Genomic DNA, 44,384 nt, shown 5'->3' with positions numbered 1-44,384 from the left:
ATTGGCTTAATGTCTGAGTTATTTATTAATTCATATATTATTTTTTCTATGTTTATACTATTGTCAAACAATGTATGTATAATAACAATTATATCACTTTCATTATCTATATAAACAGGATTTTTATCAGCTATATATTGTTGTGAAAAACCATCATAAATTTTACTAAAAAATCCTTTAACAGAATTATATTTTTCCTGCAAATTACCTATATTATTTTGCTGTAAGTTACGTCTTTTCAAGCATAGTTTAGTTTCTTCCAAACAATTAGCAGGAATTTTTACTTCATATTCTTTTCCTGATCTTGATGTAACTTGTTGAATTCCACCTTGCTTGGCTGTTTCATAAGCTACAAAAATGTGCTGTAACTCGTCTTGTTGAGTTTGCATAGTTTGTTTTGTCATGATTAAATAGTGTATTAAGAGTCTTTGTAAGAAATATACCAGTCAATTATGGATATAACTCTAAGTAATTAGCAACGGAAGAAACACTTATAATAATGTAAATATTTTTAACAAAAACACTATTATCAACCATAACTTCAAACTTCAGCTTAAAGAACAGTCCTTTCAACTACCTGATAGAGATCGCTTGTAGGATGATTTTGAGGAGTGCGATCGCAATCATCCCTATTTTTCCTATCAAAACGAGGTACAGAGAAATCTGTTTACTTCTATATATTATTAAGCATATTTTTGCTAACCTTGGCAAGAATGCCATTGTCTAGACTGCATAGATGATGTTTTTTGTCAATGCGTAAGCCCTACTTACTTAAAATATACACATTTATAAATAAATCTTAATAAAATGTTAAATCTTTATGTAATAACAAATTTAAATATATCAGTTAGAAAAATTTGCAAAATAACTTATTGAATTATTGATATATTGTGGGGTAAGCTACAAATTCCGTGATGTGCAACTTCTTCTTTTCTTGCTCATCCCCTGACTAAACCTGTCTGAGAGTGAAAATGCCTCGTGATCAATCTTTACCCCCTTTAGGTAAAGACATCAGGAAAAAAAAGAGAGTTGCAGCAAACCAGCCTTATATCTGGAATGTGGCTTTCAGGCAAAAATCCGCAGACGGCTGATAAAGCCAGTTTAGTAGGGTATGCAAACTCAAGATGAAAAGATTTTGTATTTCTGGGACGAAAAATAACTGGTAAAAAATTAGTTGCGGCAATTGTGACTGCAATATAATTTGTGCAGCAGTAATACTGTCACCATAGATCAGCCTCGCCCCTAACTATAAGCAAAACTTATAATTTCATTAAGAATGAATTAAGAGTTGGAATGGGAAGAAGTGGCACATAACGTGATTTGATAGTAAAAAGAAAGACTTCTTGGAAGAAAAATATGTCTTACGCGCAAACTAAGACTCAGGCTAAGTCTGGGTATAAAGCTGGGGTTCAAGATTACAGACTAACTTATTACACACCTGATTACACTCCTAAAGATACAGATTTATTAGCAGCTTTCCGGATGACCCCCCAACCCGGAGTTCCTCCTGAAGAAGCTGGCGCGGCTGTAGCTGCTGAGTCCTCTACAGGTACTTGGACAACAGTTTGGACAGACTTGCTCACCGACCTAGATCGCTACAAAGGTCGTTGTTATGATATCGAACCAGTTCCTGGTGAAGATAACCAATATATTTGTTATGTTGCTTATCCCTTGGACTTGTTTGAAGAAGGTTCTATCACCAACGTACTAACCTCCATCGTAGGTAACGTATTTGGTTTTAAAGCTTTACGGGCATTACGTTTGGAAGACATTCGTTTCCCTGTAGCTTACATCAAGACTTTCCAAGGACCTCCTCACGGTATTCAAGTTGAACGCGACAAATTGAACAAATACGGTCGTCCTCTCTTGGGTTGTACAATCAAACCCAAATTAGGTCTTTCCGCTAAGAACTACGGACGCGCAGTTTACGAATGTTTACGTGGTGGTTTGGACTTCACCAAAGACGACGAAAACATCAACTCTGCACCTTTCCAAAGATGGCGCGATCGCTTCTTGTTTGTATCAGAAGCTATCAACAAAGCACAAGCAGAAACCGGCGAAATCAAGGGTCACTACCTGAACGTTACCGCTCCTACCTGCGAACAAATGATCCAACGGGCTGAGTACGCTAAAGAACTCAAACAGCCCATCATCATGCACGATTACCTAACCGCAGGTTTCACAGCTAACACCACATTGTCTCGCTGGTGTCGTGATAACGGTATTCTGTTGCACATTCACCGTGCTATGCACGCTGTAATTGACCGTCAGAAGAACCACGGTATCCACTTCCGCGTATTGGCTAAGGCTCTCCGCTTGTCTGGTGGTGATCACATCCACACCGGTACAGTAGTTGGTAAGTTAGAAGGTGAACGTGGAATCACAATGGGCTTCGTTGACCTATTGCGTGAAAACTACATCGAACAAGACAAGTCTCGTGGTATTTACTTTACCCAAGACTGGGCTTCTTTACCCGGTGTAATGGCCGTTGCTTCTGGTGGTATCCACGTATGGCATATGCCCGCGTTGGTAGAAATCTTTGGTGATGACTCCGTACTACAATTCGGTGGTGGTACTCTCGGACATCCTTGGGGTAACGCTCCTGGTGCTACAGCTAACCGCGTAGCTCTAGAAGCAGTTGTTCAAGCTCGTAACGAAGGTCGTAACTTGGCTCGTGAAGGTAATGATATTATCCGCGAAGCTGCTAAGTGGTCTCCTGAGTTGGCTGTTGCTTGCGAACTGTGGAAAGAAATTAAGTTCGAGTTTGAAGCAATGGATACCGTCTGATCATTTCAGATTTGGGATTTTGGATTCATAAACAATCCAAAATCTAAAAATCTAAAGGGCTGGGTCAAGCATGGATTTAAAGCAAATTGCGAAAGACACAGCCAAAACTCTCCAAAGCTACCTGACTTATCAGGCTCTGAGGACTGTATTGGCACAGCTAGGCGAAACAAATCCTCCTCTAGCACATTGGTTGCAAAACTTCTCCGCTGGAAAAATCCAAGACGGAGAAGCATATATTGAGGAACTGTTTCTGGAAAAGTCAGATTTGGCATTACGGATTATGACTGTCAGGGAACATATAGCGGCGGAAGTGACAGAGTTTTTACCAGAAATGGTGATAACTGGCATTCAGCAAGCCAATATGGAACAGCGTCGCCAGCATCTCGAACGCATTACGCAACTAAGTTTATCAAGTCCCAGCCTGGAAACTGAAAGACAAACAATATCTGATGCTAATTTAGATAATTTATCTAATTAGTCAGTCAGCTAAGTAATAAAAAATCTCCCCCACTTATCAAAAACTATGCAAACTTTACCTAAAGAGCGTCGTTACGAAACCCTTTCTTATCTTCCCCCTCTGTCTGACGCGCAAATTGCCAAGCAAGTTCAGTACATTATCACACAAGGCTTTATTCCTGCAATTGAATTCAATGAAACTTCTGAACCTACAGAACTTTATTGGACAATGTGGAAGTTGCCTTTGTTCGGCGCTAAAACTACTCAAGAAGTATTGAGCGAAGTTCAAGGTTGCCGTTCTCAGTATAGCAACTGCTACATCCGTGTTGTTGGTTTTGACAACATCAAGCAGTGTCAAGTTATGAGCTTCCTTGTTCACAAACCCAGCAGATACTAAGAGCTAATTAGCTAATAGTAATTTGATGAATTAAAAAGAGAGGTAGAGTTTTCTATCTCTCTTTTTTAGTTTTTGATGGAGAATAGAATTATCGGTTGAGTCGCACATACAAAAGGCTAAAAGTGGTACTTATGCAACAAATTACTGTTAATGAACGTCTTCTCTAGCTAAAGATTGATTTAGTTAATCTAACTATGGGTTAATGAAACTTATAACTTTTATGTTTTATAAATAAAAAACTATCCATCACTACTTTTGTACAACATCATGCTAGAAACAACACGCTCAAAAAATACAGCTTCTTCTTTAAGTAGTGTTGATGAAGCTTTATTACAAGAATTGAGTTCCGATGAATCATCTGTATTCATTGGTGGATTCTCACTTTTAAATGATACAGATCGTACACAGACTTTTAACACTTTTGGGGAAACAGTACCATCCAAACGATCCGTTTTACAGCCAGGTCAGAGTGGTAATTATGGTGGAGAGTTTGTTACGTATAATTCGTCAAGAGACGGTTATACTCCAACACAGCAACCAGTAGATCCTAATGGTGCATACCATTTTTATACACAAGGTAACAATACACTTCTTGGTGGTATTAATACATATTAATAATAGCACTGTCTTTAATGGTATTAATAGTATTGCGAACTAAGATTCATATAGCCCAATGAGGGAAAATCTGATGTAGGTTGTCCCTCTATTTCAATTTATTTCATACTTGATAATTCTGTTTCGTCTAAGTCACATTAATAAAGAAGTTTGATGATATTAAAATCGGCATTTCCAATTTATAACTTGTTTTATTGGTAAGCTATTTATCTCTTCTAAAGTTCATAACCCATTATATAATCATCCAAAACAAAGCCACTACCAAAATCTATTACCTGACTATCAATAATTCTAAAACCAAATCGAGAATAAGCTTTAATCCCTTTTTCATTCCTTTTATTTACATTGAGAATTATTTGTTTCAACTTCATTGCTTGCGCTTTTTGGTATACATGAAATAACATCTTTTGACCATAGCCATAACCATGTAATGATGGCAATAAATAACATTTATGTAATTTCAAATAACTAATATTATCTATCATTTCTGAACTGTATGATAAATAACCAACTAATTCAGAATTATGCAAAACCTGATCATAAAATATCCCTTGATTATAAATCTCATCTTCAATTACTCCTATTCCATACATTTTATCTAGCATATATTCGATTTGTGCATGGCTGAGAATTGAAGAATAGTGGCTATACCAAATTTCTTGACTGATTTTTCTCAGTTCTGCCAAATCTGTATCTAATAACTTAGTAATGGTAATTGATGAATCATTCATACTGATAATTACAATGATACTCCCAAAGTAATTTACCATTTAATTGACTATTGTTACCAAAAAAATCTATGATAATCTGAATAAATCATCACCTGGGATAATTCTATGAGTTACTATATTGCTCCTAGCTTTCTTGATAAACTTGCAGTTCATATCACCAAAAACTTTTTAAACATTCCTGGTATTCGAGTTCCCCTGATTTTAGGAATTCATGGACGCAAAGGAGAGGGAAAATCCTTTCAATGCGAGTTAGTTTTTGAGAAAATGGGTATTGAAGTAACTTTAATATCTGGAGGAGAATTAGAAAGTCCAGACGCGGGAGATCCTGCGCGGTTGATACGTCTGCGTTATCGAGAAACAGCAGAATTAATCAAAGTGCGGGGGAAAATGTGCGTACTGATGATTAATGATTTAGATGCCGGTGCGGGACGTTTTGACGAAGGGACTCAATATACAGTAAATACTCAGTTGGTAAATGCCACATTGATGAATATTGCTGATAATCCCACAGATGTCCAATTACCGGGAAGTTATGATTCTAATCCTTTATGTCGTGTGCCAATTATTGTTACCGGAAATGATTTTTCTACTCTCTATGCACCATTAATTCGTGATGGGAGAATGGACAAATTTTACTGGGAACCCAACCGGGATGATAAGGTGGGAATTGTCGGGGGAATTTTTGCAGAAGACGGACTTTCACAACGGGAAATTGAACAATTTGTTGATACTTTTCCCCATCAATCTATTGACTTTTTTAGTGCTTTGCGTTCCCGGATTTATGATGAACAAATCCGTAATTTCATCCATCAAATTGGTTTTGAGAATGTTTCTTTGCGAGTTGTCAATAGTTTGGAAGGGCCACCAGCATTTAAAAAGCCAGATTTTACTCTCTCTCATTTAATTGAGTCGGGTAAATTTATGGTGGGTGAACAAAAACGAGTGGAAACTTCTCATTTAGTTGATGAATATAATCGCTTGAATCGAGGTAAAGGTTATCAAGCAGCTTCTCCTGTTGCGGAAGTTCCAGTTAGTAAACCTGTGATGAATCAACCTACTCATTTAAGTTTAGAAACTCAAGAACAAGTTAGACAACTTTTAGCTCAAGGTTGTAAAATTAGCCTTGAACACGTTGATGAACGGCGTTTTCGTACAGGTTCTTGGCAAAGTTGTGGTGGTTTTAATATTGATGCCCATTCCGATGCTATTTCTACTTTAGAATCTTGTTTATCTGAATATAGCGGTGAATATGTGCGTTTAGTAGGAATTGATCCACAAGCAAAAAGACGAATAGTAGAAACGATTATTCAACGTCCCAATGGTAAGTAATTAGTATTTTTTGAATGTAGAGACGTTTTATAGAAACGTCTCTGATTGAATTTAATATTTAGCTAACTGGAGTTAAAAATAGTTTAGCTTCTGCCTGTCTTCTCCGTTTCAATCCTGCTTCTACATTGCTACCAGGATTTCTGTATTTTAGAAAAGTTTCTTCAATTTCATCCCACTTTTTATCTCTTAAAACTCTAGTCATGCTTGAGAAGTTAGAACCACCATAGAAGTTAGCACCTAAGTTATAACCAAAGCTTAATAAAGCCCCCTGTTGATTGGCGTTTAATTCATTCCAAACCGGAATTTTTTGTAGAGGTGGTAGATAGCTATTTTCCAACTGAAGCATCAATAAATCATCTGCTTCTTGTTGAGTGATGCTTTCACCTAATTTCCAGTTACTACCATCTCTTTTTTTCGTAGTACCCCAACCAATAGTGATAGGTAAATTACCGCTTAGAGGATCTGGATAAGCCTTTAAGTAACAACCTTCAAATTCTTTGATTAAAGGAATTGCTGGAAGTGGTAGTTTTCCAGTTGCACCACCAAAACCTTTTGTGGGAACGCTTGAAGTTGAAGTTGGTGTTGAAGTTGGTGTTGAAGGCTTTGAGATTTCTGTTAACTTATCAAGAGCATTATTTAAAGCATTTTGAGTATTTTTTCCGACTATACCATCTGCTTCAAGTCCCTTTTGAGTTTGAAATTGTTTAACGGCTTTGAGAGTATTATTACCAAAATCACCATCTATTGTGCCTGGATTTAGATTGAGTGCTTTTAAAATTTCTTGTAGTTGTTGAACTTTTGCACCATTTGCACCTTTTTTGAGGGTTTCATTGCTATCGAGATTTAATTTGTTGGGCATAATTCTATCCTGGTAATTTTGATTTAATTAAATTTGGTAATTAAGGAAAAAGCAAGTGCTAAATTTGCTGTTTACCTCTTCTAACATTTACTAATTGTCTGCTTTTAGCAATAATAGTATTATTGCAGTCATGGCTAGTTATTTCAACTGAATTTTAAAAACTTTACAAATAACTGGTAAATTCCTAGAGCAATACCTAAAATATCGGAACTATTTAACAGATCCTAAAAAAGGAAATTCTGATTTGATATTCCAACATTTACCGTTATGAAGAAGCAGAGTTAAATGAGTTGCTGTGTATTCAGCATAAAACTGATTTTGGACAAATTCTGGCCAAGCAATCCGAAAATTCTGCTTTGTTAAATCTCGAAATGCGACTGTTAGATGAGGGACAAAGGGACGCGCTTTTTCAACTTGATCAATAATTCCTAAGTTGGTTTCGGCATAAGTCATTAAATCAGTTTTCAAAGTTAAAAGCTCTTGACTTTTAACTACATTAATGTATATAACACGAGGAGGAAAAGCTGCAAACCCGTCAAATGTAATTGCAACTGACTCTTGTTGACTAGCGAATGCTTGTAGGGATGTTTCTAAATTGGTGACAAGAGTATCTGACCATTCAAAAGGCGGCTGTAAAGTAATATGGGGTGGTGATTTTTTAGCACTATGACAGGCATATTTATCTGCAAAATAATGTTTAATATCGTTTGCATATTCTTGAATTTCTTGTGGTGGTAAAAGAGCAATAAAAAAGCGACTCATTTAATTCTCAACTTTCACTGACTAAATATACAGTATAGATGTGTAAACACATAGCGATTTATTCCGAGATATTACATAAGTCACAAAAATATATGAATCAGCACGAATACGATCACAAATCATGATATTTTGTGCTAAATCAGAAATTACTAATTTAAAATACCATTTGAGATATGCCTTGGTTTGTCAAAATCGAAACTGGTAAAGTAGACAAAGCCATCTTTGACCAATATGTACCTGGTCACAGAGCTTATGTGCAAGAGTTGATTGCTAAAGGACATAAAGCCAAAACCGGTTATTGGGCGTGCAAGGGTGGTGGAATGATGTTATTTGAGGCTGTTTCAATGGATGAAGCACAGGCAATAGTATTGGCTGATCCCTTGGTACAGAACGATTGTGTCAACTACGAACTATTTGAATGGCGAATTGTTGTGGAATAACATACAAATTTTGAATTTTAGTGTTATGATGATGGAAGACCTGGATCTATGCGACTTCAACGCCCAAATCTTGTCAGGACCGGAAGGTAGCAGCAATAAGGGATGCTTGTGGTAGGCGTAGTCTCCGGGTCGCCTTATTTGTAGGAGCTTTCAGCAGCAATGCCTGGTTTTGGAGATATTGTACAAAAAGCTTTTTATCTCGGCGTTGGGTTAGCCTCTTATGCTGGCGAAAAAGCCGGGGGGAAATTAACCGAACTGCGATCGCAAGTCCAAAAATTAGCAGATGAAATGGTAGCCAAAGGCGAGATGAACACAGAAGAAGCTCGCCGCTTTGTCGAAGACATGATGAAGCAAGCTCAACAGCAACCACCATCTGGACAAACGCCTGAAAAAACAGCCCCTTCAGAACCTCGTCGCATAAATATTGTGGATGATGACGAAGAGCCAACTGTGAAAGAGGCGAAAAAAGAAAATAAAGAAAATGTCAACAATGTAGATCATCTACGCGATCAAGTGCTAGAACTACAGGAAGAGTTAAAACGGCTGCAACGCGAACCGTAAAAAGCGATTTTTTACTTTGGGTATCAGTAATATTTAATTCTAGAAAAATGACGCTATACCCAAAATGGTTGTAAGTGCAATTACCCACTGTGTACTCTAGAACTTCCAGTCAAACGGCGTTAAGCGTTATGTTTTAGCCATTAAGGGCATTAAGTTTATGGAACAGTGGCAAAAAGACTTAATAGACATGATTGAAACCGTGGCTGATGAAGTAGAGCAGTTCTTCCTGGGAATGAATGACATGGTAGACGCTTTTTTTGAGATTACGGAAGAAATTACTGAAGAAGTACAAAACACATTTTTGGCTGATATTGATAACTTCAGTACATTGCACGAACAGTTTTTACAAGATTTAGCCGAACCAATTTTGGAGATTTACTGGGAACTGGAAGATATCACCGAAGATATAGATCCTGGTTTTCCCTATGCAGTAGAAGCTACACTAGAAAAAAATGCTGCTTGTATTGGTTGTAGCAACTATCACGGACAGGTTTATAGCGGTAATTTGTTAGTCTGTGGTATGCACCCTCATGGTTGGGATGATAAAAATTGTCCTGACTGGGAAAAAGAAATGGAGTAAGTAACTCATCAAGCTGGGGAGAAGTGTTAAAAACTGTTAAGTTAATAATTGTGAACCTCTGCATTCCTTTTTACTAACTTATGAGTAACTTTGCACCTGAAACTGTATCTCCAGCAAGTCAAGAAATGAAATATGGTGAACGCGAAATTGCGGAAGGGGAATTAATTACGTTTCCTAACCCTCGCATTGGGCGACGCTATGATATTAATATTACGTTACCGGAATTTACTTGTAAATGTCCTTTTTCCGGTTATCCTGACTTTGCGACTATTTATATTAGTTACATTCCAGATCAACGGGTAGTAGAGTTGAAAGCGCTCAAGCTTTATATTAACAGCTACCGCGATCGCTATATCTCCCATGAAGAAACAGCAAATCAAATTTTAGATGATTTTGTCGCTGCTTGTGATCCTTTAGAAGTCACTGTGAAAACAGATTTTACCCCCCGTGGGAATGTGCATACAGTAGTTGAAGTTAAACATCAAAAAGGTGTTTAAGCAATTACATGAGGGCGTTCTAGAAAATTATGTTTCGCGCAAAGGACACAAAGAGGCAAAGACGCAAAGTTTGAGATAGGGAAACCGGGTGGGGAAACCCCACCCCTACTAACTCACTAAGGCATTGCGGGAAAAACCATTTTTTTGAGCTAATTTTTCTCCAATTATCTGTTGATAAACGGCTTCATAAGCATCAGTCATCTGCTGCACACTGAAATTTTCTTCCACATATTGACGACAAGCGTAACGATTTAAGTTACTTACTTTTTCCAGAGAATTAATGCATTCTTCCACATTATTACAAAGAAAACCCGTTTTACCCTCAACAATCACTTCCTCTGCTGAACCCATTCGCATGGCAATTACAGGTGTACCTGATGCCATTGATTCTACCATGACTAAACCAAAAGGTTCTCGCCAAGTAATGGGGAATAAAGTTGCATAAGCGCCTCCCATAAGGGCATTTTTTTGCAGATGATTGGCTTCACCTAAATATTCAATTTGCTTACCATCAATATATGGTTTAATTTGTTGATCAAAATATTCCAAATCTACCAAATCTACTTTACCTGCTATTTTTAACCTCCAACCAGTTCTCTTAGCAATCTCAATTGCTAAATGTGGTCCTTTTTCTGGAGAAATTCTGCCCAAAAAAGCTAAGTAAGATGGTTCTGTTGGTTGAGGATAAAATTCATAACTACTAACATCAATGCCATTATAAACAGTGTCTACATAGTTTAATCCTAATCTGGGTTCTTTTTGGGAATTAGAAATACTAATATAAGGCTGTTTTTTGCCATATTTAAAGATTTTTTCATTATCTGGAGTAAAAACTCCATGTAAAGTGTGAACTGTAGGAGTTTTGACTAAATTGGCATAAACTAGTGTTCCTAGTCCTACATGAGAGTGAATGATATCAAAATTTGCTGCTTGTTCATAAACTGAAGCTAATAGCAGCATTTCATAAATGGCTGGCTCTTTAATTGTAGGATCTAGCCTCAAAGCATGAGGATGAACTGATACTAACTTGGCTAAACTTAAAGAATCTCCTGATGCAAATAATGTCACTTCATGTCCTCGACGGACTAATTCATCAGTTAATAACCCCACTACTAATTCTATGCCACCATAGGCTGGTGGTGGTACTCTCTCCCACTGTGGGGCAACCTGAGCAATTTTCATTATCAATCTCCTAAAATATCAGATTCCTATGTCTAGTTAGTTAAAAATAAATGAAATAACTAACAAGAAATAGCTAAAGATAGAAAAATCACCCTCGTCCATGGTACTACTAAATCTTATGCTTTATATTTGATATCTTTTGTCTATCCTAGGTAGTGTTAATATCTGATACTTAAGAAATAAATTAGACAAAATATAATAGTTAAATTTTGGATTTTGAACTTGACTTGAAAGATAAAAATAAGTATAATATGTAACGATAAATAAATAGTTGCATATATTAAATAAAATGAATATATACAAACAAATAAATAAATCGCGTGCTTCTTGGCAAGCGGTTTTTGCACTAGTCATATTTGTGTTTATGTACCTACCTATCCTGGTACTGGCTTTTTATAGTTTTAATAGTTCACCTTACAGTGCTAAATGGCAAGGATTTACGCTGGAATGGTACGGAAAATTATTTAGTGATGAACGAATTTTATCGGGGTTATATAATAGTTTATTGGTAGCTTTTTTTGCTGTGGGGGTTTCCGCAGTCTTGGGAACATTAATGGCTGTAGGGTTGGCACGTTATGACTTTCCTGGTAAGAAATTATATCAGGGAATTGCCTATTTACCCTTATTAATTCCTGATATTGCCATCGCTGTTTCGACACTAGTATGTTTAGCAGCTTTTGCTATTCCTTTGAGTATATGGACTATTATCGCAGCCCATATTGTTTTTTGTCTATCCTATGTGGGTTTGGTAGTTTCTTCTCGCATGAATAATATCAATCCCCATTTAGAAGAAGCAGCATTAGATTTAGGTGCAACACCCATACAAGCCTTTATTTTGGTTTTATTACCTCAATTAATGCCAGCAATTATTTCTGGGTGTTTATTGGCTTTTGTATTGAGTTTAGATGATTTTTTAATTGCTAGTTTTACCGCTGGAAGTGGTGCGAATACTTTACCAATAGAAATTTTTAGCCGCATTAGAACCGGAGTCAAACCTGATATTAATGCTTTAAGTGTGATGTTAATTTCTATGACTGCTATTGTGGCTTTGATAGGGGAATTGATTCGGACTGCGGGGGAAAAGAGAGAATAGAGAATGATATTAATTATTTAGACAATAAGGATTGTAAATTGATCCTTATTTCTTGTTCTAAATTGTGAGGTTGCTGAAAACATTTAACTTTAATTACATCATTCCTTAGAATTGTTTCACAAGTTAATAATCCTGATAAATTAGGATTATTGAATATTTGATAAAATTCTCTATCATATTCACCTTTTAGATTGTTTTCTTTATAAAATAAAATACCCTTAAAATCTATATATATTTCTTCTTCACTATAACCTTTAGTTAAATTTAAGTGATTATTTAAAACCAGTAACATATATATTCTAGACATTGCACAACTAAACTTTTTGCGAATATTCTTTAATTTTTCATTATCTATACTAGATTTCAATTCAATTAAAATAATGCTTAATCTATAACTACTTTCATACTTTTGTAAAACCAAAATAGCACATTCAGGAGTTCCACCACTAGTTGAGATACCAGGTATATCCTTTTCTAAGTCAATTTTCCAAATTTTTTCTACTTTTGACTTATTATCAGAATAATTTAATTCCTGAATAAAGGCTTTTTTAAGTTTTGCCTTGGAATTGTCTTCTTTAATTTCAATTATCTCATCTTCAGTGACAGGAATTTCAACAATAAATTCTTGTTGAGCTAAAGCTTTATGTAATTCATCTCGGAGAAAGAGAACATCTGGATTATGAGGACTATTCAAAAAATAATTTTTACTCATCTTCAGCCTCATCTTCCTGACGATAAATATAATTATTCAGAATACGAAGTGAGTTATCTAAATTATTTTCAACTTCTCTAAAGTTTCTAAAATAGATGGCATAATCACTGCTTTCATAATCAATAATCTTATCACCTGTGAAAAAATAAACACCTACCTTGTCTTTTGATATAGAAATAGATGAATCAACATATTTTAATTTATTTTCTTCTATAATTTTTTCAACATTAACACCATGTGGATTTTTAAGAACATCCAGATATATACAATTATTAATAGCATTAGCTAAGATAGAACTATGGGTTGTTATTAATACTTTATTTCCTGTTTCATTTTGAATAAACTGTATTAATATATTGATTAACTTAATTTGATTTTCAGGATGTAAGTTAACTTCTGGTTCATCTATCATTAAAAAGTTATCTTTTTCTGATGCCCAATATTTCAAATATAAATAAAGAAGTGTTAATTGATTAACAGAAGAAGAAGCTAAATACATAGGTAAAGGTTCATCAACAGAATCAATTTTAAAATAGAATTCTATCGGACTAATCCCTTCTAAACTACTAAGTTTTATCTCACCTCCAAGAATTTCCTGTAACTGTTGTACAAGATTAATATAATGTTCTTCAATATTTTCTTCAAGATTCAGAGAGAAAAGTTTTTCAAAAACCTTATTCATAGGTTCTGTATATTTTCTTTTAAAATCTAACTCTTCAAGATCAGATAATTGAATATTAGACCTCTTGCGGGGATTTTCTAGTAAATCTACAAGTTTTTTGATATCTTGTTCCCGTCGGTTTCTGTCAACTTCATAAATATAACGATAGAATGTAGGAAAGAAAATTCTACTAGCTGGTAAGAAAAAAGTCTCATGTCTATGTTTCAACATAGTTCTAATTATTGTTGCAATTAGAAGAAACTTTTTTTCATCCAGTAAGTCCCTGTCTAAAGATTTTTTAGGAATTATTTTTTTAAAAGTGTCTGGCAATTCTTTCTCTTTAAAGTTATATATTAGATCACCTTTATTTTTTTTAAATTCTATATATTCTAATGTATTGCCCTCATCATCTTTTATCTTGACAATTCCTTCAGTTACTCGTTCTTTTAATTCAGATATTTCATGATCAAAAGTAATAACAATATTATTTAGTATTTGGGATTGTTTACCTATATTAAATATCTCTTTTTTCGTTTCTTCTTGTAAGAAGAAACTATATCTATTCAAAATTTCTGCCAATAATTCAGAAGTCACCTCGATATTATTTATATTTTCAACGATTTTATTATCAATGATTTCTACATTGGTGCGGGCAAATTTATGAATTATATCTTGATTGAAAATTGCCCATAACAATTGAGCGACATAGCTTTTCCCACTGTTATTTCGTCCAACAAAAATAAAGAAATCTTTCGATAAATCAATGGCTTGAGTATTGTTTTTAATCGGACCTAAATTTTTGATGATCAATTTCATATAAATTAACCTCTAAATTACTTGTACTTTGTATAAATAAAAACCGAAGAGTTGAGTCTATAAAAAACTCACCTTAATATTATACTAAACCAAAACCTCATCAATCTACCACTTCGTTTAATATAAAAGGGTGGGCATTACCCACCACAATATTCTACACCTTAAACTTAGCGGTAATCCGCTTCATGGCTTCTTCTACATTTTCCCGACTATTAAAGGCAGAAATGCGGAAATAACCTTCACCCGCAGCACCAAAACCAGAACCGGGAGTACCCACCACATTCACAGTTTCTAATAACTTATCGAAAAATTCCCAACTGGATAAACCATGAGGAGTTTGCACCCATACATAAGGTGCATTTACACCACCATAAACTTTTAAACCAGCGTTTGTAAGCTCTTCGCGGATGATTTTGGCATTGTCTAAATAGAAGTTTACCAAAGCTTTGATTTGTGATTGTCCTGCTTCTGAATAAACCGCTTCTGCACCGCGTTGAATAATATAAGAAACGCCGTTAAATTTGGTAGACTGACGACGATTCCAGAGTTTCCAAATTTCCACATTAGAACCATCAGCGGCTTTAGCTGTGAGGGTTTTGGGAACAACAGTTAAAGCACAACGAGTCCCGGTAAACCCGGCATTTTTGGAGAAAGAACGGAATTCAATTGCACAATCTCTAGCACCTTCGATTTCAAAAATAGAATGAGGTAAGGTAGGATCAGTAATAAATGCTTCGTAAGCGGCATCAAAAAAGATAATTGAACCGTTAGCTTTGGCATAATTTACCCATGCTTGCAAGTGTTCTTTAGTTGCGGTTGCACCTGTGGGATTATTAGGAAAGCAAAGATAAATTAAATCAACTTTTTGGCTGGGAATTTCCGCAGTAAAATTGTTTTCAGCAGTAACAGGTAAATAAACTAAACCACCATATTCGCCTTTTTCGTTCGCGTCTCCTGTGTTACCCGCCATGACGTTGGTATCTACGTAAACGGGATATACTGGGTCTGTAACGGCGATGATGTTATTTTTGCCAAAAATATCGAGAATATTGCCGGAATCGCACTTAGAACCGTCGGAAATGAAGATTTCATCAGCTTCTATGGCTGCTCCCCTGGCTTGAAAGTCGTGGGTGGCGATTTTCTCCCTTAACCAAGCATAACCTTGTTCTGGGCCATATCCTTTAAAAGATGAGCGATCGCCCATATCTTCCACAGCTTTAATCATGGCTGTCCGACAAGCTTCTGGTAAGGGTTCTGTGACATCACCAATCCCCAACCGAATGATTTTAGCATCAGGGTTAGCTTGGGCAAAAGCATTTACCCGTCGCGCGATTTCGGGAAACAGATAGCCAGCTTTGAGTTTCAGGTAGTTGTCGTTAATCGTAGCCATAGTAAATTTTGAGAAAAAAGACAATGATACACTATCTTACTTTGAAGAACGGCTGATAGAACAAGTTTAAAGGCAATTTTTTAGCGAATTGAGTTATAATTACATGAGAAAATTCCTATATTCGAGAAAAGCTATATGAATATAATTAATAAAGCTACTAAACCATGAATTATATAAAAATGTATCATCTATATTAGTAGTCTAGTTTTATCATTTTATAATTAATGATGATTTGCATGATGGAATTTATCAACAAGCAAATACTGTCAAAATAATTAAGTAAAGACAGGTCATGAATAAGCATTTACGTGTAAGTATATTGTGTATTGGATTAGTGAATATACCCATAAGTCTAGTTACTGCTAACTCAACGGCAATTGCTACACTTAAATTGGCACAAAATCATATTGCCAGCAACCGAGTTGAAGAATTTAACGTCGTAGGTAATGAGCCATTTTGGAATATAAATATTAGCCCAAAAGGTATTGTCTATTCTTGGCTAGGAGATGGGATTAAAAAACAAACTTTTCCTTATGTAAATCCTCAAGCCGCAGACGGAAGACCTTTAGATGTGGTTAGGGTTTATCGTTTACGTGGTAGAGCCGATAATCTGCTAATTATCCAGAAAACTAATGGCTTTTGTAGTGATACTATGTCAGATAAAAAATATCCCTACACAGCAACTTTAATTTTGGGTAAAACAGTAAGAACAGGTTGCGCTGAGAAAAAATAATCGAGTCATTAAATCGCTTTCATCACTATTGAATAAACCAATAAATTGTCAAAATGAGGATATAGATTCCCTACTTTTTAGAGAAGTTAGGAATCTGGATCTTATGTTTTTTTAGTTGACCTAATTTACAACTTGGCTACCGTGACTGCGAGGATCATCTTGATTTCCTTCTGTGGCTACTGGTGCGGAAAATTGGGAAGTTTTACCATTACCTTGAATGTGGGGAAGAGTTGAACCGGCAATTAAGGCTTCTAAATTACTAGCCATAATGGTGCGGGGGATATCACCAATGGTTTCGGCTATGGTTTCCCCTTGTTTACCCAAAAATACAAAGTGGGGAATCCCGTCTACTCGATATTTGAGCATTTCTGGCAACCATTTGGTATTATCAACATTCAACATCACAAAATTCAGGTTGTTATTGTACTTTTCTCTGAGTTTTGCCATGTCGGGAGTCATTTTTTGACAAACTGTACACCAATCAGCGTAAAACTCGACGAGGGAAGGTTTTCCGTTGCTGACTGCTACTTCTAAGGGAATGGCAGTTTTACCTAATTCCCCTAGGGAAACTGAGGTAGAATCAGTTTTAAGTCCCAGGAAGAGGGCAACTCCCAAAGCGATCGCTACAATAGCAATTAAGAAGTTTTTGATGCGGTTACTAGAATTTACAGGGGCTTCGGTACTCATAATCAATTTATTAAGACTTATTAACTTAGTTCATTTTACTGTTTTCCCACATAATGAAAAAAAGAGTTACCCTGACTTTTCCCAAACGTGCGATTCAAATGCCAGTTACCTACAGACTAGCAAAGGATTTTAATGTCGCGGCGAATATTATCCGCGCCCAAGTTGCGCCTAACCAAATTGGTAAACTGGTAGTAGAATTATTAGGAGATATTGATCAGTTAGATGCAGCAATTGAATGGATGCGATCGCAACATATTCATGTTTCCCTGGGTTTAGGTGAAATTATCATTGATGAGGATGTATGCGTTCACTGTGGTTTATGTACGGGGGTTTGTCCGACGGAAGCTCTTGCTATTAATCCAGAAACATATAAACTTACTTTTGTGCGATCGCGCTGTATTGTTTGCGAACAATGTATTCCTACTTGTCCGGTACAAGCTATTTCCACTAATCTTTAGATATTATGAGCAATTCTATTTGATTTGTCTATCCCTTACGGGAAATGGAGGTAACGAACCACTCCAGACGCAGAGAACGCAGAGGAAGAGAGGGAAGAGAAATACCTGTATCTTATTTAGGATTGCTATCTTGCTAATTTTTTTTATTTATGAAAATTCCTTCAGAAACACCAATCAAAACTCTCGGTGAAACTGCTCATCAAGCCATTGAAAAACATTTTGCAAAAGCGATAAAATGGGAAAAAGCAGTTAAAAAAGACGAAGATCCAGAACCACTCCACCAAATGCGTGTGGGAATGCGACGGTTAAGAACTGCTGTTAGTAGATTTGAGAGATATTTAATTTTACCAAAATCAGTTAGTGATAAAAATATTGGTAAACTTGCGAGAATTTTAGGTGGTCTCAGAGATTTAGATGTACTAAAAGAAATTCTGGAAAAGAATTACAAACCGCATTTACTTGAAAAAGAACAAAAATCTCTAGAAACAGCTTTTGCAGAATTGGATAAACAAAGACAAATTGCCGTTTCTCATGTGCAGAAGATATTTAAAGATGAAATTTATAAATCGTTTAAAGATGAATGTGAACATTGGTTAAAAAATCCCAGTTATCAACGTTTTTCATCTGTCCCAATTGATTATGTATTACCAGATTTACTCTCACCAGAAGTTAGTGAATTTTGCTTACATCCAGGGTGGTTAATTGGGACTAAAGTTGTTAAATCGGAAATAGTAATGCAAACAAAATGGACACCCAGCCAATTAGAAGAACATCTAAAAACAGAAGGTGAAACTCTGCATGGTTTGCGGAAACAAGCTAAAGGTCTCCGTTACCAAATGGAGTTATTTATTGAATTATATGGTGAGTCTTTTGCCGCACATCTTCATGATATTAAAAATATCCAAGATATCTTGGGAATGATTCAAGATAATATGGTTTTACATCAGTGGTTAGAGAATATCTTTAAATCAGAACTTGAAACTCAATTACGTGGGTTAACGACCCTATTAGCCGCAAATCGTTATCAATTGTGGCAAGAATGGCAACCACTACAAAAACGTTATTTGCAACCAGATACTAGATATAATTTACATTTGGTGGTACTACAACCGACGTTGGAAAATCTTACATAAATCGAATAGCTACGTTATGCTATCAGACATTAATTCAGATCCCCGACTTCTCAAAGAAGTCGGGGATCTATAAAAAATCGATCCTAACCTATCAATTTCTGCCAACTCATTGCCCCAACAATACCATCAGCAGTTAACCCATTTTGCTGTTGGAATTTCTTGATTGCTGCTTCTGTGTTTGGACCATAAATACCATCAGAATCAGCACCTACACGAAATTGTAAATATCTGATAATCACACCACTAGCATGAGTTCCTTGCACAACTCGTTTCGCTAATATTTGATTGAGGGCATCCCAGGTGGTATTACCTGCTATTCCTGTTGGTAAAACTCCCACAATTCTTTGGAATTTTTCCGTTGCCGAAGATGTAGCTGGTCCCATGCCATTATCTTCTACTAGAGGCTTATTATTTTTATCGGTAATTTTCAGGCGATTTAAAGCCTGTTGTAGTCTAAGAATGCTCTTATCTTTATTCTGTTCCTCATCTATAACCGTATTCACAGAAGCATTAGGAACAGGAGTTACAGGCACATTAGGAGTAGGATTTACAGGAGTAGTTGCGATTTTACCTGTTAACCCGGCAACTATAGCATTAGCCATGGCTTCACCATCATATATCTGCATATCTTTGGCAGAATCAATGAAGCAACCTTCTACAAGAATTCCTGGCATATTTGTTCTTCTGAGAACATACAAGTGTGAACCACTTTTAACACCACGATTGAAAAAGCCTAATTTGACAATTTCATCCAATACTTTTTGGGCAACTTTTTTGCCAGCATCGCTAATAGCAAATACTTCTGTCCCATTAGCTTTTCCATTAAAAGCATTGAAATGAATAGATACAAAAATATCTACTCGGTTACTATTGGCTTTATTACAGCGGCTACCTAAAGATTGATTTACTGTACTGGCACTATTTGGTTTACAAGCAATTACTGTATGTCCTAAATTTTCTAATTTGGCTATAACCTTATTTCCCACTTCCATTGTTAACTTATCTTCCAATTTAATGCCGCTTGCACCACTATCAGGAGGGCAGTTATGACCAATATCAATGCCGAATTTCATTTGTATCTCCTTGATTGACTTTTTCAGTATTTCCAGAGTCTGCTACTTGTTAATATATTTCCCAAAAGCATAGATATTATTTTAATCTCTAGGTAGATATTCCCCCATTAATCCCCAAAAATGTTTAAGATCAAGGTAAAGAAATATTTCGTAGCAAAAGCGCATGAAACGCATTGTCTTGATTGCTGGGTTTGAATCGTTTAATGCGGACTTATACCGGAAAGCGGCTAGTTTGGCTAATTCTCGGTGTCCAGAGTTGGATATTCGCGTATTTAGCGATCGCAATATTACCACCAATAGCACGGAAGTAGAAACAGCGCTCAAAGGCGCAGACGTATTCTTTGGCAGTTTACTCTTTGATTATGACCAAGTTGTATGGTTGCGGGAGCGTGTCGCTAACATCCCCATTCGTCTCATTTTCGAGTCAGCGCTGGAATTAATGAGTTTAACCAAAATCGGTGCATTTGCCATTGGTGACAAACCCGCTGGAATGCCTAAACCCATTAAATTCATCCTTGATAAATTCAGCAACGGTAAAGAAGAAGACAAACTTGCTGGTTATATCAGTTTCCTAAAAATCGGTCCCAAGTTATTAAAATTCATCCCAGTGCAAAAAGTCCAAGACTTACGCAACTGGTTAATTATCTATGGTTACTGGAACGCCGGCGGTTCAGAAAACGTCGCTGCCCTATTTTGGACAATTGCGGAAAAATACTTAGATTTAAAAGTTGGAGATATACCTCCACCTATCGAAACCCCGGACATGGGGTTATTACATCCTGACTATCAAGGTTTTTTTACATCACCCCGTGAGTATTTACAGTGGTATCTTGTGGGGCGGGTGTCTCACCTGCCAGATAATAAGGGCGGGCAAGATGCCCACCCCACAAAGCCAGTCATAGGTATCCTAATTTACCGAAAGCACGTTATCACCAAATTGCCCTATATTCCCCAACTAATCCGCTATTTTGAACAAGCGGGGTTAATTCCCTTACCCATCTTTATCAACGGTGTAGAAGGACACGTAGCCGTCAGAGATTGGATGACAAGCGACTACGAAACCCAACAACGTCACATAAATAATATTGAAACCCCTTCCCTTTCCGCAGAATCGGTAAAAATTGATGCCATAGTTTCTACCATCGGTTTTCCCCTCGTTGGTGGTCCCGCTGGTTCAATGGAAGCCGGAAGACAGGTGGAAGTGGCTAAACGTATTCTCACAGCCAAAAATGTCCCTTATATCGTCGCTGCACCGTTATTAATTCAAGATATTTACTCTTGGACACGCCAAGGCGTAGGCGGCTTACAAAGTGTTGTATTGTATGCTTTGCCAGAATTAGATGGTGCAATTGATACAATTCCTCTGGGTGGTTTAGTAGGTGAACAAATTTATTTAGTTCCTGAACGAATGCAGCGATTAACTAATAGAGTTAAAAGCTGGGTTTCCCTCCGCCAAAAACCTATTTCCCAACGGAAAATTGCCATTATTTTATATGGTTTTCCCCCTGGTTATGGTGCAGTCGGAACTGCTGCCTTATTAAACGTTCCTCGCAGTTTAATTAAATTACTTCATGCACTGAAAGCACAGGGTTATACAGTTGGTGAAATTCCCGAAGATGGAGAAGAATTAATTCGCCAAATTAAAGAAGCCGATGAAATTAATCCCCTAGTAGAAAATAACAAAAAAGATATTACAACTGTCAATGCTAAAACCTTAGAAAAATGGTTAGGCTATCTTTTCACATCTCGCATTGAAAAACAATGGAAATACCTCACTGGTAGTGGGATTAAAACCTATGGTGATGAATTTAATATTGGTGGTGTGCAATTAGGAAATGTGTGGATAGGTGTCCAGCCACCGTTGGGAATTCAAGGTGATCCCATGCGGTTAATGTTTGAACGAGATTTAACACCCCATCCCCAATATGCAGCTTATTATAAATGGTTACAAAATGATTTTCAATCTGATGCAATTGTTCATTTTGGAATGCACGGAACTGTTGAATGGTTGCCCGGTTCACCATTAGGAAATACTGGCTATTCTTGGTCTGATATTTTGTTAGGAAATCTCCCAAATTTATATATCTATGCCGCAAATAATCCTTCAGAATCAATTTTAGCCAAACGTCGCGGTTATGGTGTGCTAATTTCTCACAATGTCCCTCCCTATGGACGCGCTGGTTTATATAAGGAGTTGGTAAATATCCGCGATTTAATTGCTGAGTATCGGGAAGATCCAGAAAAAAATTATCTGTTAAAGGAAGGGATTTGTAAGAAGATTGTTGATACTGGTTTGGAGGTAGATTGTCCTTTTGATGATGCGAAAAGGTTGGGTATTCCCTTTACACCGGAAAATGTGAGGATGTTTAGTAATCATGCTTTTGATCATTATTTGGTGAAGTTGTATGAATATCTCCAAGTTCTCGAAAATCGTCTTTTTTCTTCTGGGTTACATACTTTAGGTGAAGCACCGAATCAGGAGGAGTTAACTGGTTATTTAAATGCTTATTTTGGGGAAGAGAATGAACCACGAAGAAGCGAAGAACACGAAGAAGGAAGAGAAGAAGAAAGAAAGGAAATTACAAGGTTATTAAATCAGTCAACTGATGAGTTAACTAATCTTTTAAGGGGTTTAAATGGTGAATTTATTCCTCCTGCACCTGGTGGGGATTTGTTGCGTGATGGTGCTGGTGTGTTACCTACGGGTAGGAATATTCATGCTTTAGATCCTTATCGGATGCCTTCTCCTGCTGCTTTTGAAAGGGGTAAGGAAATTGCTAAGAAAATTATTTCTCAGTCTTTGGATGAAAATAAGAAGTATCCTGAAACTGTGGCGGTTTTGTTATGGGGTTTGGATGCTATTAAAACTAAGGGTGAATCTTTGGGGATTCTCTTGGAATTGGTGGGTGCTGAACCTGTGAAGGAGGGAACTGGACGCATAGTTAGATATGATTTAAAACCTTTATCTGATGTTGGACATCCGCGGATTGATGTGTTAGCAAATCTATCGGGTATTTTCCGGGATAGTTTTGTAAATATCATTGAATTATTGGATGATTTATTTCAACGGGCTGCGGAAATTGATGAACCGGAGGAAATGAATTTTATCAGAAAACACGCTTTGATTTTAAAAGCTAAAGGTGTGGAAAATTCTTCCGCAAGATTGTTTTCTAATCCTGCTGGTGATTTTGGTTCTTTGGTTAATGATAGAGTTGTTGATGGTAATTGGGAATCTGGGGAAGAGTTGGGAAATACTTGGGAAAGTCGCAATGTCTTTAGTTATGGTAGAAATGATAAAGGACAAGCTAGACCAGAAGTATTGCAGACTTTATTGAAAACTAGCGATCGCATTGTTCAAGAAATAGATTCGGTAGAATATGGTTTGACTGATATTCAGGAATATTATGCCAATACCGGAGGTTTGAAAAAAGCCGCAGAAAAACAAAGCGGGAAAAAAGTTACAGCTAGTTTTGTGGAGAGTTTTTCAAAGGACACTACACCCCGCAATTTAGATGATTTGTTGCGAATGGAATACCGAACCAAGTTATTAAATCCTAAATGGGCTGACGCAATGGCTAATCAAGGTTCTGGTGGTGCTTTTGAAATTTCTCAACGCATGACGGCTTTAATTGGTTGGGGTGGTACTGCTGATTTTCAAGATGATTGGGTATATGATCAAGCTGCGGAAACCTATGCTTTAGATCCAGAAATGGCGGAAAAATTACGCAAAGCCAATCCTGAAGCATTTAAAAATATTGTCGGGAGAATGTTGGAAGCATCGGGACGCGGTTTATGGCAAGCTGATGGAGATAAGTTGGATAAGTTGCGGAAATTGTATGATTTAACTGATGAACAATTGGAAGGAGTCACAGTTTAATTGTAGGGTGCGTTAGCCGCAGCGTAACGCACCACATCTCAACTCATATTTTAAAATAGTTCTATAATAGAATCTCTCAATATCTCAATTAACTCTTCTTTACTCACTTTATTATCAGCAACCTGCATTGTTAATTGATATGCTTCTTCTGGTGTCATGTTCAGTTCATAATCATTTAAGTTCAAAAATGTCACCATAACATCAAAAGCAGTGCGTTTATTTCCATCTATAAAAGCATGATTATTAGTAATGTGAAATAAATATGCTGCTGCTTGTTCAACAATAGTAGGATGTAAAAACTCTCCTCCAAAACTTGCTTGAGGTTGGTAAATTGCAGAATCTAATAAACCTTCATCGCGGATACCATATGATCCACCATATAGATTAATTTGCTTATTATGTATACTTAATACATCTTCTTTTGCAATAAATTGAGGACTATGCAAGTTTTCTATACACATAATCCCATTTTTCTGTAGATGCTAAAGAAATCAACATAGCTTGTGATTCCTGGGGTGTGATATCTCCTAAGTTAAAAGTATTAATCTCTTCTTCCGTAAATAGATTTGTCTTTAAACAAGCTTTGATAAGTGATTGTAGTAAGTGCTTTAAAGATTCCCTAAGAATGGATAATTTATAAAAATTTTTATCTGCAATATGTACAATTTCTATTTTAGATTGATTAAATAGTTCTTTAGATTGATTAAATAGTTCCACAAAACTTATAGTCATTTTTTTTAAAACTTCTTGGTTGTTTGTGATTAAGTATAAATGAAAACCTATAAATTCTATATCTATAATTTCTTTCATTATAAAATAATGTTTTACATATAGTAACAAAGGTAATTCACCCTTGGTTGATTTTTCACAAATTACCTGATATAGCTTTCCTATCTTAATCAACTTTTCAAGTAACTTTCCCAATTCCTCTTTAAGGTGAATAAGAGATATTTCCCGAATATGAGCAAATTCAATCATCTCCGCCATTTTTTCATCTTGCGGGTTAGCATTATTTAAACATCTTTCCAGGACTTCTATCCTTTCCTGAATGCTGTCAATCATCTCTTGTGGGAATGTAAAGCTGTATACCATATTTTACGTACCTGTTTGATGATATTATGCGCTTCCCTACAACTTTATTATCACTTAGTAATGGAGAGAGAGGGATTCGAACCCTCGTATACATTTCTGCATAACAGACTTTCCAGGTCTGCGCCTTCAACCACTCGGCCATCTCTCCAGGTGTCTCGCTTTGTTATATTACAATAGGATTGAAAAAAAAGCAACCATTTTAGAAAAGATATTTTTTATGGCTAAGGCCACGCTGTGCTATCACCACTCCCTGACCTGAAAGTGCAGAGTTTCCAACCAATCTTCTTATAATTAAGTGTGAAACTCCAAATCCGCAAATCTAAAAATCAAGATGGTTCAAACCCACACAATTAAAGTTTACAATCGTCAAACTGGGACATCACATACTCTCAAAGTTCCTGAAGACCGTTATATCCTCCACACGGCTGAACACAACGGGACAGAACTCCCCTTTTCTTGTCGGAATGGGGCTTGTACAACCTGCGCTGTCAGAGTTTTATCTGGAGAAATTCACCAACCGGAAGCCATTGGCCTGTCTCCCGATTTACGCCGCCAAGGTTACGCTTTATTATGTGTAAGTTATGCCCGTTCTGATTTGGAAGTGGAAACACAAGACGAAGATGAAGTTTATGAACTTCAGTTTGGGCGATTTTTTGGTAAGGGCAAAGTTAAAGCGGGTTTACCCTTAGATGACGACTAAGAATTTTCGTGTGTTTAGGTTAATGAATTTGATAGCGAGAACGGCTACTATAGTAGTCCGTTTTCGCATTTTTGTACCGAAAATAATTATATTAGCTAGTTTGTTACTGTTGGTGAGTTGTCAAAGCCAAAACAATTCCTCAGCCATTCCCGCTAATGTAAAGGTAGCACGGGTTGTGAGTGGACAAAGCTTGGAAGTATTAGGAATGGAAGCACAACCAAATTTAATTTCTTCATTGCGGTTAATTGGTTTAGATGCACCAGACCTGCGCCAATTTCCTTGGGGTGAGGATGCTAAACGATTACTAGAAACTTTAATTGGTGGTGCAAATCAAGCTGTTAATCTGGAATTTGACTTAGAAGCTAAGGATAAATTTAACCGAACCTTAGCCTATGTATGGAAAGATAAACTGTTGTTAAATGAAGAAATACTCAAACAAGGATATGCTTTATTTGTAGCGCGATCGCCTAATCACAAATACGACCAACGCCTAGAACGCGCCCAACAATGGGCGAGAATCATGGGAAAAGGCATCTGGAACACCGATAAACCTATGCGGATGACTCCTGGAGAATTTCGCCGGATCTCTCGTTAAATCCACTGACAACTGACCACTGACAACTAACAAATATGCAAATTTTTCTAGATATTGCTACAGAAGCAGCTTTAGCCGCAGGTGTAGTTTTACAAGATTATTTAGGTAAATTAGAAGACGCAATCACCGAAAAAGGCCGTCCTGGTGATTTAGTTACCGCTGCGGATAAAGCTTCTGAACAGGTAATTTTAGAAGTATTGCGTCGCCATTTTCCCCAGCATTCTATCCTCGCTGAAGAGTCGGGAAAACTGGGAAATCAAGATAATGAGTTTCTCTGGGCTATTGACCCTCTCGATGGTACAACTAATTACGCCCATCAATATCCCTGTTTTGCCGTTTCCATTGGGTTGATGATTCAAGGTGTACCCAAGGTGGGGGTAATTTATGACCCTTTTCGGGATGAATTATTTCGGGCTGCTGCTGGTTTAGGTGCAACTCGTAACCGTCGCCCTATTCAGGTTTCCCAAACAGCGGAATTAGGTAAAAGTCTGTTAGTCAGTGGATTTGCTTATGACCGCCGGGAAACTCCTGATAACAATTATGCAGAGTTTTGTCATCTTACCCATCTTACCCAAGGTGTGAGACGTGACGGTGCAGCAGCTTTGGATTTAGCCTATGTAGCCTGTGGTCGAGTTGATGGTTATTGGGAAAGGGGAATTGCGCCTTGGGATGTTGTGGCTGGGATAATATTGGTTCAGGAAGCGGGAGGAAATGTCACCGCTTATGATGGGACTCCGATGAAAATTGAGTCGGGAAGAATTTTAGCTACTAACGGTCATATTCACGATAGTCTCAGTCAAGAATTGATGAAAGTTCCCCGTTTATCTAGTTGGACGTAATTTTTTGATAATGATTGTGGGTTAGGAACTTGCGTTTTTTCATGAGTCGGTTTTAACCGACTTTAGCTATTAGTCAGGGAATTTATTCCCTGGCTGTCTCATATCTATTACAATAGATAATGATTAACAGTAAAAACTATGACTCAATTACTTGAAGAAGCCATTAAACAAATAAAGCAACTTCCTGAAACTGAACAAGATATAATTGCTAGACTCATCCTCAAAGCATTAGAAAGTAATTTAGCTGATAAAAATTTATCTATTATTGATGAAAGTGATACTTGGACAGAACAAGACCAACTTGAAATCACATCTTTCTCCTTACAATATGCTGCTTCGATATCTACAAAAAGTGAGGAAATAACAAAGTGATATTTAATCCTGGTGATTTTGAAGACGAATATGCTCAAAGCTTAGACAATTTAGCAATATCATTGCAGCATTCATACGAGCATATCAAGGAAATCGATAAATTAACCGGTAAATTTGATTATTCAAGTACAATAGCTAACCGTCTACGTGCGTTTTATTGTTACCAACTAAAACTTAAAGAATTTTTGGGTAAACAAGTAGCTCAAGCAGGTTCAGACTTTTTTGTAGAGACAATTATCTTTTTTCTGAAGTTGTTTAATGATTTAGAACATCTTGATTTGGAAATAGCTTCAGAACGTCCAATTCAAAGGAAACGTAACGCCATACGTCCTGATATTAGCATCTGGCGTGGTAACGAATTATTAGCTGTTATTGAATGCAAAACGCAATTGGGATGGCTTCGGGAAAACTGGCCTGTTCATTTTCAAGAGCGGGAACAAAAATTAAGAGAAGTTTTTCCCAATGTAGAGATTTTTTTGGTAGTTATGACTAGTTGTAATTGGAGTGGTTTTGGTAATGATCCAAGAGTTGGGAAAAGACTATTTTGTTTACTTAATAATGTTTGGCCTACAGATTGTGTAAACTTGCATACTCCTATTGAGCTACTTTTTAATCAGGTAAAAGAGATCACCTGTAGAGAATTAGAAGAAGAAGTTATTTGGGATAAAGCATTTGCTAAATCCCATGATGTACTTGCTCAACTTGCAGCAGCAGCATTAGCAGAAGATGACGCAGGTAAAACTCTAGAGTTAGATCCAGAAATCCTGTGAAATCTAAAACAACCATTGAGTTTCGCAACTTATACGCTGATCTTCCCCAACAGGTTCAGCAACAAGCACGCGCAGCTTATAAACAATTTCAACAAGATCCTTGGCATCCTAGCCTACGTTTTAAGTCAGTGCATCCCACATTATCTATTTATTCTGCTCGTGTTAGCAAAAATTATCGTGCTGTAGGTGTCCGAAACGAAGACGGTATTATTTGGTTTTGGATTGGTACTCATGCAGATTATGACAAGCTATTATCTCAGTTATAGTTCTTACTAAAACCCTTATTCTCTTCTTTGCTCCTTTGCGTCTACTCTACGAGATCCCTAAGAGGGATTGCGCGAAATAAAAATATTTTCTACCTAAAGATTTTCCACCAAACGCCCGCAAATATCACTCAACGTCTCTTGAGTACACACAGGACTGCGCGGCGCTGGTAATTCCGTATTAGGCCAGCCGGGTAAATTATTACAAGGACACAATAACGCTGGCATTCCTATATTTTTTAAGGGTACAGGCATAGCACAACGACCACAAGGGAGCATTTCCCATGTAGGTGTGAGGAGTTCACCAATAGTCTCCTGTGTTCCATCTAGATAACAGTCACCTGTTTTTGGATCAAGAATTTGTAGCCAGCACTCTTCAAACTCTTGGCTATAGCGATCGCCTTGGATTATACTTTCAGGTAAAAAGCTTACCTTACCGTTTATAGCTATAACCCTCTTACCTAACTGAAACCAGTAGGCAAGATAATTTTTTACTTCATTTTTGGTTGCCATGAACCTATTTTAGATGATAATTCAGTAATTTTATGGATTAAATATTTAAATTTGCATTAAGATTTAGGTGATGGTAACGGTACACCTAATAAACTCAAATTGAGAACATGACCACCTGTGACCAAATAAACAGGTTCACAAATAGTCCCTAACTGCCGAACTAAAGCACCCAGGCGATCGCGGAATTTGCGCCCCATAGGATAAGCTGGAACTACACCCCAACCTGTTTCTTCCCCCACAAATATCACATCAGCCGCAACTAACGGCAGAATTTCCAGAAACTCCCTCACAGTATTTTCCCAAACTAAATCTTCATCTTCGAGAAAATTAGCCACCCAAGTTCCCAAAGAATCAACCAACAGGCAAGTATTGGGCTGGGACTGAGCCAAAGTAGCAGTCAGTTCCACAGGTACAGAAAGAGTTATCCAATCTTGAGGACGACGTTGTTGATGTTTTTGAATGCGTTCTTGCCATTCTTGATCATCGGGATTTTGTGTAGCCGTGGCAATGTAAACTACAGTTTTGCCGGAATTTATCGCCAAATCCTCCGCCCATTCACTTTTACCAGAACGGGCTGCACCAGTCACCAAAATTACTTTACTCATCATTTGATCATATAATGTTTGAGCAGGAAGAATACACGACTTAAATAAAGTATCCCCACAGGGAAGCAAACTACATTTGCCAGTCTGAGAAAAAATTCATTCTGCACTCCTGAATTCTTTCTTCATAAAGACCATAAATTTTAGGATATTTTTATGAAACCAGGGTTAAAACGGATAGAGGCAACGCTACATGATTTAAAAATTCGTAATGATGATGTCACCACAGAAATAGGTGATGAAACCAAACGTTCCTTTTCCTTTCGCATTAGTATCCGTCCCCAGGAATCTACAGAAAATTCCCCACCTACAGCCCAAACCGATCATAATAACTTAGAAGCAGATACAGTTAGTGATGGAAATCCAGAAGCTAATTTATTTCCTCACCATGATTCTGTTCAAGCATTTCCAGCCCAAGAAAGTGGAGAAAAAACCCCAACTCTCCCTAAGTTTAAAACCCCGTCCTTTAGCAATCATCGTCACGGAGCTAACCCAGCCTTGGCCATGAATATGCTCCAAGAAATTCAAGAAAAAGTTGCTAGTTGGCAAATAGAACTGCAAGAAATTGTCCAGCACATTCAAGATATTTACTTAGAAGGTCCAATTATTAATGGCTGGTTAGAATCCAATGCCCAAGAACCAGAAACAGTGGGAACAGCCACACTGCGTCATGCTGAAGTAGATCGCCTCATGGATTATGTCGAAGAAATTTGTGCTACTGGTGGCAAAGAATCTTATAAACCACTACACACTGATTACCGACTATGTGGAGTAGATACAGCCGGTCAGGTATGGTCTCGCCCTTGTCCAGTCGAGCAAGTTCCTAGTGTGAGTATAGCGATCGCTCGTCACCAAAGATTACGGCAACTCCTAATTCGTAAGCAAGACTTAGAAAATCGGTTGAGTCAATTGGCAGAAACTTTAGTAATGTTACATAGTCATATTCAACAAAGTTGAAAAAATACTCCCCGATTGAGATATTTTCTAGTAAAATTACCAGTAACCAAATTCAATCAATACCATGTCAGATATCCAAATCTCTGCCATCATCTGTACTCACAACCGAGATACCTACTTAGGGGCGGCGATTGATAGTCTATTAGCACAGGACTTTGCTGGTAACTTTGAAGTTTTGGTCGTGGATAATGGATCTAGCGATCACACCCGTGAAGTAGTAGAACAGAGAGCTACAGATTCCCGTCTTAAATATATCTTTGAACCCACCCTGGGCTTATCCGTAGCCCGTAACACCGGGGCTAAAGCAGCTAACGCCGAAATTCTGGCTTATTTAGATGATGATGCCGTAGCTAGTCCTAGTTGGTTAAAATTGCTGTTATCTGCATACCTAAGTAATCCCCAATTAGCGATCGCAGGCGGTAAAATTACCTTACTCTGGCCACCAGGTATTGCACCACCAAAGTGGATATCCACAGAACTAGCAGGTAATTTAGGAGCTTATGACCTAGGAGATCAATTAGTCTATATAGACAAACCAGGACTAACCCCTAGAGGATTAAATTACTCCATCCGTAGCAGTTTTCTCAGAGAAGTCGGTGGTTTTGATCTCCAACTAGGACGAGTAGGCAAAAATCTTCTCTCCAACGAAGAACTGCAAATGACCGAGTTTGCCCTCCAGCGTCATTGGCAAGTAGCTTATATTCCCGAAGCCCTAGTTGCCCACAATGTCGCCCCAGAAAGAATCAAACCCTCTTGGTTTTTAAACCGAGGTTGGTGGCAAGGGATTAGTGAATGCTATCGAGAACAACAGGCTGGTAAAGCTGGTATTTCTCAACTATCACGGGGTAGCGAACGACTCTTGCGTGGAGCATATAAAGCATTACAGTATATATTAGATCCAGCGGAGTGCTTTGATAAACTAGTTTATGCCTATTGTCAAATTGGTTATTTAAGCGCTGCTATTCAAGGACTACTATCTAAATCCCATCAGAAATAAACATTAACAATTTATTATGTCATCTAAACTACCAGTTTCTGTACTCATTCCTGCCAAAAACGAAGAACTCAATCTTCCCGCTTGTCTTAAGAGTCTAGTAAGAGCAGATGAAGTATTTGTAGTAGATTCCAAAAGTATTGATAAAAGTGTAGAAATTTCTGAAAATTATGGAGCAAACGTAGTCCAATTTGACTTTAACGGCCGTTGGCCGAAAAAGAAAAACTGGTCATTAGAAAATCTCCCTTTCCGTAATGAATGGGTATTAATTGTTGATTGTGACGAACGGATTACACCAGAACTGTGGGAAGACATCGCCCAAGCCATTCAAAATGATGAATACGATGGTTACTACCTCAACCGTCGGGTATTTTTTCTCGGAAAATGGATTCGTTACGGTGGTAAATATCCTGATTGGAATTTACGGTTATTTAAACATCAAAAAGGTCGCTACGAAAACCTCAACACAGAAGATATTGCCAATACTGGAGACAATGAAGTTCACGAACACGTCATTTTACCAGGGAAAGTTGGCTATCTTAAAAATGATATGCTGCACGAGGACTTCCGCGACCTCTATCACTGGCTAGAACGACATAATCGTTATTCTAATTGGGAAGCCCGTGTGTATTACAACTTGCTCACAGATAAAGACGAAACTGGCACTATTGGTGGGAAATTTTTTGGGGACGCAGTCCAACGCAAACGCTTCTTAAAAACAATTTGGGTGCGCCTGCCATTTAAACCACTGTTACGGTTTATATTGTTCTACATTATTCAGCGTGGTTTCTTAGATGGTAAAGCTGGATATATCTATGGCAGACTGCTGAGTCAATATGAATATCAAATTGGTGTCAAATTGTATGAATTACGTAATTGTGGAGGCAAATTAAATACTGCTAAACCCAAAAAATCCTCATCTACCAAACAAGAAATTCAACAGTCAATTAGTTAAGTTTTCAAAATTCCATGCCCCAAAACCAACCACCAATCACCGATGACGCTCCTTTCCTCGATTTACGCAAATATGACCAATCTTGGTTTGATCGAGGCCGCCCCAGTTGGTATGTTTTATTTTGGTGGTTAGTACAGGCGATCGCCTTTCCGCTCACTCCCCAACCCCTAAATATTCTCCGTTGTAGCTTACTCCGTCTATTTGGCGCTCGCATTGGCAAAGGTGTCTTAATTCGTCCCACAGCCCGCTTTACCTATCCGTGGAAAGTCTCCATTGGTGACTACAGTTGGGTGGGTGATGACGTGGTTTTTTACAGTCTTGATCAAATCAACATTGGTGAACATTGCGTCATTTCCCAAAAAAGCTACCTATGCACAGGTAGTCATGATATCCAAGATCCAGCATTTGGATTAAAAACAGCAAGTATCACCATTGGTAATGGAGCATGGGTAGCCGCTGATTGTTTTGTTGCCCCAGGTGTACATATTGGCTCAAATGCGGTAATTGGCACTCGTAGCAGTGTTTTTGCCAATATGCCCCCAGGACAAGTTTGTTGGGGAAATCCCTGTCGTCCCCAGTATCCTCGGCTCAAATCAGATAGAGAATAGGGAATAGGGAATAGGGAATAGGGAATAGGCAAATAGGTAATAGAAAAACAGTAGCCATGTAGAAAAAACTATGTTACTATCAAACTACATTATGAAACTTAGTAAGCAAAAATTATGCGACTGAAACGATGGGAGTCCCCACGTCGAGAAGGCAGAAACGATAAAGGTCGAGGTGGTTCTGCTAGAAAACGGCAACTGAAAAAACAAAGACAAATGCTCAGGCAGAAACTCAAAGAAAATCAAAAGCCAAATGATCATCATAAAAATCACCAGGGGGAAAGTTCAACTTCCCCCTATTTTTTGGCCGTTTTTTCGGAAACACCCCCCGTTCCTTGTTTCCAGCCCCTATTTATTGATCAGTAAAAAACTTTTCTAAAACACTTGACATCATCCTAATCAGACTGCTATATTATTTAAAGTTAATTCATTGGGGCGTAGCCAAGTGGTAAGGCAGTGGGTTTTGGTCCCGCCATCCCTAGGTTCGAATCCTAGCGCCCCAGTTATTTACAAAGCAAGTCGTTATGGCTTGCTTTTTGTTTTTATGCTTTTTCCTTGATTCCTATGGTGGTAAAAAGAAATTAATTACCAAATCGAGAAATATGGAAATTCACAAACATCATCATTGGCCTTCGAGCCTAGAAGAAGCGAAAACAATTCAAGAAAACCTCCGCTATCAAGTCATTACTACAGACAAACTTCCAGAAACTATCAAGTATGTTGCCGGGGTAGATATGGGATTTTTGGAAGATGGTAAAATTAGCCGTGCAGCAGTAGCTGTTCTCAGTTTTCCTGATTTACAAGTTGTAGAAACCAGTCTAGCATATCATCCTACTACCTTTCCTTACATTCCAGGTTTTCTCTCCTTTCGGGAAATTCCTCCTGTTCTTGATGCTTTGGAAAAACTGCAAACTATACCAGATATCATTTTATGTGATGGACAAGGAATAGCTCATCCTCGGAGATTTGGGATTGCTTCCCATTTAGGTTTACTAATAGATATACCGACAATTGGAGTAGCTAAATCTTGGTTAATTGGTGAATATGAAGAATTACCAGAAACAAGAGGTAGCTGGAAACCACTAATAGATAAAGAGGAAACCATAGGTGCAGTTTTAAGAACACGCACAGGAGTTAAACCTGTTTACGTTTCCAGTGGACATCGGATTAGCTTACTAACAGCAATTGAATATGTATTACACTGTACACCAAAATATCGCTTACCAGAAACTACTCGTATTGCGGATAAATTAGCATCTGCAAGATAAATATTTTCACAAAATTTGCAGAAAATTTATATTCCTCACACTGATTAGACAGATATCTAACTGAAGGTATTAGCCAAGAACTACTTCAGAATATTTTCTGTTAAGTATATCTGTGATCAGATCATAGGAAGAATCAGTATTGATTATTAACAAGAAAATATTGAGTATAAAATACTCTAAAAGTTTTCTAATCATCTTCTTCCAGATATATTGTTGCAATTTGAGAGGGATATGATTGTGGCTACAAATGGGATGAAGTTTCAAAAATTGCTGAATACCTCTATCTACAACCTAGTTGATATCAGAAGAATTACGCCGATTGCTCTTCATTATCGTTGGTTTATACTAGGGGTTTCCTGTGCGGTTATATCAGTTACTAGCCTTGTAGCTATCACCACTAAACCAACTTACAAGAGCTATATGCAGATATTGGTAAGTTATAATTTAGATGAATCTGCAAGTGATAATAAGATAGAAGAACAAACTAAAAAAGAGATAAATAAATCGCAATTATCAGCTATTGACTACAGTAGTCAAATAAAATTAATGCTGAGTGCTAAGTTAGTACAGAAAGCTGTAAATTTACTTCATGCTGATTATCCGCAATTGACTGTAAAAGATATTTATGATGATAGCACAACTGGTAAAATTTCATCTTTAACACTAACTCAGTTACCAGTAGATTCAGGAACTAACCAAAATTTAAGCCAAGTATTTTCACTCTCCTTTGCAGATAGAGATCCTCTGAGAACTAAAAGAGTATTACAAGCTTTACAAAAAGTATATCAGGATTATAATACCGATCAAAAAAATCAGCGAATTAATCAAGGTTTAGCTTTCGTTAATAACCGTCTACCAAAATTGCAAAATGATGTGTTAAAAGCAGAAAAAAAGCTAGAACAGTTTCGCAAAGAAAACAATTTAATTGATCCAGTTTCACAAAGTAAAATTTTACTCCAGTCTTTAGCAAATATTCAAATGCAACGGCAAATAACTCGCGCTCAACTGCAAGATGTACAGGCTCGACATCATAGTCTAGAGCGAGCGATTGTTGCTTCAAGCCAAAATCAAACAGTTATTAATTATTCCCCTGAATCTAGAGAATATCAAGCATTAGTTAATGAACTGAATCAAACAGAAAAAGCTTTAACTCAAGCTCGGTTACTTTACACAGAAAAATATCCAATTATACAACAGCTAAAACAAAAACAGCAGCTAATTATTACACTATTACAGCAGCAGCAGCAACAACAACAACAACAAAATAAAGCTATTGCTGCTAATAATAAATCACAGTTACTAGTGGAAATAATACCGAAATCGGAGAATGATTTAACTCAATTAAAAATGACGGCATTGGGACTAATTGCTAATGATAATTATTTAGAAGAATCTGAACAAAAAATTCGTTCTCAACTAGATACATATCCAAGTTTAATTACAGAATACAAGGGGTTAGTGTCAGATGTAGAGGTTTATAGAAAAACACTTAAACAACTATTTCAAATACAATATTCATTAGGTGTAAAAATCGCTCAAGAAGGTTTTAATTGGCAAATTTTAGAAGAACCTGCTCTAGGAATACATATAGGTAATCTGCGCTGGTTACTAATTATAGGAGGAGTATTAAGTGGTCCAGTATTAGGTTTAATAGCAGCTTTAATTTGGGAGAAATTTAATCATGCAATTTTCTACACCCAAGATTTACAAAATCTGACAAATATTCAGTTGTTGGGTTCAGTACCCAGACTAGGGAAAAGGCAAAATAATTGGGCAAGAAAACTCAATTTTATTGTCAGAAATGAATCAAAAAATGTAAATATTTCTAAACAGGAAATTATCAAAAATTTACCCAATCATGAAACATTAGATATTATTTACCAAAATATTCAGATATTAAATAGTTCTCTGCCTTTAAAATCATTGATGTTGACTTCTGCACTACCAGGAGAAGGAAAAACAACTTTAGCTTTAGGCTTGGGAGCTAGTGCGGCTCGAATGCACCAACGAGTATTAATCATTGATGCTAATCTGCGTTCTCCCAGTTTACATAAAACTCTCGGACTTACCAATGACTGGGGTTTATCTTTGTTACTTGTTGATGATATCAATACATCATTTCATAATTACATTCAGCCAATTCATCCAGCCATTGATGTGTTGACGGCTGGCCCCATACCAGAGGATGCGGTAAATTTGCTTAGTTCTGAACGAATGCAAGAATTAATGGATTTATTTGCCCAAAATTATGATTTAGTGTTGATAGATGCACCCTCTGTTCTAGATACAGTTGATGGGAGAATTGTCGCATCTTTGTGTCATGGAATTGTTATGGTAGGACGCATTGGTAAAGTTACTCCCAATAAACTCATGCAAGCTACGGAAATTTTGAGCAAGTTAAATTTAATTGGGATTGTTGGCAATGAAGTTTATGATGCTTCTCAGGTATTGACATAATGAAAAGAGGAGTCAGGAGTCAGGAAGAAAGAAGAAAGAAGAAAGAAGAAAGAAGAAAGAAGAAAGAAGAAAGAAGAAAGAAGTTACCCAGTCCCCAGTCCCCAATCTCGCGTTTTAGAGAATTGCTGAACTAGAATAGTAGACGCTTGTGATTAAACAATTAGCATGAAATTCCCACTGTTATTAGGCAATTTATTTTCTGAGATTAAAGGTAGACATTGGTGGATAGGTATCTTGATCTGGTTTGCGTTACTTGCTCCTGCACAAGCATCTGTAATTCTGCGTGTAGCAATTGAAAGAGAAGTTAAACAGGTAAAAGTCGGTGCTTCCACAACTGCTATTGTCAAAGATAGTAGTGGTAAGACTCTCGGACAATTACCAGGAATGAGTGCCTTTGCGGCTCAAGCAGTTCCTGGAGGTGTGGCTTTAGACAGGTGGCAATCGGGGTTATTTTGGATTGAACCCACTAATAAGGGATTTGTTTATATTGGCGATCGCTGGTTTCGTGGTAGAACCTTAGTAGTACCCACAGCAAACGGTTTAACTGCCGTTAACTGGGTAGATTTAGAAGAATATCTCTACAGCGTTATTGGTGGAGAAATGGATACTAGCTGGCCGCCAGAAGCCCTGAAAGCCCAAGCCATTGCTGCCCGTACCTATGCCCTGTATGAGCGCGAAAGACAACGCAAAAATCCCGTTTATGATTTAGGGGATAGTCCAGACCGTTGGCAAATTTATAAAGGTGTCAGTAGTGAAGCACCCAAAACCTACGCCGCAGTAGACACCACCGCTGGCAAAGTCTTAACCTACAACAACCAAATCATTCTTTCCGTCTTTCACGCTTGTTCTGGTGGACACACTGAAAACGTTGAAGATGTTTGGGTTAGCAAAGAACCTTATCTGCGGGCTGTTCCCGACTTTGACCAAAATATCAAAGAATGTAACTGGACAAAAACCTTCACTCCTGGAGAAATTAGTGCCAGAATTTCCGGTGTTGGTAATGTCAAAGATATGATTATCGAAACTCTTTCACCTTTCAAAAGTGTCAAATCCCTGAAAATTATCGGTGATAAAGGGACTAAAGTTCTTGAAGGTGAAGAAGTTAGAACTGCACTCAGAATTAAAAGTACCCGTTTTATTGTCAGTAAAGATGCAAATGGTGGTTTTGTCCTCCAAGGATTAGGTTTTGGCCATGGTTTAGGAATGAGCCAATGGGGAGCTTATGAACTAGCAAAACGTGGTGCAAACCACTTACAAATTTTAGGATATTACTACAAAGGTGTAGCCCTGACACCCATTCAAGCAAAGTAGGAGTCAGGGGGCAGGGAGCAGGGAGCAGGGGGGAATAATGACCAACAACCAATGACAACTGACAACTGACTAATCACCTATTTGCTTATTCTTAAATTCCTGTTCTAACAAATCTGTTTCTGTGGAATAAACTGAATCTTCCTTACCAATAACTTTTTCTGTGGCAAATTCACGTGCAAAGGCGATCTTTTTCTGTAAAGAAGTGTCTGCACCTGCTAATAATCTAGCCCGTTCTTGGCGTTGAAGATTGCGAGTAGAAATCTGATCATTGCGTCGTTTAATCCAAAAATACCGAATTAAGGGAATAGCTAAAAAACCTGTACCATAAGCTAATAAAAGTCCATAAATACCTTGCACAAAAGCGACTAACCCCCCAATCTGAGCCGCAATTGTGCCATTTCTCAATAAATTACCCAAGATTAAAGCCCCAACAAAATTCACTCCTCCTAAACCAGCACTGAGCATAAGTTGTCCAGAACTAGCCGCACTAAACTTCCAGGAAAATTCATGCAAATATTCAGATATTGAGTGCCGCTTTTTTTTACTTGCTCTTACTTGTAATTCTGGGAAATAATAGACTATTTGCCCGTCCGAACTTACCTGGGGCATTCCATTAAATCGTACCAGCACAGGTAACATATAATCCTCATATTCCTGTTGATATTTTGCGCCAATATCATCTAAATAAGGAGAAATTTGTTCTGCGACTACAGCCCCTTGATTATTACTAATTACAGCCCCAATTTCTTCCCAGCGACGTTCTTCCAAATTGGCGTTAGGATCGCCATCACCAAAGAGGAATGAAAACACAGCTTCAAAAAAATTCATTTCATTATTTTCGCCCCGTTCCCTCCGCCGTTCTCGGTAAGAATCACGGTGATTCGGGCTAAAATACCAGAATAAATCTGGGAAAAAGAAGAAATTAAAACCTCTAGAATTATTACTGCGATTGTCATTATCCCGATCTGAACTAGCAGTCATAATAATGATGATAGTTACAGTAATTAGCAAAATAGAAGCAACTAAAAGGATACCGAAGGAAATCCGAATTAGGTAAAATAGGACAGACCAAACTTTTTTCCACCATTCTTGCAAACGTATTTGCAAGTATTTGTTGCGGATAATATCCCGAAAATTTTTGGGAAATTGGTAAACAACATCACCTGATTCTGCAACCTGTAAATGTCCCCCAGCGTCAGCAGCTAGGGCTAGTAAACTTTGATTGACTTCAGCTATATTTAATCCTATCTGGGTGGACACATCACCAACCGTAACTCGGTAGCCCAGTTGTTCCACAGAACGCATAATGGCGGGATTGGGAGTCATAAATCTTCCCTTTTGTTATATTTTGGTTTACCTTTATTCAGTATAATTGAAGCAAAATTTCTTTTCTTTGCGATTCTTAATTGCAATCATACTTTTCACAAATTAGCTAGGATTTATATATACACCTATGGTTCAGTACAGTCTCGCTCAAAGCCCGGAACTTATCCTTACTGTTCCTGGTAAAGATTCCGCTAAAGCCCGTGATAAAGCCATGGATCAGCTAATGGAACTCATGGAAGCTGGTGAATTACCAACGGAACTAGAAGAGGGATTTGGTCCGCAACAATTAATTGAGGTGAAAGAACCAACTACAGATACTTCTAGTCGTGAAGATGAAATTACCCAAGCAGTGCAAATTCTCAGTAATTTAGCTTCCCTGAAGTTAAAAGTCCAAGAATCGCGCACTGAAGCCTTAGAAATTCGTCAAGCTATTGATGTGCTGTTTTCCGATAAATCCGTCACCGAGGAAGAAATAACCCATCTTAAAGAAGGCTTTAAGGTTCTCAAAAATTTTGCTCAAGCTAATCTGCGTTACCAGGAAGCGAGAGGAAAAGCAGAACAAGCTAGACAAGTTTTAGATCAGGCTCTCAAATCACCGGATTGACACTCTCAGGACTAAAGACACTGAGATTCTTTAATCAAAGACATGACTTGCTACTGCTGGATTTCTCCAATCTTAGATTCGATTCAAGATTTAGCAACAGCAGCAAAAATACCGTCTCTCTCCTCAATATCTTCGCCAAAAAAAGAGTGCTGATGGTTAAATTTGTTCTCTTTCGGTTGGACTATCTCTTCTTGAGGATTGAGATCCAATAAGGTTCAGATAAGATATTTGCATAACCAAACACCTCTGTAATAACACATTATAGAAAAGGCAAATATGATTAATCTAATTTGGACGGCTGCTGTTGTACTCTTTGTCCTCTGGCTATTAGGATTCTCAGTTAATGTCGGAGGTAGTTTAATTCATCTGCTTTTAGTTTTAGCTCTAATTGCAATAGTTTACAATTTACTAGTTGGTCGCCGCATGGTCTAATTTTTGAGGATGCCAGGCTATATCTGAGGGTTGAAGACAAGCGCCGAAGTTATGGCCACATTAATAAAAATCCCAAACTTATGAATAGAAATCCTCGTGAACGAAGTAATTCTGAGCGGAGACAAGAACTTCACAGTGAAGAAGAAAGTTTCCGACTGCAACAGGAAGAGGGACGACTTGAATCTGGTAAACGCAGATCTACATTTGCCTGGATTATCAATAGCATTTATCTTCTAGTGGGAATGCTGGAAATTCTGCTGATGTTGCGCTTCTTTCTGCGTTTTTCCGGAGCAAATACGCAAAATACTTTTGCCCAGTTTATTTACAATCTTTCTGATCCCTTCATTGCGCCATTTTCCACCTTATTGATCAGTCCTGTTGCTGGTGGTGGAGCGAATATTTTTGATGTCAATATCCTAATTGCAATCATCGTGTATGCTCTCTTAGGCTGGCTCAGTCTACGGATGGTCACATTTCTCTATGGTCGGTAGGGAAAAGTTGAAAAATGAGAGGATTTGATTTCATTACTATTGTTAAGCCCTGAGAGTGTCAGGAGTCCTAGAGAAATTTGCCACGCCAATGGCTGGGTGTGATATTATAGAAAGCTGCTACACAAATTTAAAAACAATCACAATTTAAGCGATCATGGCTCTGACGCAACAGCGCAAACAAGAAATAATTTCTGGCTTCCAAGTTCATGAAACCGACACCGGTTCGGCTGATGTTCAAATTGCCATGCTAACTGACCGCATTAACAAGCTCAGTCAACATTTGCAAGCTAATAAAAAAGACCATTCCTCCCGCAGAGGGCTGTTGAAGATGATTGGTCAAAGAAAGCGTCTTCTGGCTTATATCCAAGCAGGTAGTCAGGAAAAATATAAAGCTATCATTGGTCGTCTTGGTATTCGCGGTTAGGAACTAATTCTTATGGCTGCTGAAGAATCGGAACGTAGTCCCTTGCCTTTTGAGCCAAACAAAAAGCGTCCAAAACCCCCTAAGACTGTAACTAAGTCCGTCATTAAAACCCAAGAAACCCAAGAAAAACCGCAACAGCAACGCCGTTATTCTAAACAAGAAATGGCGATTCCTGAAGTAGTCAGTCAGCGAATGATTCGCCGAGTGGCTGGTTTTTGCGGTATCCCCACGGCTTTAGGGATTACTAGCTTGGTAGCCAGCTATCTGCTAGTCACCTTGGCTGATATCCAACTTCCGCCTATTGCCGTTTTATTGGTGAATATGGGATTGTTTGGGTTAGGTGTGGTAGGAATTACCTATGGTGTTCTTTCTGCGTCTTGGGATGAAGAAACACCGGGAACTTTTCTAGGTTTGGGTGAATTTAGCACTAACTGGGGAAGAATGGCCGAAGTTTGGCGTGATACCCGGAAAAAAGACGTTTGACGAGCAGCGTCCAGGTAATAACTGTAATATGGGGTAAGTTGGAAAATGAGTGTTGAAGTTGAATTTTTATGATTTTAACTTCAAGTTTAAAAGACTATATTTTTCTGGTTTATACCCAATATTCAGCAAAAAATACCTGGCGCTACATTTGTATTTATATGTTTAAAAGAATATGTTTTAATTTCTCAAAATGAAGTTAAGGTAGAAGTTTATCGTCAAGATGAAAAAGGAAATTGGACTATACAAACTTTGATGAATCGTGATGATAAATTACATTTAGATTCCGTTGGGTTGATTCTAGAAATAGCAGAAATATATGAAGATATTATTAATATTTGATTTTCCAATTTAGTTATAGAAAAAAATAGCAGATAGATTAAATAAACCACAATTCAGACAGGACTGCGTTGAGGAATATATAAGGTGTAGTGAAGCCTTGGCAAAAAAGATGTATCATAAATCATGAGGAGAAAAATGATACCTTAACCAATATTACAAATGGAACCATTAACAACTGGCGCTATTGCTGTTGCGACCGTACTCGCTACCAAAGCCTTGGAAAAAATTGGCGAAAACATTGGAGACACTTTATCTCACAAAACTCAGCAGTTTTTGGAATTGTTGAAACAGCGACTACCTGGAACTTTCGCAGCTATTGAACAAGCACCAGAACAACCCCTTAATTATGGTCAAGCTGTACTGGAAATAGAAACCGCAGCGAAAGCAGACCCTAATATTAGTCAAGTTATCCAGGAATTAGTCACAGTAGCAAAAGCAGAACAAAATCCTAAAATAGCGGACATTCTAGCGACACCGAACTTAGAGAAATTAGCGGACAAAATTGGTATGGTTGTCATGTCTGGAGGGACAGGAACAATTAATACTATGAACTTTTAACCAGATTTAAAAACTAAAACTTCTGCTTGTGGGATAGGCTTCTAGCCTGTCCAAATTTAAGCACAAACATATTTACTTTACAACATTATATCAACAATGGGGCAGGCAAGATGCCCACCCCACAATATTTTATCAACAATAAGCTTTATGACTGACAACTTTAGCAAGTTAGCAGATAAAATAGGTGCTGTTGCTTTACCAGGTGGTACAGTTCAGGTAAACACAATAAATATTGACGGACAAAAAAAGTTAACCCCCACTAAAGATATACCCTATCGTGGTTCTGTTCATTTTGTCGGACGAGAAACAGAACTGACAACTATCCATGAAGATTTGCGACGGGGAAATTATGTAGCAATAACCGGAATGGGTGGTTTGGGTAAAACTGAATTAGTTACTCAATACGCGACACAATATCAAGATCATTATGATGGCATAATTTGGTTTAATGCTAGACAACGTTTTCTCGCAGCAGAAGTATTTGAGCTTTTTACATTTGAATTAGGTTTAGAAATTCCTCAAGAACAGGGAGGAAAGCTGCTAACTCTAAAACAACAGGTAGCTTGGTGTTGGTTACAATATCCAAAAACACAAAAACCTGTTTTAATTGTCGTTGATGATTTAACTGATTTAACACAGTTACAAGATGTTGTTCCCCCAGAAACACGCTTTCGGGTTTTGATAACTACTAGACAACAACATTTAGACCCTAATTATATTCAAGAACTACCTTTAGAGGTTCTATCACCACCAATAGCATTAGAACTTTTACAAAAGCAATTGGGAAAAAATCATCAGCGAGTTGTCAATGAACCAGAAACCGCTACACAAATATGTGAGTTTTTGGGAAATTTACCTTTGGGGATAATTTTAGTCGGAAGTTATTTAACAACAGATTTGGGACTTTCTCTAACTGAAATGTTAGAACGGTTGCAAAAACGTAAGTTAGCGGAAACAGCTTTACAAAAAAGAGAAACTATCAATCAAACTCAATTGGGAATTAAAGCCGCTTTTAATTTAACTTGGGAAACACTGGATACTCAAACTCAATATCTGGGAGCATTTTTAAGTTTATTTTCTCCTCAGTTTATTATTTGGTATTTGGTAGTTAAGGTAATTGAGTTGGAAGTAGAGAATGAGAAAAAACAACTAACTTGGACAGAGGAAGAATTAACTAACTCTAAAAAAAGACTTTATCAAGTTAACTTTTTACAAATAGAACAAGAATCACCAGAAGCTTATACAATTCATAATTTAGTGCGGTTGTTTTTACAGGAACAGTTAGCAGAAGTTGGAGAAAAGCAGCCAATTCTAGAAAGAACTTTTATTACTCCTATGATAGCCTTTGCTAAAAGACTTCCTCAATCACCCACTTCCGAAGATATTGAAAATTTCCAGTTAGTTGTTGTTCATTGGGAAGATTTAGGAAAACGGTTAATAGATGAAATTAACCAAGAAACAGCAGCAGCGAATAATTTACCAGTATCTATGGTTGCTGATGAAATCCTTTGGGTATTTACAGGGTTAGGAAGATTTTATCAAGGACAAGGATTATATCAAGTAGCAGAATTTTGGTATCAGCAATCGGTAAAAGTTTGTCAAACT

General features: G+C 37.3%; 50 protein-coding genes, 2 tRNA genes and 1 other RNA gene. 37 read left to right on the top strand and 16 right to left on the bottom strand.

The genetic code is table 11. The features are described 5' to 3' along the window. Positions 1-389: hypothetical protein (locus tag FJR11_RS07765; protein WP_217358217.1), on the bottom strand; the 389-nt coding region annotated here is incomplete at its 3' end. A 967-nt stretch (positions 390-1,356) separates the two neighbouring features. On the opposite strand from FJR11_RS07765, the gene FJR11_RS07760 reads away from it, so the two are divergent. The 4 genes from FJR11_RS07760 to FJR11_RS07745 all read left to right on the top strand — a co-directional run bounded on the left by FJR11_RS07760 (position 1,357) and on the right by FJR11_RS07745 (position 4,255). Then, complete coding sequence (locus tag FJR11_RS07760; RefSeq protein WP_015079279.1) at positions 1,357-2,787, top strand: form I ribulose bisphosphate carboxylase large subunit; 1,431 nt, start codon at positions 1,357-1,359, stop codon at positions 2,785-2,787. A gap of 70 nt (positions 2,788-2,857) precedes the next feature. Continuing rightward, positions 2,858-3,265, top strand: a complete 408-nt coding sequence (locus FJR11_RS07755; RefSeq protein WP_168503120.1) for a chaperonin family protein RbcX — start codon at positions 2,858-2,860, stop codon at positions 3,263-3,265. A 45-nt stretch (positions 3,266-3,310) separates the two neighbouring features. Further along, complete coding sequence (locus tag FJR11_RS07750) at positions 3,311-3,640, top strand: ribulose bisphosphate carboxylase small subunit (RefSeq protein WP_168503119.1); 330 nt, start codon at positions 3,311-3,313, stop codon at positions 3,638-3,640. 267 nt (positions 3,641-3,907) lie between these two features. Then, positions 3,908-4,255 (top strand): hypothetical protein, encoded by a 348-nt coding sequence (locus FJR11_RS07745; protein ID WP_168503118.1) that lies wholly within the window; start codon positions 3,908-3,910, stop codon positions 4,253-4,255. Positions 4,256-4,470: 215 nt separating this feature from the next. Here FJR11_RS07745 and FJR11_RS07740 read toward each other — a convergent pair whose 3' ends face one another. Next, a complete protein-coding gene (locus FJR11_RS07740; protein WP_168503117.1) occupies positions 4,471-4,986 on the bottom strand; it encodes a GNAT family N-acetyltransferase in 516 nt (171 codons plus the stop codon). Positions 4,987-5,091: 105 nt separating this feature from the next. Here FJR11_RS07740 and FJR11_RS07735 point away from each other — a divergent pair, with 105 nt between their 5' ends. Continuing rightward, complete coding sequence (locus tag FJR11_RS07735) at positions 5,092-6,315, top strand: ribulose bisphosphate carboxylase small subunit (RefSeq protein WP_168503116.1); 1,224 nt, start codon at positions 5,092-5,094, stop codon at positions 6,313-6,315. Positions 6,316-6,373: 58 nt separating this feature from the next. Here FJR11_RS07735 and FJR11_RS07730 read toward each other — a convergent pair whose 3' ends face one another. Together FJR11_RS07730 and FJR11_RS07725 are read right to left on the bottom strand one after the other, a co-directional pair. Further along, the gene (locus tag FJR11_RS07730) at positions 6,374-7,174 is read right to left on the bottom strand and encodes a glycoside hydrolase family protein (protein WP_168503115.1); all 801 of its coding nucleotides are present in this window, start codon (positions 7,172-7,174) and stop codon (positions 6,374-6,376) included. 210 nt (positions 7,175-7,384) lie between these two features. Beyond that, positions 7,385-7,936, bottom strand: coding sequence for a 2'-5' RNA ligase family protein (locus FJR11_RS07725; RefSeq protein ID WP_168503114.1), 552 nt, complete (start codon positions 7,934-7,936; stop codon positions 7,385-7,387). A gap of 173 nt (positions 7,937-8,109) precedes the next feature. Here FJR11_RS07725 and FJR11_RS07720 point away from each other — a divergent pair, with 173 nt between their 5' ends. From FJR11_RS07720 to queF, 5 genes are all read left to right on the top strand, one after another. Next, entirely contained in the window at positions 8,110-8,376 is a 267-nt protein-coding gene (locus FJR11_RS07720; protein WP_168503113.1) for a YciI family protein, read from the top strand. A 37-nt stretch (positions 8,377-8,413) separates the two neighbouring features. Next, positions 8,414-8,510, top strand: an RNA gene (gene ffs, locus FJR11_RS07715) — signal recognition particle sRNA small type. Between the two features lie 25 nt (positions 8,511-8,535). Continuing rightward, on the top strand, positions 8,536-8,937 hold the full coding sequence (locus FJR11_RS07710) for a phasin family protein (RefSeq protein WP_168503112.1): 402 nt from the start codon (positions 8,536-8,538) through the stop codon (positions 8,935-8,937). 157 nt (positions 8,938-9,094) lie between these two features. After that, complete coding sequence (locus FJR11_RS07705; RefSeq protein WP_168503111.1) at positions 9,095-9,517, top strand: hypothetical protein; 423 nt, start codon at positions 9,095-9,097, stop codon at positions 9,515-9,517. Positions 9,518-9,597: 80 nt separating this feature from the next. Beyond that, entirely contained in the window at positions 9,598-10,014 is a 417-nt protein-coding gene (gene queF / locus FJR11_RS07700; RefSeq protein WP_168503110.1) for a preQ(1) synthase, read from the top strand. A 108-nt stretch (positions 10,015-10,122) separates the two neighbouring features. Here queF and FJR11_RS07695 read toward each other — a convergent pair whose 3' ends face one another. Further along, positions 10,123-11,196, bottom strand: a complete 1,074-nt coding sequence (locus FJR11_RS07695; protein ID WP_168503109.1) for a glycosyltransferase family 4 protein — start codon at positions 11,194-11,196, stop codon at positions 10,123-10,125. 364 nt (positions 11,197-11,560) lie between these two features. Here FJR11_RS07695 and FJR11_RS07690 point away from each other — a divergent pair, with 364 nt between their 5' ends. Next, on the top strand, positions 11,561-12,289 hold the full coding sequence (locus tag FJR11_RS07690) for an ABC transporter permease (RefSeq protein WP_168503136.1): 729 nt from the start codon (positions 11,561-11,563) through the stop codon (positions 12,287-12,289). Between the two features lie 13 nt (positions 12,290-12,302). Here the strand turns inward: FJR11_RS07690 and FJR11_RS07685 are convergent, their stop codons facing one another. From FJR11_RS07685 to FJR11_RS07675, 3 genes are all read right to left on the bottom strand, one after another. Beyond that, entirely contained in the window at positions 12,303-13,001 is a 699-nt protein-coding gene (locus FJR11_RS07685; RefSeq protein WP_168503108.1) for a hypothetical protein, read from the bottom strand. Further along, on the bottom strand, positions 12,994-14,478 hold the full coding sequence (locus tag FJR11_RS07680; protein ID WP_168503107.1) for an AAA family ATPase: 1,485 nt from the start codon (positions 14,476-14,478) through the stop codon (positions 12,994-12,996). Before FJR11_RS07680 ends, FJR11_RS07685 begins: the two co-directional genes overlap by 8 nt. 154 nt (positions 14,479-14,632) lie before the next feature. Next, positions 14,633-15,868: an LL-diaminopimelate aminotransferase gene (locus tag FJR11_RS07675; protein WP_168503106.1), complete on the bottom strand. Its 1,236-nt coding sequence runs from the start codon at positions 15,866-15,868 to the stop codon at positions 14,633-14,635. A gap of 292 nt (positions 15,869-16,160) precedes the next feature. On the opposite strand from FJR11_RS07675, the gene FJR11_RS07670 reads away from it, so the two are divergent. Next, positions 16,161-16,601 carry a COG3650 family protein gene (locus FJR11_RS07670; protein WP_168503105.1) on the top strand — a complete coding sequence of 147 codons (441 nt, stop codon included), beginning with the start codon at positions 16,161-16,163 and terminating at the stop codon, positions 16,599-16,601. Positions 16,602-16,721: 120 nt separating this feature from the next. On the opposite strand, the gene FJR11_RS07665 is transcribed toward FJR11_RS07670, so the two are convergent. Continuing rightward, a complete protein-coding gene (locus FJR11_RS07665; RefSeq protein WP_168503104.1) occupies positions 16,722-17,288 on the bottom strand; it encodes a thioredoxin family protein in 567 nt (188 codons plus the stop codon). 53 nt (positions 17,289-17,341) lie between these two features. Here FJR11_RS07665 and FJR11_RS07660 point away from each other — a divergent pair, with 53 nt between their 5' ends. Together FJR11_RS07660 and FJR11_RS07655 are read left to right on the top strand one after the other, a co-directional pair. Next, positions 17,342-17,746, top strand: a complete 405-nt coding sequence (locus tag FJR11_RS07660; protein ID WP_015079300.1) for an NIL domain-containing protein — start codon at positions 17,342-17,344, stop codon at positions 17,744-17,746. A gap of 149 nt (positions 17,747-17,895) precedes the next feature. Beyond that, a complete protein-coding gene (locus FJR11_RS07655; RefSeq protein WP_168503103.1) occupies positions 17,896-18,879 on the top strand; it encodes a CHAD domain-containing protein in 984 nt (327 codons plus the stop codon). An 83-nt stretch (positions 18,880-18,962) separates the two neighbouring features. Here the strand turns inward: FJR11_RS07655 and FJR11_RS07650 are convergent, their stop codons facing one another. Then, positions 18,963-19,952, bottom strand: coding sequence for an N-acetylmuramoyl-L-alanine amidase (locus FJR11_RS07650; RefSeq protein ID WP_168503102.1), 990 nt, complete (start codon positions 19,950-19,952; stop codon positions 18,963-18,965). Between the two features lie 163 nt (positions 19,953-20,115). Between FJR11_RS07650 and bchH the strand changes: the two genes are divergently transcribed. Next, a complete protein-coding gene (bchH, locus tag FJR11_RS07645) occupies positions 20,116-23,829 on the top strand; it encodes a magnesium chelatase subunit H (protein ID WP_168503101.1) in 3,714 nt (1,237 codons plus the stop codon). Between the two features lie 50 nt (positions 23,830-23,879). Here the strand turns inward: bchH and FJR11_RS07640 are convergent, their stop codons facing one another. From FJR11_RS07640 to FJR11_RS07630, 3 genes are all read right to left on the bottom strand, one after another. Next, positions 23,880-24,290: a type II toxin-antitoxin system death-on-curing family toxin gene (locus FJR11_RS07640; RefSeq protein WP_254444712.1), complete on the bottom strand. Its 411-nt coding sequence runs from the start codon at positions 24,288-24,290 to the stop codon at positions 23,880-23,882. Then, entirely contained in the window at positions 24,268-24,921 is a 654-nt protein-coding gene (locus FJR11_RS07635; RefSeq protein WP_168503100.1) for a hypothetical protein, read from the bottom strand. The genes FJR11_RS07640 and FJR11_RS07635 overlap by 23 nt, the downstream gene beginning before the upstream one ends. 61 nt (positions 24,922-24,982) lie before the next feature. Beyond that, positions 24,983-25,069: transfer RNA gene (locus tag FJR11_RS07630), tRNA-Ser, on the bottom strand. Positions 25,070-25,252: 183 nt separating this feature from the next. Here FJR11_RS07630 and FJR11_RS07625 point away from each other — a divergent pair. The 6 genes from FJR11_RS07625 (at position 25,253) to FJR11_RS07600 (ending at position 28,463) form a co-directional block, all read left to right on the top strand. After that, positions 25,253-25,621: a 2Fe-2S iron-sulfur cluster-binding protein gene (locus FJR11_RS07625; protein WP_168503099.1), complete on the top strand. Its 369-nt coding sequence runs from the start codon at positions 25,253-25,255 to the stop codon at positions 25,619-25,621. Positions 25,622-25,643: 22 nt separating this feature from the next. Beyond that, positions 25,644-26,216: a thermonuclease family protein gene (locus tag FJR11_RS07620; RefSeq protein ID WP_168503134.1), complete on the top strand. Its 573-nt coding sequence runs from the start codon at positions 25,644-25,646 to the stop codon at positions 26,214-26,216. A gap of 35 nt (positions 26,217-26,251) precedes the next feature. Beyond that, on the top strand, positions 26,252-27,055 hold the full coding sequence (locus FJR11_RS07615) for an inositol monophosphatase family protein (protein WP_168503098.1): 804 nt from the start codon (positions 26,252-26,254) through the stop codon (positions 27,053-27,055). 138 nt (positions 27,056-27,193) lie between these two features. Beyond that, positions 27,194-27,427, top strand: coding sequence for a hypothetical protein (locus tag FJR11_RS07610; protein ID WP_168503097.1), 234 nt, complete (start codon positions 27,194-27,196; stop codon positions 27,425-27,427). After that, entirely contained in the window at positions 27,424-28,197 is a 774-nt protein-coding gene (locus FJR11_RS23525; RefSeq protein ID WP_174762961.1) for a hypothetical protein, read from the top strand. Before FJR11_RS07610 ends, FJR11_RS23525 begins: the two co-directional genes overlap by 4 nt. Beyond that, positions 28,194-28,463, top strand: coding sequence for a hypothetical protein (locus FJR11_RS07600; protein WP_168503096.1), 270 nt, complete (start codon positions 28,194-28,196; stop codon positions 28,461-28,463). Before FJR11_RS23525 ends, FJR11_RS07600 begins: the two co-directional genes overlap by 4 nt. Before the next feature lie 93 nt (positions 28,464-28,556). Here the strand turns inward: FJR11_RS07600 and FJR11_RS07595 are convergent, their stop codons facing one another. Further along, positions 28,557-28,973, bottom strand: a complete 417-nt coding sequence (locus FJR11_RS07595) for a hypothetical protein (RefSeq protein ID WP_168503095.1) — start codon at positions 28,971-28,973, stop codon at positions 28,557-28,559. Positions 28,974-29,029: 56 nt separating this feature from the next. Continuing rightward, entirely contained in the window at positions 29,030-29,578 is a 549-nt protein-coding gene (gene cobU, locus FJR11_RS07590; RefSeq protein WP_168503132.1) for a bifunctional adenosylcobinamide kinase/adenosylcobinamide-phosphate guanylyltransferase, read from the bottom strand. A gap of 153 nt (positions 29,579-29,731) precedes the next feature. Here cobU and FJR11_RS07585 point away from each other — a divergent pair, with 153 nt between their 5' ends. The 9 genes from FJR11_RS07585 (at position 29,732) to FJR11_RS07545 (ending at position 38,122) form a co-directional block, all read left to right on the top strand. Continuing rightward, on the top strand, positions 29,732-30,532 hold the full coding sequence (locus FJR11_RS07585; protein WP_168503094.1) for a hypothetical protein: 801 nt from the start codon (positions 29,732-29,734) through the stop codon (positions 30,530-30,532). Between the two features lie 64 nt (positions 30,533-30,596). Then, positions 30,597-31,529: a glycosyltransferase family 2 protein gene (locus FJR11_RS07580; RefSeq protein WP_168503093.1), complete on the top strand. Its 933-nt coding sequence runs from the start codon at positions 30,597-30,599 to the stop codon at positions 31,527-31,529. 16 nt (positions 31,530-31,545) lie between these two features. Continuing rightward, positions 31,546-32,481 (top strand): glycosyltransferase family 2 protein, encoded by a 936-nt coding sequence (locus tag FJR11_RS07575; protein ID WP_174762966.1) that lies wholly within the window; start codon positions 31,546-31,548, stop codon positions 32,479-32,481. A 35-nt stretch (positions 32,482-32,516) separates the two neighbouring features. After that, positions 32,517-33,089 carry a hormogonium polysaccharide biosynthesis acetyltransferase HpsU gene (gene hpsU / locus FJR11_RS07570; protein ID WP_168503130.1) on the top strand — a complete coding sequence of 191 codons (573 nt, stop codon included), beginning with the start codon at positions 32,517-32,519 and terminating at the stop codon, positions 33,087-33,089. Between the two features lie 114 nt (positions 33,090-33,203). Next, positions 33,204-33,452: a hypothetical protein gene (locus FJR11_RS07565; protein WP_168503092.1), complete on the top strand. Its 249-nt coding sequence runs from the start codon at positions 33,204-33,206 to the stop codon at positions 33,450-33,452. 65 nt (positions 33,453-33,517) lie between these two features. Next, positions 33,518-33,589: transfer RNA gene (locus FJR11_RS07560), tRNA-Gln, on the top strand. Between the two features lie 99 nt (positions 33,590-33,688). Next, the gene (gene nfi / locus FJR11_RS07555) at positions 33,689-34,354 is read left to right on the top strand and encodes a deoxyribonuclease V (RefSeq protein ID WP_168503129.1); all 666 of its coding nucleotides are present in this window, start codon (positions 33,689-33,691) and stop codon (positions 34,352-34,354) included. Between the two features lie 231 nt (positions 34,355-34,585). Continuing rightward, a complete protein-coding gene (locus tag FJR11_RS07550) occupies positions 34,586-36,811 on the top strand; it encodes a polysaccharide biosynthesis tyrosine autokinase (RefSeq protein WP_254444711.1) in 2,226 nt (741 codons plus the stop codon). 165 nt (positions 36,812-36,976) lie between these two features. Next, positions 36,977-38,122, top strand: a complete 1,146-nt coding sequence (locus FJR11_RS07545) for a SpoIID/LytB domain-containing protein (protein ID WP_168503091.1) — start codon at positions 36,977-36,979, stop codon at positions 38,120-38,122. A 69-nt stretch (positions 38,123-38,191) separates the two neighbouring features. Here FJR11_RS07545 and FJR11_RS07540 read toward each other — a convergent pair whose 3' ends face one another. After that, positions 38,192-39,448 (bottom strand): hypothetical protein, encoded by a 1,257-nt coding sequence (locus FJR11_RS07540; RefSeq protein ID WP_168503090.1) that lies wholly within the window; start codon positions 39,446-39,448, stop codon positions 38,192-38,194. 127 nt (positions 39,449-39,575) lie between these two features. Between FJR11_RS07540 and FJR11_RS07535 the strand changes: the two genes are divergently transcribed. The 7 genes from FJR11_RS07535 to FJR11_RS07505 all read left to right on the top strand — a co-directional run. Then, the gene (locus FJR11_RS07535) at positions 39,576-40,052 is read left to right on the top strand and encodes a hypothetical protein (protein ID WP_168503089.1); all 477 of its coding nucleotides are present in this window, start codon (positions 39,576-39,578) and stop codon (positions 40,050-40,052) included. Positions 40,053-40,328: 276 nt separating this feature from the next. Continuing rightward, complete coding sequence (locus FJR11_RS07530; RefSeq protein WP_168503088.1) at positions 40,329-40,484, top strand: lmo0937 family membrane protein; 156 nt, start codon at positions 40,329-40,331, stop codon at positions 40,482-40,484. Between the two features lie 80 nt (positions 40,485-40,564). Further along, positions 40,565-40,975, top strand: coding sequence for a YggT family protein (locus FJR11_RS07525; RefSeq protein WP_168503087.1), 411 nt, complete (start codon positions 40,565-40,567; stop codon positions 40,973-40,975). A gap of 154 nt (positions 40,976-41,129) precedes the next feature. After that, positions 41,130-41,399 carry a 30S ribosomal protein S15 gene (gene rpsO, locus FJR11_RS07520; RefSeq protein ID WP_168503086.1) on the top strand — a complete coding sequence of 90 codons (270 nt, stop codon included), beginning with the start codon at positions 41,130-41,132 and terminating at the stop codon, positions 41,397-41,399. A 12-nt stretch (positions 41,400-41,411) separates the two neighbouring features. Beyond that, positions 41,412-41,882: a PAM68 family protein gene (locus FJR11_RS07515; RefSeq protein ID WP_168503085.1), complete on the top strand. Its 471-nt coding sequence runs from the start codon at positions 41,412-41,414 to the stop codon at positions 41,880-41,882. Positions 41,883-42,380: 498 nt separating this feature from the next. Beyond that, complete coding sequence (locus FJR11_RS07510) at positions 42,381-42,779, top strand: hypothetical protein (protein WP_168503084.1); 399 nt, start codon at positions 42,381-42,383, stop codon at positions 42,777-42,779. 147 nt (positions 42,780-42,926) lie between these two features. After that, positions 42,927-44,384: NB-ARC domain-containing protein (locus FJR11_RS07505; RefSeq protein ID WP_254444710.1), on the top strand; the 1,458-nt coding region annotated here is incomplete at its 3' end.

The sequence above is a fragment of the Anabaena sp. UHCC 0187 genome (assembly GCF_009712035.1).
Lineage (GTDB): Bacteria > Cyanobacteriota > Cyanobacteriia > Cyanobacteriales > Nostocaceae > Dolichospermum.
This window is presented reverse-complemented; position numbering and strand designations above follow the sequence as displayed.

Excerpts from the sequence above, each read along its gene's own strand:
- FJR11_RS07760 (WP_015079279.1), top strand. The coding sequence starts at position 1,357 with ATGTCTTACGCGCAAACTAAGACTCAGGCTAAGTCTGGGTATAAAGCT.
- FJR11_RS07755 (WP_168503120.1), top strand. The coding sequence starts at position 2,858 with ATGGATTTAAAGCAAATTGCGAAAGACACAGCCAAAACTCTCCAAAGC.
- FJR11_RS07750 (WP_168503119.1), top strand. The coding sequence starts at position 3,311 with ATGCAAACTTTACCTAAAGAGCGTCGTTACGAAACCCTTTCTTATCTT.
- FJR11_RS07745 (WP_168503118.1), top strand. The coding sequence starts at position 3,908 with ATGCTAGAAACAACACGCTCAAAAAATACAGCTTCTTCTTTAAGTAGT.
- FJR11_RS07740 (WP_168503117.1), bottom strand. The coding sequence starts at position 4,986 with ATGAATGATTCATCAATTACCATTACTAAGTTATTAGATACAGATTTG.
- FJR11_RS07735 (WP_168503116.1), top strand. The coding sequence starts at position 5,092 with ATGAGTTACTATATTGCTCCTAGCTTTCTTGATAAACTTGCAGTTCAT.
- FJR11_RS07730 (WP_168503115.1), bottom strand. The coding sequence starts at position 7,174 with ATGCCCAACAAATTAAATCTCGATAGCAATGAAACCCTCAAAAAAGGT.
- FJR11_RS07725 (WP_168503114.1), bottom strand. The coding sequence starts at position 7,936 with ATGAGTCGCTTTTTTATTGCTCTTTTACCACCACAAGAAATTCAAGAA.
- FJR11_RS07720 (WP_168503113.1), top strand. The coding sequence starts at position 8,110 with ATGCCTTGGTTTGTCAAAATCGAAACTGGTAAAGTAGACAAAGCCATC.
- FJR11_RS07710 (WP_168503112.1), top strand. The coding sequence starts at position 8,536 with ATGCCTGGTTTTGGAGATATTGTACAAAAAGCTTTTTATCTCGGCGTT.
- FJR11_RS07705 (WP_168503111.1), top strand. The coding sequence starts at position 9,095 with ATGGAACAGTGGCAAAAAGACTTAATAGACATGATTGAAACCGTGGCT.
- queF (WP_168503110.1), top strand. The coding sequence starts at position 9,598 with ATGAGTAACTTTGCACCTGAAACTGTATCTCCAGCAAGTCAAGAAATG.
- FJR11_RS07695 (WP_168503109.1), bottom strand. The coding sequence starts at position 11,196 with ATGAAAATTGCTCAGGTTGCCCCACAGTGGGAGAGAGTACCACCACCA.
- FJR11_RS07690 (WP_168503136.1), top strand. The coding sequence starts at position 11,561 with ATGTACCTACCTATCCTGGTACTGGCTTTTTATAGTTTTAATAGTTCA.
- FJR11_RS07685 (WP_168503108.1), bottom strand. The coding sequence starts at position 13,001 with ATGAGTAAAAATTATTTTTTGAATAGTCCTCATAATCCAGATGTTCTC.
- FJR11_RS07680 (WP_168503107.1), bottom strand. The coding sequence starts at position 14,478 with ATGAAATTGATCATCAAAAATTTAGGTCCGATTAAAAACAATACTCAA.
- FJR11_RS07675 (WP_168503106.1), bottom strand. The coding sequence starts at position 15,868 with ATGGCTACGATTAACGACAACTACCTGAAACTCAAAGCTGGCTATCTG.
- FJR11_RS07670 (WP_168503105.1), top strand. The coding sequence starts at position 16,161 with ATGAATAAGCATTTACGTGTAAGTATATTGTGTATTGGATTAGTGAAT.
- FJR11_RS07665 (WP_168503104.1), bottom strand. The coding sequence starts at position 17,288 with ATGAGTACCGAAGCCCCTGTAAATTCTAGTAACCGCATCAAAAACTTC.
- FJR11_RS07660 (WP_015079300.1), top strand. The coding sequence starts at position 17,342 with ATGAAAAAAAGAGTTACCCTGACTTTTCCCAAACGTGCGATTCAAATG.
- FJR11_RS07655 (WP_168503103.1), top strand. The coding sequence starts at position 17,896 with ATGAAAATTCCTTCAGAAACACCAATCAAAACTCTCGGTGAAACTGCT.
- FJR11_RS07650 (WP_168503102.1), bottom strand. The coding sequence starts at position 19,952 with ATGAAATTCGGCATTGATATTGGTCATAACTGCCCTCCTGATAGTGGT.
- bchH (WP_168503101.1), top strand. The coding sequence starts at position 20,116 with ATGAAACGCATTGTCTTGATTGCTGGGTTTGAATCGTTTAATGCGGAC.
- FJR11_RS07640 (WP_254444712.1), bottom strand. The coding sequence starts at position 24,290 with ATGTGTATAGAAAACTTGCATAGTCCTCAATTTATTGCAAAAGAAGAT.
- FJR11_RS07635 (WP_168503100.1), bottom strand. The coding sequence starts at position 24,921 with ATGGTATACAGCTTTACATTCCCACAAGAGATGATTGACAGCATTCAG.
- FJR11_RS07625 (WP_168503099.1), top strand. The coding sequence starts at position 25,253 with ATGGTTCAAACCCACACAATTAAAGTTTACAATCGTCAAACTGGGACA.
- FJR11_RS07620 (WP_168503134.1), top strand. The coding sequence starts at position 25,644 with ATGAATTTGATAGCGAGAACGGCTACTATAGTAGTCCGTTTTCGCATT.
- FJR11_RS07615 (WP_168503098.1), top strand. The coding sequence starts at position 26,252 with ATGCAAATTTTTCTAGATATTGCTACAGAAGCAGCTTTAGCCGCAGGT.
- FJR11_RS07610 (WP_168503097.1), top strand. The coding sequence starts at position 27,194 with ATGACTCAATTACTTGAAGAAGCCATTAAACAAATAAAGCAACTTCCT.
- FJR11_RS07595 (WP_168503095.1), bottom strand. The coding sequence starts at position 28,973 with ATGGCAACCAAAAATGAAGTAAAAAATTATCTTGCCTACTGGTTTCAG.
- cobU (WP_168503132.1), bottom strand. The coding sequence starts at position 29,578 with ATGAGTAAAGTAATTTTGGTGACTGGTGCAGCCCGTTCTGGTAAAAGT.
- FJR11_RS07585 (WP_168503094.1), top strand. The coding sequence starts at position 29,732 with ATGAAACCAGGGTTAAAACGGATAGAGGCAACGCTACATGATTTAAAA.
- FJR11_RS07580 (WP_168503093.1), top strand. The coding sequence starts at position 30,597 with ATGTCAGATATCCAAATCTCTGCCATCATCTGTACTCACAACCGAGAT.
- FJR11_RS07575 (WP_174762966.1), top strand. The coding sequence starts at position 31,546 with ATGTCATCTAAACTACCAGTTTCTGTACTCATTCCTGCCAAAAACGAA.
- FJR11_RS07565 (WP_168503092.1), top strand. The coding sequence starts at position 33,204 with ATGCGACTGAAACGATGGGAGTCCCCACGTCGAGAAGGCAGAAACGAT.
- nfi (WP_168503129.1), top strand. The coding sequence starts at position 33,689 with ATGGAAATTCACAAACATCATCATTGGCCTTCGAGCCTAGAAGAAGCG.
- FJR11_RS07550 (WP_254444711.1), top strand. The coding sequence starts at position 34,586 with ATGATTGTGGCTACAAATGGGATGAAGTTTCAAAAATTGCTGAATACC.
- FJR11_RS07545 (WP_168503091.1), top strand. The coding sequence starts at position 36,977 with ATGAAATTCCCACTGTTATTAGGCAATTTATTTTCTGAGATTAAAGGT.
- FJR11_RS07540 (WP_168503090.1), bottom strand. The coding sequence starts at position 39,448 with ATGACTCCCAATCCCGCCATTATGCGTTCTGTGGAACAACTGGGCTAC.
- FJR11_RS07535 (WP_168503089.1), top strand. The coding sequence starts at position 39,576 with ATGGTTCAGTACAGTCTCGCTCAAAGCCCGGAACTTATCCTTACTGTT.
- FJR11_RS07530 (WP_168503088.1), top strand. The coding sequence starts at position 40,329 with ATGATTAATCTAATTTGGACGGCTGCTGTTGTACTCTTTGTCCTCTGG.
- FJR11_RS07525 (WP_168503087.1), top strand. The coding sequence starts at position 40,565 with ATGAATAGAAATCCTCGTGAACGAAGTAATTCTGAGCGGAGACAAGAA.
- rpsO (WP_168503086.1), top strand. The coding sequence starts at position 41,130 with ATGGCTCTGACGCAACAGCGCAAACAAGAAATAATTTCTGGCTTCCAA.
- FJR11_RS07515 (WP_168503085.1), top strand. The coding sequence starts at position 41,412 with ATGGCTGCTGAAGAATCGGAACGTAGTCCCTTGCCTTTTGAGCCAAAC.
- FJR11_RS07510 (WP_168503084.1), top strand. The coding sequence starts at position 42,381 with ATGGAACCATTAACAACTGGCGCTATTGCTGTTGCGACCGTACTCGCT.